Annotated in this window: 53 protein-coding genes, 1 tRNA gene and 1 pseudogene (1 of these 55 running past the window's edge); 24 read left to right on the plus strand and 31 right to left on the minus strand. The window is 64.0% G+C overall.

What is annotated here, in order from left to right; translation table 11 throughout:
* Nucleotides 1-368: 368 nt before the first annotated feature.
* The 14 genes from GWC77_RS14530 to GWC77_RS14595 form a co-directional block, all read right to left on the minus strand.
* The gene (locus GWC77_RS14530) at nt 369-2873 is read right to left on the minus strand and encodes a type VI secretion system Vgr family protein (RefSeq protein WP_173257898.1); all 2505 of its coding nucleotides are present in this window, start codon (nt 2871-2873) and stop codon (nt 369-371) included.
* A gap of 30 nt (nt 2874-2903) precedes the next feature.
* Nucleotides 2904-4760 carry a type VI secretion system baseplate subunit TssF gene (tssF, locus tag GWC77_RS14535; RefSeq protein ID WP_173257900.1) on the minus strand — a complete coding sequence of 619 codons (1857 nt, stop codon included), beginning with the start codon at nt 4758-4760 and terminating at the stop codon, nt 2904-2906.
* An 11-nt stretch (nt 4761-4771) separates the two neighbouring features.
* Nucleotides 4772-5248, minus strand: coding sequence for a type VI secretion system baseplate subunit TssE (tssE, locus tag GWC77_RS14540; RefSeq protein ID WP_173257902.1), 477 nt, complete (start codon nt 5246-5248; stop codon nt 4772-4774).
* Between the two features lie 310 nt (nt 5249-5558).
* Nucleotides 5559-6383, minus strand: coding sequence for an orotidine-5'-phosphate decarboxylase (gene pyrF / locus GWC77_RS14545; RefSeq protein WP_173257904.1), 825 nt, complete (start codon nt 6381-6383; stop codon nt 5559-5561).
* A 115-nt stretch (nt 6384-6498) separates the two neighbouring features.
* Entirely contained in the window at nt 6499-7533 is a 1035-nt protein-coding gene (locus tag GWC77_RS14550; RefSeq protein ID WP_173257906.1) for an aldose 1-epimerase, read from the minus strand.
* Between the two features lie 120 nt (nt 7534-7653).
* Nucleotides 7654-8574: an SMP-30/gluconolactonase/LRE family protein gene (locus GWC77_RS14555; protein WP_173257908.1), complete on the minus strand. Its 921-nt coding sequence runs from the start codon at nt 8572-8574 to the stop codon at nt 7654-7656.
* Nucleotides 8571-9359, minus strand: a complete 789-nt coding sequence (locus GWC77_RS14560) for an SDR family NAD(P)-dependent oxidoreductase (RefSeq protein WP_173257910.1) — start codon at nt 9357-9359, stop codon at nt 8571-8573. The genes GWC77_RS14555 and GWC77_RS14560 overlap by 4 nt, the downstream gene beginning before the upstream one ends.
* Nucleotides 9360-9395: 36 nt before the next feature.
* Nucleotides 9396-10412: an L-arabinose ABC transporter permease AraH gene (araH, locus tag GWC77_RS14565; protein ID WP_173257912.1), complete on the minus strand. Its 1017-nt coding sequence runs from the start codon at nt 10410-10412 to the stop codon at nt 9396-9398.
* 136 nt (nt 10413-10548) lie between these two features.
* A complete protein-coding gene (gene araG / locus GWC77_RS14570; protein WP_173257914.1) occupies nt 10549-12081 on the minus strand; it encodes an L-arabinose ABC transporter ATP-binding protein AraG in 1533 nt (510 codons plus the stop codon).
* Nucleotides 12082-12163: 82 nt separating this feature from the next.
* A complete protein-coding gene (locus tag GWC77_RS14575) occupies nt 12164-13165 on the minus strand; it encodes an arabinose ABC transporter substrate-binding protein (RefSeq protein ID WP_173257916.1) in 1002 nt (333 codons plus the stop codon).
* Between the two features lie 181 nt (nt 13166-13346).
* Entirely contained in the window at nt 13347-14126 is a 780-nt protein-coding gene (locus tag GWC77_RS14580) for an SDR family oxidoreductase (RefSeq protein WP_173257918.1), read from the minus strand.
* The gene (locus tag GWC77_RS14585) at nt 14123-14821 is read right to left on the minus strand and encodes a 2-dehydro-3-deoxy-6-phosphogalactonate aldolase (protein WP_173257919.1); all 699 of its coding nucleotides are present in this window, start codon (nt 14819-14821) and stop codon (nt 14123-14125) included. The genes GWC77_RS14580 and GWC77_RS14585 overlap by 4 nt, the downstream gene beginning before the upstream one ends.
* 31 nt (nt 14822-14852) lie before the next feature.
* Nucleotides 14853-15878, minus strand: coding sequence for a 2-dehydro-3-deoxygalactonokinase (locus GWC77_RS14590; RefSeq protein ID WP_173257921.1), 1026 nt, complete (start codon nt 15876-15878; stop codon nt 14853-14855).
* Nucleotides 15875-16819 (minus strand): IclR family transcriptional regulator, encoded by a 945-nt coding sequence (locus GWC77_RS14595; protein ID WP_254366969.1) that lies wholly within the window; start codon nt 16817-16819, stop codon nt 15875-15877. The genes GWC77_RS14590 and GWC77_RS14595 overlap by 4 nt, the downstream gene beginning before the upstream one ends.
* A 224-nt stretch (nt 16820-17043) precedes the next feature.
* On the opposite strand from GWC77_RS14595, the gene GWC77_RS14600 reads away from it, so the two are divergent.
* Complete coding sequence (locus tag GWC77_RS14600; RefSeq protein WP_173257923.1) at nt 17044-17562, plus strand: cupin domain-containing protein; 519 nt, start codon at nt 17044-17046, stop codon at nt 17560-17562.
* Between the two features lie 37 nt (nt 17563-17599).
* Here the strand turns inward: GWC77_RS14600 and mtgA are convergent, their stop codons facing one another.
* The 5 genes from mtgA to mpl all read right to left on the minus strand — a co-directional run bounded on the left by mtgA (nt 17600) and on the right by mpl (nt 23578).
* Nucleotides 17600-18316 (minus strand): monofunctional biosynthetic peptidoglycan transglycosylase, encoded by a 717-nt coding sequence (gene mtgA / locus GWC77_RS14605; protein WP_173257925.1) that lies wholly within the window; start codon nt 18314-18316, stop codon nt 17600-17602.
* Nucleotides 18313-19200: a shikimate dehydrogenase gene (aroE, locus tag GWC77_RS14610; RefSeq protein WP_173257927.1), complete on the minus strand. Its 888-nt coding sequence runs from the start codon at nt 19198-19200 to the stop codon at nt 18313-18315. Before aroE ends, mtgA begins: the two co-directional genes overlap by 4 nt.
* Before the next feature lie 5 nt (nt 19201-19205).
* A complete protein-coding gene (locus tag GWC77_RS14615; RefSeq protein ID WP_173257928.1) occupies nt 19206-21392 on the minus strand; it encodes an RNB domain-containing ribonuclease in 2187 nt (728 codons plus the stop codon).
* Nucleotides 21393-21593: 201 nt separating this feature from the next.
* Entirely contained in the window at nt 21594-22172 is a 579-nt protein-coding gene (locus GWC77_RS14620; RefSeq protein ID WP_173257930.1) for a YqiA/YcfP family alpha/beta fold hydrolase, read from the minus strand.
* Nucleotides 22169-23578: a UDP-N-acetylmuramate:L-alanyl-gamma-D-glutamyl-meso-diaminopimelate ligase gene (gene mpl, locus GWC77_RS14625; RefSeq protein ID WP_173257932.1), complete on the minus strand. Its 1410-nt coding sequence runs from the start codon at nt 23576-23578 to the stop codon at nt 22169-22171. Before mpl ends, GWC77_RS14620 begins: the two co-directional genes overlap by 4 nt.
* A gap of 194 nt (nt 23579-23772) precedes the next feature.
* On the opposite strand from mpl, the gene GWC77_RS14630 reads away from it, so the two are divergent.
* The 10 genes from GWC77_RS14630 to GWC77_RS14675 all read left to right on the plus strand — a co-directional run bounded on the left by GWC77_RS14630 (nt 23773) and on the right by GWC77_RS14675 (nt 32105).
* Entirely contained in the window at nt 23773-24435 is a 663-nt protein-coding gene (locus GWC77_RS14630; RefSeq protein ID WP_173257933.1) for a UDP-N-acetylmuramate--alanine ligase, read from the plus strand.
* 21 nt (nt 24436-24456) lie between these two features.
* Complete coding sequence (locus GWC77_RS14635; protein WP_173257935.1) at nt 24457-25038, plus strand: TlpA disulfide reductase family protein; 582 nt, start codon at nt 24457-24459, stop codon at nt 25036-25038.
* Between the two features lie 195 nt (nt 25039-25233).
* Nucleotides 25234-25686 carry a type II 3-dehydroquinate dehydratase gene (gene aroQ / locus GWC77_RS14640; RefSeq protein ID WP_173257937.1) on the plus strand — a complete coding sequence of 151 codons (453 nt, stop codon included), beginning with the start codon at nt 25234-25236 and terminating at the stop codon, nt 25684-25686.
* A 68-nt stretch (nt 25687-25754) separates the two neighbouring features.
* Complete coding sequence (gene accB, locus GWC77_RS14645; protein ID WP_173257939.1) at nt 25755-26216, plus strand: acetyl-CoA carboxylase biotin carboxyl carrier protein; 462 nt, start codon at nt 25755-25757, stop codon at nt 26214-26216.
* Nucleotides 26217-26339: 123 nt separating this feature from the next.
* Nucleotides 26340-27707: an acetyl-CoA carboxylase biotin carboxylase subunit gene (gene accC / locus GWC77_RS14650; protein ID WP_173257941.1), complete on the plus strand. Its 1368-nt coding sequence runs from the start codon at nt 26340-26342 to the stop codon at nt 27705-27707.
* Between the two features lie 32 nt (nt 27708-27739).
* On the plus strand, nt 27740-28660 hold the full coding sequence (prmA, locus tag GWC77_RS14655) for a 50S ribosomal protein L11 methyltransferase (protein ID WP_173257943.1): 921 nt from the start codon (nt 27740-27742) through the stop codon (nt 28658-28660).
* 50 nt (nt 28661-28710) lie between these two features.
* Nucleotides 28711-29973 (plus strand): DUF3426 domain-containing protein, encoded by a 1263-nt coding sequence (locus GWC77_RS14660; protein ID WP_173257945.1) that lies wholly within the window; start codon nt 28711-28713, stop codon nt 29971-29973.
* An 87-nt stretch (nt 29974-30060) separates the two neighbouring features.
* Nucleotides 30061-30561, plus strand: a complete 501-nt coding sequence (gene tpx / locus GWC77_RS14665) for a thiol peroxidase (RefSeq protein WP_173257947.1) — start codon at nt 30061-30063, stop codon at nt 30559-30561.
* A 107-nt stretch (nt 30562-30668) separates the two neighbouring features.
* Nucleotides 30669-31607: a carbohydrate kinase family protein gene (locus GWC77_RS14670; protein ID WP_173257949.1), complete on the plus strand. Its 939-nt coding sequence runs from the start codon at nt 30669-30671 to the stop codon at nt 31605-31607.
* Nucleotides 31608-31628: 21 nt separating this feature from the next.
* Nucleotides 31629-32105 (plus strand): glycine zipper 2TM domain-containing protein, encoded by a 477-nt coding sequence (locus tag GWC77_RS14675; RefSeq protein ID WP_173257951.1) that lies wholly within the window; start codon nt 31629-31631, stop codon nt 32103-32105.
* Nucleotides 32106-32267: 162 nt separating this feature from the next.
* On the opposite strand, the gene GWC77_RS14680 is transcribed toward GWC77_RS14675, so the two are convergent.
* From GWC77_RS14680 to ccsA, 7 genes are all read right to left on the minus strand, one after another.
* A complete protein-coding gene (locus GWC77_RS14680; RefSeq protein ID WP_173257953.1) occupies nt 32268-32858 on the minus strand; it encodes a histone H1-like DNA-binding protein in 591 nt (196 codons plus the stop codon).
* A gap of 45 nt (nt 32859-32903) precedes the next feature.
* On the minus strand, nt 32904-33212 hold the full coding sequence (locus tag GWC77_RS29610; protein WP_254366970.1) for a hypothetical protein: 309 nt from the start codon (nt 33210-33212) through the stop codon (nt 32904-32906).
* A gap of 80 nt (nt 33213-33292) precedes the next feature.
* Complete coding sequence (locus GWC77_RS14685; RefSeq protein WP_173257955.1) at nt 33293-34519, minus strand: ribonucleotide-diphosphate reductase subunit beta; 1227 nt, start codon at nt 34517-34519, stop codon at nt 33293-33295.
* A gap of 277 nt (nt 34520-34796) precedes the next feature.
* Entirely contained in the window at nt 34797-37787 is a 2991-nt protein-coding gene (locus tag GWC77_RS14690) for a ribonucleoside-diphosphate reductase subunit alpha (protein WP_173257957.1), read from the minus strand.
* A 480-nt stretch (nt 37788-38267) separates the two neighbouring features.
* Nucleotides 38268-38855 carry a 1,6-anhydro-N-acetylmuramyl-L-alanine amidase AmpD gene (gene ampD, locus GWC77_RS14695; protein ID WP_173257959.1) on the minus strand — a complete coding sequence of 196 codons (588 nt, stop codon included), beginning with the start codon at nt 38853-38855 and terminating at the stop codon, nt 38268-38270.
* Nucleotides 38856-38861: 6 nt separating this feature from the next.
* Nucleotides 38862-39155, minus strand: a complete 294-nt coding sequence (locus tag GWC77_RS14700; protein WP_173257961.1) for a PP0621 family protein — start codon at nt 39153-39155, stop codon at nt 38862-38864.
* A 3-nt stretch (nt 39156-39158) separates the two neighbouring features.
* Entirely contained in the window at nt 39159-40082 is a 924-nt protein-coding gene (gene ccsA / locus GWC77_RS14705) for an inner membrane protein YpjD (protein ID WP_173257963.1), read from the minus strand.
* Nucleotides 40083-40156: 74 nt separating this feature from the next.
* On the opposite strand from ccsA, the gene ffh reads away from it, so the two are divergent.
* Complete coding sequence (gene ffh / locus GWC77_RS14710; RefSeq protein WP_173257965.1) at nt 40157-41524, plus strand: signal recognition particle protein; 1368 nt, start codon at nt 40157-40159, stop codon at nt 41522-41524.
* Between the two features lie 84 nt (nt 41525-41608).
* On the plus strand, nt 41609-42160 hold the full coding sequence (locus GWC77_RS14715; RefSeq protein ID WP_173257967.1) for a hypoxanthine-guanine phosphoribosyltransferase: 552 nt from the start codon (nt 41609-41611) through the stop codon (nt 42158-42160).
* A gap of 56 nt (nt 42161-42216) precedes the next feature.
* On the opposite strand, the gene GWC77_RS14720 is transcribed toward GWC77_RS14715, so the two are convergent.
* Nucleotides 42217-43956 (minus strand): proline--tRNA ligase, encoded by a 1740-nt coding sequence (locus GWC77_RS14720; protein WP_173257969.1) that lies wholly within the window; start codon nt 43954-43956, stop codon nt 42217-42219.
* A gap of 255 nt (nt 43957-44211) precedes the next feature.
* On the opposite strand from GWC77_RS14720, the pseudogene GWC77_RS14725 reads away from it, so the two are divergent.
* Together GWC77_RS14725 and GWC77_RS14730 are read left to right on the plus strand one after the other, a co-directional pair.
* A pseudogene (locus GWC77_RS14725) lies at nt 44212-44712 on the plus strand (RNA pyrophosphohydrolase); the annotation flags it as partial.
* A 257-nt stretch (nt 44713-44969) separates the two neighbouring features.
* A complete protein-coding gene (locus GWC77_RS14730) occupies nt 44970-45539 on the plus strand; it encodes a CNP1-like family protein (protein ID WP_173257971.1) in 570 nt (189 codons plus the stop codon).
* Between the two features lie 52 nt (nt 45540-45591).
* On the opposite strand, the gene proB is transcribed toward GWC77_RS14730, so the two are convergent.
* The 4 genes from proB to rplU all read right to left on the minus strand — a co-directional run bounded on the left by proB (nt 45592) and on the right by rplU (nt 48730).
* A complete protein-coding gene (gene proB, locus GWC77_RS14735) occupies nt 45592-46710 on the minus strand; it encodes a glutamate 5-kinase (protein WP_173257973.1) in 1119 nt (372 codons plus the stop codon).
* Nucleotides 46711-46812: 102 nt separating this feature from the next.
* A complete protein-coding gene (gene cgtA / locus GWC77_RS14740; RefSeq protein WP_173257975.1) occupies nt 46813-47925 on the minus strand; it encodes an Obg family GTPase CgtA in 1113 nt (370 codons plus the stop codon).
* 205 nt (nt 47926-48130) lie between these two features.
* Nucleotides 48131-48394 (minus strand): 50S ribosomal protein L27, encoded by a 264-nt coding sequence (rpmA, locus tag GWC77_RS14745; RefSeq protein WP_173257976.1) that lies wholly within the window; start codon nt 48392-48394, stop codon nt 48131-48133.
* Between the two features lie 24 nt (nt 48395-48418).
* On the minus strand, nt 48419-48730 hold the full coding sequence (rplU, locus tag GWC77_RS14750) for a 50S ribosomal protein L21 (protein ID WP_173257978.1): 312 nt from the start codon (nt 48728-48730) through the stop codon (nt 48419-48421).
* 345 nt (nt 48731-49075) lie between these two features.
* Between rplU and GWC77_RS14755 the strand changes: the two genes are divergently transcribed.
* The 9 genes from GWC77_RS14755 to GWC77_RS14795 form a co-directional block, all read left to right on the plus strand.
* The gene (locus GWC77_RS14755; protein WP_173257980.1) at nt 49076-50068 is read left to right on the plus strand and encodes a polyprenyl synthetase family protein; all 993 of its coding nucleotides are present in this window, start codon (nt 49076-49078) and stop codon (nt 50066-50068) included.
* A 30-nt stretch (nt 50069-50098) separates the two neighbouring features.
* A tRNA-Pro gene (locus tag GWC77_RS14760) sits at nt 50099-50175 on the plus strand.
* A 188-nt stretch (nt 50176-50363) separates the two neighbouring features.
* The gene (locus GWC77_RS14765) at nt 50364-51659 is read left to right on the plus strand and encodes an HlyC/CorC family transporter (protein ID WP_173257982.1); all 1296 of its coding nucleotides are present in this window, start codon (nt 50364-50366) and stop codon (nt 51657-51659) included.
* 122 nt (nt 51660-51781) lie between these two features.
* Nucleotides 51782-53008, plus strand: coding sequence for a GspE/PulE family protein (locus GWC77_RS14770; protein ID WP_173257983.1), 1227 nt, complete (start codon nt 51782-51784; stop codon nt 53006-53008).
* Entirely contained in the window at nt 53005-54246 is a 1242-nt protein-coding gene (locus tag GWC77_RS14775) for a type II secretion system F family protein (protein ID WP_173257985.1), read from the plus strand. The genes GWC77_RS14770 and GWC77_RS14775 overlap by 4 nt, the downstream gene beginning before the upstream one ends.
* 83 nt (nt 54247-54329) lie before the next feature.
* On the plus strand, nt 54330-55205 hold the full coding sequence (locus tag GWC77_RS14780) for an A24 family peptidase (protein WP_173258041.1): 876 nt from the start codon (nt 54330-54332) through the stop codon (nt 55203-55205).
* A 3-nt stretch (nt 55206-55208) separates the two neighbouring features.
* Complete coding sequence (coaE, locus tag GWC77_RS14785) at nt 55209-55826, plus strand: dephospho-CoA kinase (protein ID WP_173257986.1); 618 nt, start codon at nt 55209-55211, stop codon at nt 55824-55826.
* Between the two features lie 169 nt (nt 55827-55995).
* Nucleotides 55996-56751: a cell division protein ZapD gene (gene zapD / locus GWC77_RS14790; RefSeq protein ID WP_173257988.1), complete on the plus strand. Its 756-nt coding sequence runs from the start codon at nt 55996-55998 to the stop codon at nt 56749-56751.
* A 58-nt stretch (nt 56752-56809) separates the two neighbouring features.
* Nucleotides 56810-56927 carry the 5' portion of a DNA gyrase inhibitor YacG gene (locus GWC77_RS14795; protein ID WP_173257990.1) on the plus strand. The gene runs 77 nt beyond the window's last position, so only the first 118 of its 195 coding nucleotides appear in the window; the start codon lies at nt 56810-56812; the stop codon falls past the right edge of the window.

Genomic DNA, 56927 nt, shown 5'->3' on the forward strand with positions numbered 1-56927 from the left:
TGCAACATGCGCCGCGCGTCAATCAACAAACGCTTGTCAGCGTCAATCAACATCGGCATCATCAACCTCGCCGCGACATTCTCATCTTGTTTGTCGCGCGTCTCTCATCCAGATTGTCGCGCCACAATCGCCCGCACGGGGGACGGCTGACCGCCGTCGGTCGGCGCTATGAGATGCGAGCCACCATGCCAGCCCAGGTTGAAACTGATCGGGTAGGCTCCATTCCCTGGCGCGCACTCGAGCATGTTCGTCGTGCACACATCGCCATCAGGTACAGCCGCGTTGGCTGTCGCGATCGCATCGTTCTGTTGTCGACGTGCCGCTGAGAGAAAAGGTGGGCTGATAATCACGAAACGCTCGCGGTCCGATCAGAGTGAATGGGAATAATCGTCAGTGGGCGTGCCGGATGGGAACGGCGCGAAACTTTGCACTTGGGCATCGGCTCCCTGTTTACTCCACCGCGGCGTTTTCTCGACAATGGGCCCCGACGACCCATTGACGATCCCGTTCGCGCTGATCTGGATATAGGACCCACCTGCCCCGATCCACACCTCCTTCGCCGCATTGAGGACGATCTTCCCGTCCGAGCTGGTGATCGTTAGGTCTTTGAACGATGCCAGCGCCATCTGATCGCCTTGCGCCTGGATTGCGACTGGCCCTTGCGCGGCAAACAGCTTGATTCCGGCCTTCTGCGCAAACAGGCTGATCTTCTCGGCGACGCTCGCAATCAGCGACTTCCCGGCCGCAAGATGCGTGCTCTGCCCGCTTACGAGATTCACCTGCTGACCGGCCTGAACATGGGCATTGTGCTGGCTCGACACGCCAATGTCCGCGGGACTCCCAAACACGAGAACCGGGGCCTTGAACGCATTGGCAGTGCCCAGTCCGCCGCCCGCCGTCACACCGCCTTTGGCTTCTCCCTTCACACTGTGATCGGTCGCATCGACCAACTGTCTAAGCGCATCGCGGCCGGCCGCCAACGTTTCAGCGTTATGTTTCGCACTGGCGTCGGACAGCGATTGCACGAGATCTCCGGCATCGTTCAGCTGCGCACGCGTTTGCCGAGCGTCCATCGGCGGACTATTCGCCGACGTCGGATACGTCGTCACATATAAGCCGCGATTCGCACGCACCGCACCGTGCCCATCGGTTTTCAAATCGAAACCACTGCCCAGGTAGGAGCCTCGTACATTGCCGCTGTGGTGAATCAGGTAGCCCAAATGCAGCATGCTGTTGGCGCTGCTGCTCATGAGTTGAGCGCGCGTCTGACCCGTCGAGTCATCCAGGACCAGTTGGTTATAACCGCTGCCCGAATACTCCTTCGACCGAAAGCCCGAGAGAATGCCGCTCGTGTGCCAGGCCGGCTGCACGGCTCCGTTGTACGCTCGTCCGATGACGATGGGTCGGTCGCAGTCTCCCCCATCCCAATCGACATACACCTCTTCGCCGACACGCGGCACGTGCGCGCCGCCGTATCCTCTTCCCGTGTCGGACTGCATCACCCGTATCCAGCATGACGACGTCTCGTCGCCGCTAGCATGCCGGTCCCAACGGAACTTCACCTTGATGCGATTGAGCGCGTCGGTATAGACCTCTTCACCGGGCGGCCCGACGACCGTCGCCGACTGCATGCGCATCTGCGGCTTGCGGTGCTCGCACGGGCTGCGAAACGGTATCGCCCGACGTTGCGCTTCAATCCGCGTCAGAAAGAACCCCTCGCTGCCGGCCGCCGCCGCTGTCGGCTCGCCATGATGGGTGGCTCGAGCGTGTTCGAGCTCCGCTTCCAAACTGCCCGGGAACCGGCGCGTATTACCCAGCGGCAGATTGTTCTCGATGAACCAGCGCGTCTCGATGATCAGGAAGCTGCGATCCTGCTGCTTGTCTTTCTGATGATCCGGGTGATCCGCGAGTTCGAACCAGCGGCCCGCGTCCACGCGACGCACACCGCCGCTCCCGAAAAACCGCTTCGCGCGCGATTCCCACTCCTCGAGCCGTATTCGATTCAAATGGTCGCCCCGATCGAAATCGAGGTGGCTGTAGGGGCCCGTATATTCGTAGACCTCCAGTTGCTCGGGCAGGCTTCCCTGGTTGGGCATCGTCTCACCGTAAGTAATCCGGTGATCCGCTGGAGACTTGTAGTCGCCCGTGACCGGCGTGTATTTCACGCTCTGCAAGGTCCGGGTACCGGCCCATTGCGTGAGCGCATCGATCTCGGCGCCCACCTCCGATCGCGAGAAGGCAATCGTCGATGGCTCGAGCGGCTCGCAGAAATGCGTCAGGTCAGTGATGACCAGCGTGTGGGACTGGCCATCCGGCGCCTGCTCGAAGTAACTCCATAGCCCCTCGGATTCCATGAGCCGGTGCACGAAATTCCAATCGTCCTCGTACTGCATGCAAAACGAGCGATCGGGCAGCATGTTATACAACGCAAAGCGATATCGGCCCCGCGCCTGCGGGTGCGCCTCGAATACATCGCAAAGAACGTCTTCGACCGTCTTGTCTTGCCAGATTCGCGCGTCCTTGCGGAACTTGAGAAAGTACAGCCAGGACGAGAATTCGAGCTGCGTGTACACCGCACTTCCATCCGCGCCCAATCTGCTCGCCGTATGCACATAGCCATGGTGCGCCAGGTAAGACCGATCGGCCTGCCGCATCCAGAGCGTGACAGGCTGCGCAATCAGTTGCTTCAGTTCGATCGGACTCGCCAGCGAGACGGTATCCACCCTGAAGCTGAAATTGCGGCCGATGCGTGAATGCCCCGCCACGCGCAGCGGCAGCAATACGTCCTTGCCCAGCGGGGTATCCAGTTTCAGTAGGCGCTCTTTCTGCGCCACGCCCAGGCTGACACCTTGGATCAAGTCGTAGAGGTTCATGCAGGTAATCCTGTCGCGGTCCGCACGCGATTAGACGAGAATCGATTCGCCACTGCGAGCCTTGCAGCGAATGATTTCCCGCCCCGTCTTCGCAGACACCACTGTCAGTTGCGTGAAATTATTGATGTGGACGTACAAGCCAAAGAACCGGTCCAGAACACTGATGAAGGTGGCGAGACTCGCCCCGACGAAATGTTCTTCATCCAGCTCGAGACGGATGCCGATACCTGGCACATAGATCGGAAACGGGTAGTTGCCTGTCTCCGGCGTCGGCGCCATCCGCTCGAGGGCCGAAGCTGTTTCGAGCGAGACGATACCGTCGATATGCAGGGCGGACACGGATGTGCGGCGCTGATCGTAGAGCCGCAGCATTTCCTTGAGCGTCTTCTCGCCGTTCCTTGCGAGCGAAAGATGGTTCAACGACAGGTGCGAGACGATCTGCCAATGAGCAGCGTTTCGCCGGTCGAAGCGCGCGGTCTGCGTCGGCCGCATCAGCAGCGCGACCCGCTGCCCGAGCGGCGCGCCGCCGATGAATAGATCGCCGCTCGGCTGGCCGATCGAAAGACGCTCCGGCAGATCCCGGTTCGTGGCGGTGATCTCGAGGCTGAGCGTGTCGATCCGCACCTCGGCCGGGTTGAAGTCCAGATCGACAATCGATAGCTCGGTTTCATAGCCGGGGCTGTGCTGCGCCACCCAGTCGCTGCGGCGCGCATACCAGTACAGCCCGGCCTGCGATGCCTCGCCATGACGCAGAGAAAAGAAAGGCCGGAGTTCGGCGATCTCTTCACCGCGGTCTTCCTTCTTGCGCACAAGGCGAACGGAATCGATCGAGTACACCTCATACGCAAAGGCTTTATGACTGTCACCCACGACCGGATAAGCCGCGGCCTGTTGGGTCAGCAGCACGGGCGTTGCGGGTTTTCTGAACAGGTTGATGACCGGCGTACAGAAAAGCCGCAGGTGATGCGCTGAGAGGGAGCCCAGTAATCCCGCAGCGTGCGAATCGCCCGTTTCCCTGACGGCGAGATGCAACGTGATGCGCTCGCATGGACCGGCTGCTCTCGCCATAGCCGCGAGGTCGAAGTCGATGAAGTTGAATTTGTCGGGAAAAGCGAAATACTCGGTCAGCAAGCGATAGGCCGGATGTGCATGACCCGGGAAGTCGATCAGCGCATCGGCCTCATCGAAGCCGACTTCGGCAATCGGAACGCTCGATAGACGTGTCCAACGCCCACCGGCCCCCTGTTCTACGTAGGCTTCCACAGTGCGGAGAAACAGCGCGTCGTTCAGCGATGCGACGAGCGGTTGATCGCCCGACAGATACACGCGCACCCGGTCAAGCTGCAGGCCGCCGAGGTCGAACTGAGGCGCGCTCGATTCGAACGCGATTGAAATCACGCCCGCCGTACTGGACGGCACGGCAGCCACGCTCGGACCGGGGCCGCCCGGCACATAGCGGGCGTCGAGCAAGCGAATCGGAGCAAGGGCTACATCGTAGGCCGTCCGGAACGTGCATCGAACGCCGCGCACGGGGTGGGACTTCGCCTCTGTACCTCGCGCAACGATGCGAGGCTTCGTGAGCTGGTCGATTTCGTCCCCACCGCTGAACTGTGCGATGGAACAGGCCGGAAACGGTCGCAGATAATGGGGATACTGGACCTCGAGCAGAGCGTCCGTCAATTCCGGGTAATCGTCTTCGATCTTCTTGCTGATCCGTGCATTCAGAAACGCCACCGACTCGATCAGACGTTCGACGTGAGGATCTTCGGCAAGCTCGCCGCGTATGCCCAGGCGGCCGGCAGTTTTTGGGTAGCGCTCGGCAAATTCCCGCGAGTACCTTCGCAGATACGCCAATTCCCGCTCATAGTAGGGCAGCAAATCGTCCATCCCGAATCCCCTTAAGCCTTGCGTCTCGTGCGGGTCACAGAGTACCGGTGTGTCGACGGTTGCAACTGCGCATCGAAATTAACCAGCTCTTGTGCCGGATGTAGAACCAGCAACGCTCTGATCGTGAAGTTCAGCGCGCTGACCGATCGCTCATGCAGCGCAAGCATCACCTCGACGTCTTTCAGTCGCGGCTCGTGACGCGCGATCGCGCACTGGATGGACTCGCAGATGAATTCGCGATCGTCGGAGCTTGCAAGACTGCAGGCCGAAAAATCGTTCAACCCGTAGGTCAGCATCGAACGGCCGCATTCCGGAAACGGCTCCATCTGCGCTTCAGAAAACGTCATGCGCGTGTTCAGCAGCGATTCCAGATCGCCAGCCATCGAATGCTTGAGTTCATCGAGCGACAAAGTGCGTACGGTCGCCGCACTCCCCTGCGGCGAATGGCACTCGAACAGCTTGTCGAATAAGCTCGGTCCAAAACGCATTTGAGATACATGCCATTTGAATATTTCGATACGGAGCAAGCCGATCGCTCCAGCCGAGCGCCGGAGAATACTACGGAGGGGAATGAGAAAATTAGAGTGTTATTTTGAATAGGACTTTCGGTCGATTAGCCGATCTATTCGAATTGGGTGAATTCCCCGATCTTTTAATGGCTGAAAATGATTTCAACCGCTTCAAGAATCTGCGCCGGCGCGCGCGCCTGTCAGGCCAGACGAAGTAGCCCGCCTTGCGGGCTCGACATGAAGTGCTCGACGGGCACGGCGGTCAGTCACGCGCCGCGCCCGTTGCCTGCTATCGGTAACGGTTGATCGTATCCCGCGTCTCGCGTGCCGCCGTCGCGGCTGCCTGCGCAAAATCGTCGCCCTTGCCCGCATAGAGGATCGCGCGCGAGGAATTGATCATCATCCCCGTGCCCGCCTGCGTGCGCCCGGCGCGCACGGTCGCTTCGACATCGCCACCTTGCGCCCCGATGCCCGGAATCAGCAGCGGCATATCGCCCACGATTGCGCGCACCGTTTCGATTTCCTTCGGGAACGTCGCACCGACGACGAGTGCAAGCTCGCCGCTCGCATTCCACTTCTGCGCGGCAAGCGTCGCTACCGTCTGATAGAGCGGTCGGCCACCGCAATCGAGGAACTGAAGATCCGAGCCGCCCGCGTTCGAGGTTCGGCAAAGCACGATGACCCCCTTGCCCGGGTGCGCGAGATAAGGCTCGATCGAATCGAAACCCATGTACGGGTTCACTGTCACCGCATCCGCGCGATACCGCTCGAATGCCTCCCGCGCATACTGCTCGGCCGTGCTGCCGATATCCCCTCGCTTTGCATCCAGAATGACCGGCAGGCCCGGGTGCGCCTCATGGATATGGGCGATCAGTGCCTCGAGCTGATCCTCGGCGCGATGCGCCGCGAAGTAGGCGATCTGCGGCTTGAAGGCGCTTGCAAACGGCGCCGTCGCGTCAACGATCGCGCGGCAGAAGTCGAAGATGGCATCGCCGCGGTTCGCCAGCGCGCCGGGAAAACGCGACGGTTCGGGGTCGAGCCCGACGCAAAGCAGGGAATCGGTGCGTTGCCACGCGTGGTCGAGTGTGCGGACGAAAGACGGGCTGGAAGACATGGATCGAGCGCCCGCGAGGGCCGGTTATCGAATGTGAGGTGCGTATTCTAACCGCCGTCATGCACAAGCCGGACCCGCGCGTGACCAGCATCGCGGGGCGGCACGGCTCGCGGCGTTATCTGCCGACGCGCTCGACCGTGAACCGGAACTCGCGCGAGAGCTTCTCTCCGGGCGCAAGCACGGTCATGCCGTTCGAATCGGGGCCGCCGGGCAGGTTGACCGCGTTGATCGGATGATCGACGGGCTCGAAGCAAAAGAACGCTTCACCCGGCGGCGTGTAAAGCACGTAGTAGTCGGCGTCCGCCGCGATCGTCAACGACAGGCGCTTTTCCGGCCAGACCACCGTGGCGTGTCCGCTCCAGCCTGTGAACGAGTGGTTCACGAGCGCGCCGGGCAGCGGATAGGCGACACCGAATTGCCAGGCCGGCGGCACCGGCACATGCCGCACGGGAAGCCAATCGTCGCCGGCCAACCACAGGCCGCTCGCCGCCGCGGCGAGATGCGTCTCGCCATTGCGCGGCAAAAACGGATGCAGACCGAGCCCGAACGGCAACGGCTCGCGCCCGGCATTTTCGACGGCGAGCGAGACGACAAGGCTGGCGCCGTCGAGCGCATAGGTCAGCGCCGCACGGTAGCCGTACGGCTTGCCGCGGCTGCGATCGAGCGCGAGCGTCGCACTCGTGGCGTCGTGCGCGACGAGTTCCCAGGCCTGCAGCCAGCCATCGCCATGGATGGGCAGCGGCTCGGCCGGACGGTTGCGCGGCACGTCGACCTGGCGCCCCGCGAACCTGAACGAGGCCCCCGCAATGCGATTCGAATACGGCACGAGCGGATAGCAGGCCAGCGCGTTGGGGTCTGCGCCCGCTGCGACGGACGGCGTGCGGCGAAATACCGGGACCGTTCCGTTGCCGCTGCCGCGCCAGTCGAAACGCGTAATCGCGCCGCCGAGCGCCGGCGCCACGTCGAGGCGCAATTGCGACGTCGAGAGCGTCACCGTGGCGCTTTCGCCGCCCGTGCCGAGCCCGCGCGCGAGCACCGCGGTGCTCGGCCCAGGCCGCACCGGCTGGCTCACCGCCGCGAGCTTGGCACGGCGCGCCGCGGACGGTGGCTCGCCCCGCGCGAGTCGGGCATCGGAATTCGCTGCGGTCATAGTCTGCTCCTCGAGAGGCGAGATGCGGTCCGGATCGGACGGGTCTTACTCGAAAGGCGGCGATACCTGCCGCCTTTGTCTCTTTATTTATCGTTCGGTTCCTGGCTGTTGGCCAGAACGTCAGGCGGGCAAACCCGCGAACACCGCCTCGGGCAGCCCGCGGCGCGCAACCGTCGCCGCGAACACGCCGCCCGTGTCGGGCTCGGCGGCAAGCCGGTCGGCATCGAGCCCGACTCGCGCCGTCGTGACGTAGAGCGTGCCCAGGTCGGCTCCACCCAATGCAACGCAGCTCGGCTGTCGCGCCGGAACCACCACGCGCTCGGTTTCGTGGCCGGCGGCGTCGTAGCGCACGACCCGCCCGGCGCCCCAATGCGCATTCCATAAGCCGCCCTCGGCGTCGACGGTCGATCCGTCCGGGTCGCCGTCGGGATCGGTGACGGCCGCGAACCGATGCGACGGTCCGACGCTGCCATCGGCGCCGTAGGCGCAGGCACGGATCTCGCGCGTCAACGAATCGCAAAAGTACATCGTCGCACCGTCGGGGCTGAATGCGATGCTATTCGCGATGGCCGGCGCAGGTAGGGGCAGCCTTTCAATGGACAGGTCCAGATTCAGACGATAAAAACCGCCGACAGGCTGCTGCTTGTCCGCTTCGTGCATGGTGCCGAAGACAAAGCGCCCCTGACGATCGCACTTGCCGTCGTTCAGACGCGTCCTCATGCCCGGCTCGACCTCGACGATGCGTGTGAATTCGTTCGTCGCGAGATCGAAAAACGCCAGATGCGAGGCCAGGCCAACCAGCAGCACGTGCGTGCGCGCGGTGAACGCGAACGTGGCCAGCCGTTCCGGCATGCGCCAGTCGGCGCGCTCGCCGGTGCCGGGGTTGTAACGAAAGAGCCGCTGGCCTTCGATGTCGGTCCAATACAGTTGCCCCGTGCGGGCGCACCAAAGCACACCTTCACCGAGCGTACATTTCGTATCGACGACAAGCGCTGCGCGATAGCTGCGCGGCGTATCGCCGTTCGTGTCGTGCCCCGTCATGCCCAACCTCCGTCAACGATGAACTCCTGCGCCGTGATCATCCGGCTGTCGTCCGCGGCGAGAAAAAGGGCCATGCGCGCGAGATCCTCGGGCAGCAATTCGCCATCGAGGCATTGGCCGGCCTTCAGCGCGCGCAAGCCGGCCTCGTCGAGCCACAGGCGCCGCTGCTTGTCGGTCATGACCCAGCCAGGCACGAGCGTATTGACGCGAATCCCGAACGGACCGAGATCGCGAGCCAGCGCATGCGTGAGCCCCGTGATCGCCGCCTTCGACGTCAGATAGACCGGCATGCCGCCCTGCTTCAGCATCCAGCTGATCGAGCCGAGATTGACGATCGAGCCGCCGCCGGATGCTTTCATATCGTCGGCGACGGCCTGTGCCGCAAAAAACTGGTGCCGCAGATTGACCGCGATGCCCGCGTCGAACGATTCGGGCGTGACTTCGGCGATCGTGTGACGCTTGTCGTTCGCCGCATTGTTGATCAGCGCCGCAATCGGTCCGAATGCGCCGCGCGCATCGGCAAGAGCGCCGCGCAGCGCCTCGATGTCGGTGATATCGCAAGCAAGAAACAACGGCTTCGTCCGCGAATCGCCCAGTGCGTCGGCCAAGGCCTCGCCCGCGCTCGCGTCGATATCGCAAAAGGCCACGCGAGCGCCCTGTGCCGCGAAATGCGCGACGAACGAGGCGCCGATGCCGGTTGCGCCGCCGGTGATGAAAACGGTGCGATCGACGAGGCTGGGATACCGCGCGTAGGGACCGGGTTGCGGATGATCGGGTAACGCCATCGTGGGGAATCTCCGTCGATTACATCGGCCGGCGCATCAATCGCGCGAGCCGCGGTTCTTCAGTTGGTCGAGCAGCACGGCGGCGAGCAGAATCGCGCCGCGCACGAGGTATTGGTAGAACGCGTCGATATTGAGCAGGTTCATGACGTTCTCGACCGTGCCCATGATGAGCACGCCGATCACGACGCCCGAGATCGTCGCGCGGCCGCCAAGCAGCGAGACGCCGCCGAGCACGCAAGCCGAGATCACGTTGAGTTCGAAGCCCTGTGCCGCATTCGGCTGACCCGATGTGATCCGCGAGGCAAGGATCACGCCCGCCAACGCCGTCACCGCGCCCTGGACGAGGAAAATGACGACGCGCGTGCGCTCGACGTTGATACCGGCCAGACGCGACGCTTCCGGATTGCCGCCGATGGCGAGCGTATTGCGGCCGTAGATCGTATGGTTGAGCATCACGCCGAAGACGATGAAGCAGATCAGCGTCACCCAGATCGGCAGCGAGACGCCACCCAACGTCATGCCGCCCAGCGCGATGAAGGTGTCGGACGACACGCCCACTGCTTGTCCGTGCGACACGATGAAACCGAGGCCCCGCACGATTTCCATCGTCGCGAGCGTCGTGATCAGTGCGTTGATGCGCAGGTAAGCAATGACGGCACCGTTCACGAAGCCGATGACGGCACCGGCCGCGACGGCCGCGACGATCGCAACGAACGTGTTGTCGGTCGCGTTGAGCACCATCGCGCACAACACGCCCGCGAATGCGACCGTCGAACCGACCGAGAGGTCGAAGTCACGCGAGGCAAGACAAAACATCATCGTGCAGGCGACCATGCCGATCTGCGAAATCGACAGCGCGAGACCCAGCATGTTGTCGATCGAGAAAAAGTGATCGACCGTCAGCGACGTCGTGATGAACATCACGGCGAAGATCAGGATGAGGCTGTATTCGGTGACCTGCTGCCACCATTTCTGCCGATCGTTCGTCTTCGGAATCAGCGCCTCGGCGGCCTGCTTGGCCGCCGAAGTCGCGAGGTTTTCTCTAGCTTGCATTTCGTCGCTCCTTCACCCGTTTCTTCGCCCGCTTCCCGGTCCGTTTGTTCGTCCGTCGTCCGCGGGCTACCGTGTTGTCCTGTCAAAACATGCCGCTTCGGGGGTCCATGCGCCTCCCGCGCGTGACTCGGATCGGCTACGCGGCCTCTTGCGCCGGGCCGGCTGCCTGCGACTCGCCGCTTTGCGGCAACGCGAGGCTCAAGAGGGCCGACTCGTTGGCCTGGCCGCGCTCGAGCGTGCCCGAGATGCGCCCCTCGCGCATGACCACGATGCGATCCGATACGCCAAGCACCTCGGGTAGCTCGGACGACACCATCACGACCGCGCAACCGCGCTCGGCCAGCTCGTAGATCACGTTGTAGATTTCATGCTTAGCGCCGACGTCGATGCCGCGCGTCGGCTCGTCGAGAATCACGACCTTCAGCCCGGGCTCGGCGAGCCAGCGCGAAAGAATCGCCTTTTGCTGATTGCCGCCCGAAAGCAACCGGATCCGCTGCCGGCGGTGCGGCGTCTTGATCTTGAGCAGCTTGATGAAACGCTCGGCCGTTTCCGCCTCTTTCGCGTGATTGAGAAAGAGGCCCGCGCGTAGACCATGTCGGCGGCAACTGATGTTGATGTTTTCGGCCACGGACGCGATGGCAAGAATGCCCTCTTCCTTGCGATCCTCGGGACACAGCACGATGCCGTGGCGAATCGCCTGTCCCGGGCTCCTGATGTCGATCTCGGCACCGTCGAGGGCAATGCGCCCGCCGCGTTTTTTCTCGGCACCGTAGACGAGCCGCATCAGTTCGCTGCGCCCGGCGCCCACGAGCCCGAAAAATCCGAGGATTTCTCCCGCGCGAATCTCGAAGCTCGCCGGTGCGGCGAGCCCGTGCCCCTCGATGCCATCGACGGCAAGGCGCACGTCCTTGAGTTCACGCGGCCGGTAATCGTAGATGTCCGTGATCTCCCGCCCGACCATTTCGGCGACGAGCGTCTCGCGCTTGACTTCGTGGAGATCGCGATGCGAACCCACCTTGCGGCCATCGCGGAAAATAGTGCAGGCATCGCAAAGCGAATAGATTTCGTCCATGCGATGCGAGATATAGATGAGCGCACGGCCATCGGCCTTCAGATCGCGCACGAGCTTGAACAGCACTTCGGTCTCGCGGTGCGAGAGCGAGCTCGTCGGCTCGTCGAGCGCGATGACGCGCGCATTGCGCATGAGCGCCTTGCAGATTTCGGCCATCTGGCGTTGCGCGATCGACAGTCGTCCGAGCTTCGCGTTCGGATCGAGATCGACGCCCATCGCGGCAAGCCGCTCGCGCACGAAGCGCTGCGCGCCGCGTTTGTCGACGAACCCGAGCGCATTCGGCAGCCGGCCCAGCAGCAGGTTTTCCGTGACCGTCAGATCGGGCACGTACTGGAGCTCCTGATGGATGATGGCGATGCCGGCGGCGATGGACGCGGCCGCGCTCGAGAAGTGCACCTCCTGCCCGTCGATCATGATGCGGCCCGAGTCCGGCTGGTACTCGCCGCCGAGCACTTTCAGCAGTGTCGACTTGCCCGCGCCGTTTTCGCCCATCAGGCCATGCACTTGCCCGGCCTCGACCTCGAACGAGACGCCATCGAGCGCGCGCACACCCGGAAAGACCTTGCCGATGTTGTCAAAACGCAGCGTTGCTGCCATGTCGCTTCACCTCGTACTGATTGAAGATCCCCGCCGACATGGGGCTTGGCCGCCCCATGCCTGCAGAGACTGCCGCCGAAGGTTACTTCGAGGCCAGGCCCATCTTCTCGCGCACCTGCGCGACGTTATCGCGCGTCGCGAGCATGCCCGTCGTCAGGGTGAGCTTGGGCGGCTCCTTGCCCGTCGTGATCCACGAGTACATCAGATCGGATGTTTCTTCGCCATGACGCTTCGGGCTGATGATGACCGTGCCGAAGAAGCCCGTCGGGTTCGGCTTCTTGAATTCATTCAAGGCCGAGTCGGAACCGCCGATGCCGACGCCGATCATGTTGTCGGCCTTGAAGCCGCGTCCTTCGGCTGCGCGCACGGCGCCGAGCACGGCTTCGTCGTTCAGGCCGTAGGCGACCCAGTGCTTGAACTGGGGATTCTTCGTGAGCGCGATGTTCGCGGCGTTGAAGGCGTTTTCCGTGTCCGTCTTCGCTTGCGGCGCGGCGATCACGTTGGCTTTCGGAAAGCCCGCGGCAACGAGCGCGTCGGTCGCGCCCGTCGTGCGATCGTGAGCCGTCGGCAGTTGCTCGTAGGTCACGTCGATGGCGCCGACGTCCTTCATGTCCCAGCCGCGCTTCTTGATTTCGGCCGCGATGCCGTCACCCACTTGCTTGCCGATGTTGTAGGCCGAGATGCCCATGTGCGGCACGGCTTCGATCGGCTTGCCGCTGCCATCGACGAGACGGTCGTCCACCGTCATCATCTTCAGGTTGTGCGCCTTCGCCTTCGCGACGATACCAGGTCCGAGCTTGACGTCCGGCGTGCAGATGATGAAGCCCTGCGCCTTTTGCGCCGCCAGGTTGTCGATCGCGCTCATGACCTTTTCACCGGAAGGCGCGCCGATCTTCACGAGCGTGAAGCCCTTTTCCTTCGCGGCGGTCTCGGCGAATTTCCATTCGTCCTGGAACCACGGCTCTTCGGGCTGCTTGACGAGAAAGCCGATTTTCACCGGGTCGGCCGCCTGGGCAGCCGGCGCCGCCGCGAACATCGCGCCTGCCGCTACCGCTGCGAGCGAAAGGAATATTCTGCGCTTCATGTGCGTGTCTCCTGTCTATTGAAGGTGTGGGCCGCGTTGTCTTGGTCGGATAACTCACGCGGCCGGTGCGTCATCCGATGTCGATGATTTGTTGTCGTGCTGCCTTCTTGCTGCCGTCTTGCTGCTTTCTTTGCTGCCGGATACCGTGTGCGAGTTGCATCGGAACCGCCGGCCCCGTCGCTCAATCGTGATAGAGCGCCGAGCGTCCCCCGTCCACCGTAATGCAGCTCGCATTGATGAAAGGCGCCTCGTCCGATGCGAGAAACACCGCCGTCATCGCCACCTCCTCCGGCTGGCCGATTCGCTTCATCGGCTGCAACGCGAGCGTCGCGCGACGCGCGGCCTCGGCGTCGGGCTGCGCGTTCCACCACTCGTGCGTCAACTGCGTCTCGATGTAGCCCGGCGCGATCGCATTCACCCGCACCTGTCTCGCCGCGTATTCGATACCGAGCGCACGTGTGAGCCCGATCACGCCGTGCTTGGCGACCGGGTACGGGAAACAACCGGGAATGATCTTGAACGCATGCGTCGAAGCGATATTGACGATGCTGCCGCGTCCGCGTTCGACCATGCCCGGCAACACCGCCCGGCAACCGTTCCAGACTCCGTCTAGATCGACCGCGAAGCACCGGCGCCAATCGTCGTCGGTCATCGTCAGCGGATCGCAGAACACATTGATGCCGGCGTTATTGACGAGCACGTCGATGGGGCCGAACGCGTCTTCTGCCGCCGCGACCGCGTCGCGCACGGAGGCCGCGTCGGTCACATCGGTTCGATGCGCCATGACGCGCGCCCCGGCGTGCTCGCGCTGGATCGCGTCGCGGCTCGCTTCACCGGCATCGGTATCGAGTTCGGCCAGCAGCACCGCCGCGCCTTCAGCCGCGAATGCCCGTGCAATGGCCGCGCCGATGCCCCGGCCGGCGCCGGTCACGAGCGCGACTTTGCCGGCCAGCCGGTTCATCGCGCGCCTCCCTCGCGGGCCGCGCGCAGTCCGTCGGCGAATGCGCGCGCGCGCAGGGCCGTTTCGTCAGGACCCTGACCCGGGCGATAAAGCGCCGAGCCAAGCCCGAATCCGTCCGCACCCGCCGCGAGGAACGGCTGCATGTTCTCGGGCGAGACGCCCCCCACCGGCACGATCGGTACGCGCTTGGGCACGACCGCCCGCCATGCTTTGACCACGTGCGCGCCGAGTTGCTCGGCGGGGAACATCTTCAACGCATCGGCACCGGCCGCGAGCGCCGCAAATGCCTCGGTCGGCGTGGCAACGCCGGGCGTGCATGCCAGTCCCGCGGCCTTCGCCGCGCGAATGACCGCCGCATCCGCATGCGGCATGACGACGAGCTCACCGCCCGCACCGGCCAGCGTGTCGACGAGTTCGGGCCGCAATACGGTCCCGGCCCCGACGATCGCATCGTGCGGCAGCGCCGCGCGTATGGCCGCGATGCTCTCGAATGGCGCAGGCGAATTCAGCGGTACTTCGATGACCCGAAACCCCGCGCGATAGAGCGCAAGGCCGTGCTCGCCCGCTTCGGCGGGTTCGATGCCGCGCAAGATCGCGATCAGCGGGCATGCGGCGAACGCAGCGGCAAAGCGTGGGTGCGGCCGGTACGGTGCGGGCAGGTCGAGATCGGTGGTGTGAGGGTCGGTCGTAACCATGTCGTGTTCCGTCGATGTCGTGATGCGCCGCTCAGCGGCTCAGGTCCGTGGTGCCGACCGCGTTCGCGGCCGGGGCTGCCGCGCCGCCGACGAGCCCGGCTTGCACGGCGATGCGCCACAATCCGCGCTCGGCCGCGTGCTCGACGATCGCGGCATTCGCGCAGCCGAATTCCGCCAGCGCGAGCCGGTACCGCTCGCACAGTGCCGGCTCCCCGATCAGCCGCAGGGCCTCGTTCTCGAGCCCCTCGCCTCGCGAGGCCAGCACCGCCCGAAGGCCGGCCAGTTCGTGCCCGATCAGGAGCCCGGATAGATAGTCGGGCTGCTGGTCCGCTTGCAACTGCGCGGTGAGGCCCAGCGTTCGCGTGCTGAAAATCGTCGCCAGCAGCCCCGCATGATCGGCGTTCTTCGCCACCGTGACGCCGCGCAGGAATGCTTCCGTGTCGGGCTTGGCCGGCTGCGTCATCGTGCGGCCGAGAATCGTGTGATCGCGCAACGCGGCAAAGAGCTCGCCCGTCATGAAGGTGTGAAAGCCTTCGATGCGCTCGCCGCGCACTACGGCCCACTTCGCGTGCGTGCCCGGCAATCCGACGAGCGCCGCCGCGCCGTTTGCACCGAGCGCGGCATCGCTTGCCAGCGCACCGACGATCTGCGTCTCCTCTCCGCGCATGACGTTCGGCAGCTCGCCGCGCTCGATCACGCCCGGCACGATGTGAAGCATGACTCCGCGCGCCGTCGCGACGTCGACGATGCCCGCAACGAGTTCCCGCGCCGTGGCAGGCGTATCGACATACGGCGCCTCGCGCCAACCTTGAGCGCTGCCGACCATGCCCGCGGCGATTGCCGGCAGATCGGGGAACGCCTCGAACCACTCTGCTGCGACGGCTTCGAATGCGACGTCGAAGCCGCCGGGCCGCGGCAAGTTCATGATTCCGGCAGTCGATGCGCGCGTGGCCAGTACGTTGCCTTGCGCATCGAAAAGATAGGCGCGCAGCGACGTCGTGCCCCAATCGAGCCCGATCAGTGCCGGCCCGGCAAATGTCGAATGCGAGCCGGTCATCGTTTGATCCGCCGTGTTCCCTGTGGCGCGCGCCACCCGAGTTCCTCGGAGATTCCGCGTGCCTCGCGATGCACGAGCGGCACGAGCTCGTCCATGCGTTCGAGCGACATGTACGGAACCGTGCTGGCCACCGAGACCGCCGCGACGATCGCACCCGACGCATCGCGCACCGGTCCCGCCACGCAGCGGATCGACGTCTCGTTTTCTTCGAGATCGAATGTGAATCCGCCCGCTGCGTAGCGCACCATGCGGTGCAGGAAGAGCGGCTTGTCGGGCCGATTCTCGGGTTTGAACGTCACGCCCGCGAGCGCCCGGCGCGAGACGTCGAATAGCCGCTCCCACTCGTCCGGCTTCAAATCGAGCATCAGTGCCTTGCCGATCCCTGTCGACGCCAGCGGCATCCGGTGTCCGACGCGCGAACGCATTTCGAGTCCGCGTTGGCCGGAAATCTTGTCGATATAGAGAACGTCGTCGCCATCGCGGACACCGAGATGGATCGTATCGAGCGTGGCTTGCGCGAGCCGCTCGAGGTGCGGGCGCGCCACCGCGGTCAGCGGCATTTGCTCGAGCGCGATGGTGCCGAGCTCGATCAGCTTCGGTCCCAACAAATAGCCGGCGGGCGTCTGACGCAGATACCGCGCCTGCACGAGGCTGTTCAACAGACGATGCGTTGTACTGCGCGAGGTGCCGAGCACCGCGGCGAATGCACGCATGTCGTGCGCGCCCGCGGCTGCGGCTTCGAGAATCGCCAGACCGCGCAGCAGTGTCTGCGTGCCGGCCTGCTGGCTCGCGATGTCGAGCGGGGTACCCGAAAGGCTGATTTCGTCCGCACCCGCGCGCGCGGAAAGCGCGGCGGCCAAGGCTGCGTCGTCCGGCGCTTCCGGTATATCCGACGTATCCGGCCCGTCGGGCGTATGCGCCGCTTGTTCGGGGGGGTTCATCGCTGTCTCCCATGTCATTTCGTCGAGATTGTAGGCGGCTGCCTTCGACTGTTCAACATATGAGTTCAACGTCCATATATTGGGATTTCTAGCGCATCGCGTCATGCCGGCGATCGCGCACCCTGAACGCACGACAGGAGTAGATGAGCGCCGGCCGCCCGTACGGTGTTCTATATTGAGCAGCTTCTCTCTTCCCCTGGCCTGCCCCTATCGAGGACCATGAAATGAAACCGATCATCAATCTTGCCGACGTCGAACTCTCACCGCGGCCCGCCGCCTTCGCACCGCCAGAGTCGATGAACGACCGTTACGGCGAGGTACGGATCGGCCAGATCGGGCGCGCGATCGGTGCGCGCAAGCTGGGCTACAACCTGACGGCTGTGCCGCCCGGCAAGCGGGCGTTTCCGTGTCACAGCCATTCGGTCAACGAGGAAATGTTTTTCGTGCTGGAAGGTACGGGAGAAATACGGATCGGCGAGGCGCGCTATCCGATCCGCGCCGGCGATGTCATCGCGTGCCCGCCCGGCGGCGAAGATGCTGCCCATCAGATCGTGAACACCGGCGAGTCGGAATTGCGGTATCTGGCGGTGAGCACGATGAGTCTGCCCGAAGTGGTGGAGTATCCCGACTCGGGCAAATTCGGCCTGCTCGCCGAACTACCCGGCCGCGCTGGCGAGCCCTCCACCGTGTTCCGTTTCGTCTCGCGCAAGGAAGCCGGCGTCGGCTACTGGGAAGGCAATTGAGTAGCGGAGCAGCGAAGCCGCGAAGCCGCGCAACTCCTCAGCGCGGCACTTCAGCGGCCCCCATGCGCCGAGCGATGACCGCGGCCCGCTGCGCCAGATAGCCCGACGACCGATGTTCGTCGAAATACTTCGGCCGCGGGAGCATGACGGCGAGCCGCGCCGCCTGCCAGGCGGTCAGCCGATCCGCGGAAACGCGGTAGTAGTAGCGTGCGGCTGCCTGCGCGCCGTAGACGCCATTGCCCCATTCCACCGAGTTCAGATAGATCTCGAAGATGCGCTGCTTGTCCATCAGCGTTTCGAGCATCCAGGTAATGATGAATTCCTGCGCTTTACGCACGTAGCTCTTCTCGCGCGAGAGAAAGAGGTTGCGCGCGAGCTGCTGGGTGATCGTCGAACCGCCCGCGACGATCTTGCCGCGCGACTTGTTGCGCTCCCAAGCCTGCAGGATCGCATCCGTCTCGTAGCCGCTGTTATTGACGAAGTTGGCGTCTTCGGACGCAATGATGGCTCGCTTCAGATTGCGCGAAACCTTGTCGTAGGGAACCCATTCATGCGCAATCGACAAGTCGGGGCGGTCTGCGGCAAGACGCCACGCATCGGCGCGCATGAACGCGGTCGATCGCGGATTGACGAACGTCCACACGGCAATCTGCGCGAAGTAATAGGCCTGCGTCCCAAGCCACGCGGCAACGGCAACCGAAACCGCATAGACGGCCCAGCGGGCCGGGCCCGGCGAGCCGCCCCCGCGCTTCATGCGCGCGCGGCGGCGAGCGTTGCGCGCAACTCGGCCAGCACGGGTGCGCTCGCCGGCCGCACCGCGCGCCAGACGAAGAAGGACTCGGCCGCCTGCTCGACCAGCATGCCGAGACCGTCCGCCGCGCGCGCGCCGAGCGATTCGGCATGGCGCATGAAGACAGTCGGTTGCGTGCCGTACATCATGTCGTAGGCGAGTGTGCCGGCGCCGAAAACGCGCGCATCGCATTCGGGCAGCGCCGCGTCGAGGCTGCCCGCCGTAGCATTGACGACGATATCATACGCGCGCGGGGCAGCCGCCTGCGGGCCGCCGCCGCCGAGCGCGCAACCCGCATCGTTCGCGGCAGTACGGAATCGGTCGACGAGCGCATCGGCCTTCGCGGCCGTGCGATTGACGATCGTCAATTCAGCCGGCGAGCGCGCCAGTATCGGCAGAATGACGCCGCGCGCCGCGCCGCCCGCGCCGAGCAGCAGAATGCGCGCACCCGCAAGACGGACTCCAAGGTTCGACTCGATATCGCGCACGAGGCCCACGCCGTCGGTGTTGTCCCCGTACAGGCCGTCGCTGTCGACCCGCAGCGTATTGACCGCGCCAGCCGCCTGCGCACGCGCGGACAGCCGGTCGGCCAGCCCATGCGCTTCGAGCTTGAACGGCACCGTCACATTGAGGCCACGTCCCCCAGCGGCGATGAATGCACGTACCGTGTCGGCAAATCCCCCGATCGGCGCAAGCAGATGGCGATATTCGACGGGCTCTCCCGTCTGCCCGGCAAAACGCGCGTGAATGAACGGCGACTTGCTGTGCGCAACAGGATTGCCCACGACGGCGTAGAGTTCGCGCCCCTCCGTAGCCGGAGCGATCGCTGGGAGTTCGATCGGTTCCATCGTGCTCACTCGGTCAGGTGGCTCGTTCGGCTCGACGGGCCCATCGACTGCCCCGCGCCCGAAACACGCGCGCCATCCGCGGCGGAGTCACCGTCGCCGTCACCGCCAGCGTCCGGCTCGCCTCGCTGCTCGCTCTGTACGCCCGCATCGCCCGCGTCACCCTCATCGCCTTCGGCTCGCGCCTCTTCTTCGCTCACGGCCGAAGCGTCCGATGCATCCGCCGGATCGACGACCTCGTCGAGCTGCTCGTCCTCGCCCGCGTCGAGCTCATCGCCTGCGCCCGCCGCCAATCCAGGCGCGTCGAGCACACGAATCGGGCGCACCGATGCTTCGACCGTCAACTCGTCGACCGACATCACTTCGAGCACCACCCGCGTACCGCGCGCATGTACACCGAGACCGGGTACGTGTAACAGCAGCGGCACTTCCTCCAGACGCACCAGGTCCCCCTTCACGACCACGGCGACGACTTCACGCTTGCCCTCCTGCGTGATCCAGCGCAGACACCAGAAGTACTCCATGCGCCGCTGGTGGTCGGCATAGGCGGAATACGTATCGTCGAAGCCCTGCACGATTGCAAAAAGATCGGCGTCCTTCGGCTTGAACGGCGCGACGAGCTTGGCCGTCACGCCGTGCTGCACGCAGGCCAGCAATTGCCATTGGTTGACGAGATCCACATACCGGCGCAGCGGCGACGTGCTCCATGCGTATTGCGCGACGCCGAGCCCCTCGTGCGGCGCGGCGCTCGTCTGCATACGCGTGCGTTTCGGCCCCGCGGCGGCGAACGTGCGCTGCGTGCGATAGATGCCGGGCACGCCGTGATCGTGCAAGAACGCGCCCCAGGTCGAGTTCGCGAGGATCGCCAGCTCGGCGACGATGAGATCGAGCGGCGAGCCGCGCCGGCGGGGCGTAATCGTCACATGTTCGCCGTCGACATAGAAGTTGTAGTCGGTGTTGCCGGGCACTTCGCGTCGGAGCCCGTAGCTCGCGCGCGCAGCCTGACGTTTTTCGAAGAGCGCCTGCGCGAGCGGCCAGAGAATCGCGATGTCCTCTTTGTGCACATAGTCGCCTTCGCCTTGAGCAAGCGTCTCTTCCGTCACCTGTGCATCGAGCGTGTTGTGCCGCAGATTGCTTTTGACGAACACGCGTTCGGCGCGCGTCTCCGTCGCGACGATATCCTGCGTCGCGCGATCGACGATGACGTAAAGGGACAAGGCCGGGCGCAGCCCGCCCTCCTTGAGCGTAAAAACGTCGACGACCTCGTCGGGCAGCATCGTGATCTTGTCGCCCGGCATGTAGACCGTAGACAGGCGCGCGCGCGCGATGGCGTCCACCGCGTCGCCGCGTGTGATGCCAAGCGCGGGCGCCGCGATATGGATGCCCACGCGCACGCGCGCATCGGCGAGAATCTCGACGGAAAACGCGTCGTCGATTTCCGTCGTCGTAATGTCGTCGATAGAGAACGCCTCGACCTGAGCCGTCGGCAAGTCGTCGGGCACCGACCCGGGCACGACGCTCGGGAAGCCCGTTCCGTGCGGAAAATATTCGGACAGAAATCGCGCTTCGTGCAGCGCCCGCGCCGATGCGACGCCGCCGCACTCGAGCATGAGCCGCGCCTGGGACACTCCGCGTGCCGCGGCGGCCGCTTCGAGCGCCTTGTATTCGATCGAATTCTTGTCGGGTTTCGTCAGCAGCGCGAGCGCCTTGCCATTGAATGCCGCGGGCAGGCGCCCCGCCTTGAGCTCCTCCTCGTAGCCGGCTTGGACGAGTGCCTGCTGACGTTTGCGCTCGAGCGCGGCGAGCGCCATCTTCAGCTGCTCCTCGGGCGCGCGCTGATAGAGTCCGCGCCCCTTGCGGCGGAAATATACCGGCGCGCCCTGAAGGCGCAAAACGAGCGCAGCGCGCTCGACAGGTCCAGCCGACGCGCCGAAATATTCGTCGGCGAGCGCCGCGAAAGGAAATTCATCAGGCGGAGCGCATTCCCACAGGAAATCGAGATCGATCTGCTGGGCCGCTGTGTCCGCCTTCTGCAACAACTCGCCGGCCGCGGGCTCGCCGAACTCGATCAGCACATCCTTGGCGCGCACTTTCGTGCGCCGGCCGCCCGGCAGTTCGACTTGCAGCGCATCGCCTTGCCGCGACAGCACGCTGCCCGCCTTCAATCCGCCCGATTCCTCAAAAAAAACGTTCACTCGATATTCTCGCTGGAGACTTGTTTTCGGCAGCGAGCAGGCGTTACGCAAATCGCGCGCCCGCTGCGGTGTCAATTCATCGGATAGCGCCGGGTACAGGCGCTTGGGCCCCGTTTAGCCGATCGGCCCTGCGCCCGCGCCTCGCGGCCGCGCGCCCGGAGTTCTTCTCGAACTCGGCTTCGAGCTCGCCTCGAGCGCAGCTCAATCGTTGCGAGCCGGCGCGCCCCCGCACAAGGCAAGCACGTCGTCCGCATGATCCGCAAAATCGCTGATCGCATGGTCGCCGCCTTCGATCAGCTTCGTTCGGACGTCCGGATAGTGCGCAAGCATGTCTCGATAGTCGAGCACCTCGTCGCCCGTGGCGGCGATCAGATAATAGCGTTCCGGCCGCGTCACGGACGCCACCCCGATCATTCCGAGCTCCTCGAGATGGCGCGGCGTGACGACGATACTGCCGCCGCCATGCCAAAGCGGCTGCTCGCCGAGGTAAGACGAGAGATCGCGCTGCGGCAACACGGCCGGGTTCAGCAATACCGCGCGCCAGCCGTGCTTTTCGGCGAGGTACGTCGCATAGTAGCCGCCCAGCGAGCTGCCGATCAGCGTGACGTCCTGGGCGCCCGCGAGCGTCTTTTCGACGAGCGCGATCGCGTCCAGCGGCGATACGGGCAACATCGGACAGCGCCACTCGTCGGCACGGCCCAGCTCCGCCAGGCGGGCCGCCAAAAGACGCGCCTTGAACGAATTCGGCGAAGAACGAAAGCCGTGCAGATAAAGAATCACGTGGCGCTCCGCTCGCGCCCATTCGCGCGACGCCCGAGCGCGTCGAGCAGCTTTTGGTGCACGCCGCCGAATCCGCCGTTGCTCATGACGAGGATATGATCGCCCGGCCGCGCCGCTGCCGTGACCGCGGCGACGAGCGCATCGAGATCGTCGAAGGCCTGGGCCTTGGCGCCGAGCGGCGCGAGCGCGGCGGCGAGATCCCAGCCCAACGCATCGCGCCCGGTTGGCGCGCCGTAGCCGAACACCTGATCCGCATCGGCGAGACTGATCGGCAATTGCGCCTTCATGACGCCGAGCTTCATCGTGTTCGAGCGCGGCTCGAGCACCGCCAGGATGCGCGCATGCTGCTCGCCGATGCGGGTGCGCAAGCCCGCGATCGTCGTCTCGATCGCGGTGGGGTGATGCGCAAAGTCGTCGTAGACCGTCACGCCATCGACGCTGCCGCGCACCTCCATCCGCCTTTTGACGTTGCGAAACGCCGAAAGCGAGCGCGCAGCCTGAGCGGCCGGCACGCCCACGTGGCGCGCCGCCGCGATGGCCGCCAGCGCGTTCAGGCGATTATGTTCGCCTTGCACCTGCCATTGCACGACGCCTTCGCGCTCGCCCTGCCGGTAGACGGCGAAACACTCGTCGACCTCGACGCCTTCGGCCGCCGGCCGCGCAAGCCATCCGCCGTCGACACCGAAGCGCTCGACCTCGCTCCATACGCCGCGGGCCAGTACGCGCTCGAGTGCGGCGTCCCGGCCATTGACGATGAGACGTCCGACGCCCGGCACCGTGCGCACCAGATGGTGGAATTGCGTCTCGATAGCGGCGAGATCGGGAAAGATATCGGCGTGATCGTATTCGAGATTGTTGAGCACGGCCGTGCGCGGACGATAGTGGACGAACTTCGAGCGCTTGTCGAAGAAAGCCGTGTCGTACTCGTCGGCCTCGATCACAAAGAAGCTCGAATCGGTCAGTCGCGCGGAGACGCCGAAATTGAGCGGCACGCCGCCGATGAGAAAGCCCGGATTCAGTCCGGCATCCTCGAGCAGCCAGGCGAGCATCGAGCTCGTCGTGGTCTTGCCGTGCGTGCCGGCCACGGCCAACACCCACTTGCCGGCCAATACGTGCTCGCCGAGCCACTGCGGCCCCGACACATAGGGCAAGCCGCGATCGAGAATCGCTTCCATGAGCGGGTTGCCGCGCGTCACGACGTTGCCGATGACGAAAAGATCGGGGGCGAGATCGATCTGCTCGGCGCCATACCCTTCGACGAGCTCGATGCCCTGCGCCTGGAGCTGGGTGCTCATCGGCGGATAGACGCCGGCGTCGCATCCCGTGACCGTATGGCCCGCGGCGCGCGCCAGTACCGCGAGACCGCCCATGAACGTGCCGCAGATGCCGAGAATATGGATGTGCATAACGATAAGGTGCCGCCGAGCGCGGATATGTCGCAAAAAAAGGAGGAGCGGCCGCCGGGCATCGACGCGGCGACCCTGCTCGGGCGCCGCGGCTCGCTCGAGCGCATCTCGGAAAAGGCGGTTATTGTACCCGACGCCTCTCGTGCGGCGGCGCGCCGGACGGCCCTCGCGCGCCGATCGGGTATGATTGCCTGATGGTTCGCCGATTTCATGCAGACCCGCAGCGGGTGCGGGAAGAAATCGCGATCGCCGCGGCGCGGCTGATCGCGGAGGAAGGGCTCGACTACGCGAGCGCGAAGCGCAAAGCGGCGCGGCAGGTGCTCGGGCAAACGCGCGTGGCGGGCGAATGGTTGCCCGACAACGATCAGATCGAAGAGGAAATCCGCGAGTATCAGTCGATCTTCCAGTCCGAGAGTCAGCCGGCCGTGCTGCGCCATCTGCGCGAAGTCGCACTCGATTGGATGGAGCGGCTCGCGGCATTCAACCCTTACCTGACGGGCGCGGTGTTGAACGGCACGGCGGGCGAACACTCCGATATCCATTTGCAGGTGTTTTGCGACAATCCGAAGGAAGTCGCGATTCACCTGCTCAATGCGAACGTCCAGTATGACGTTTCGGAGACGCGCCATTTCGGCGGTCGCGGCAGCGTGGAGACGCTGAGTTTTCTCGCACGCGCTACGGCCCACGAGCCGCCGGTCGGGATGCACATCGCGCTTTACGACACCGACGACCTGCGCGGCGCCGTCCGTGCCGACGCGCGCGGGCGGGCGCCGCGCGCCAACGCGGAGGCCGTCCGGGCCCTGCTCGATGACGCAGACCGGGACCGGGACGCACCGCTGGGGCGCTCCGGCGATTGACCGAATTTGAGATCGAAGACGATGAAGAATCGACTTGCCGGCGCGGCGCTCGCACTGATCGCGCTCGCCGCCATCGGCCTCATGGCATCCCACGCATTACGCGGCGGTACTCCCAGGCCTGACGCATCGGCGCCTCAAGCGCTTGCCGCACAAGCCCGGACCGAGCCGGGGGAGGCGCAACCCGATGCCGTATCGCAACTCTTTGCCAGCGCGCTCACCGCACCCGACGGCACTCCAGGGAACCTGGCGCCGTTCAAGGGGAAGGTGCTCGTGGTTAATTTCTGGGCGTCCTGGTGCGCCCCTTGCGTCCGAGAGATGCCGGCGCTGTCAGGCCTCGCGCGCCAGTACGCTGGCAAGGGCGTGAAGTTCGTCGGCATCGGCGTGGATTCGCAGAAGAACATCCAGAGCTTCTTGCAGAAAGTCCCAGTGGACTACCCGGTCTTCGTCAGTGGATTCGGCGGCGCCGACATCGCGCGCCGCTTCGGCAACACAGCCGGCGGGCTTCCCTTTACGGTCGTAATTGATGCGAACGGCGCCGTACGTTCGACAAAACTAGGGGAAGTCACACCCACCGAGCTGCGCCGCGCGCTCGATGCAATATAATGCGACACCGCGCTTTCCGCGCAATTTGCGGGAAGTTCGGCGCATCGGCGCGCGCGTTGCCGGAATTTAGCGAAAACCGGCAACGCCTGGCCTGCCCGGCACCCCGGGCTTTTCCGCCGCCAAAACCGTTGTTGCTGGACAAGTTTCGCTAAACAGCGCTAAAGTTCGCGCAATTCCGCGGAAAGACAAGCGACCATGACACGACTGCTGGTACTGCACGGCCCCAATTTGAACCTGCTCGGCACGCGAGAGCCGGGCGTATACGGCAATGTGACGTTGCAGCAGATCGATGATGCGCTCGTCGAGCGGGCCAAGCTTGCCGGGGTCGAGCTCGCCACCTTCCAGAGCAATCACGAAGGACAGATCGTCGATCGCATTCATGCGGCGCGCGCGGAGGGCGTCGAATTCGTGCTCATCAACCCGGCCGCCTACACCCATACGAGCGTCGCGATCCGCGATGCGCTCAAGGGCGTCGATATTCCATTCGTCGAGATTCACCTCTCGAACGTACACCGGCGCGAGCCGTTCAGACATCACTCCTATTTTTCGGATGTGGCCGAAGGCGTCGTCTGCGGCTTCGGGTGGAAGGGATATCTGTACGCGCTCGAGTTCGCGCTCGACCGGCTCGCCGGCGGCCAGCGCAGCTGACTCTCAACAACACCAATTCGGCGCTGGCTGCGGGCCGGCGCCTCATGCAACAAACAAGGGGATTCCCTATGGATCTACGTAAGCTGAAAACTTTGATCGACCTCGTCTCCGAATCGGGCATCTCCGAGCTCGAAGTGACCGAAGGCGAGGGCAAAGTCCGCATCGTCAAGAATGCGCCGCCGGTTTACGTTCAGCCTTCCACCTCCTACAGCCCGCAAATGGCCGCGGCGCCGGCAGCCAGCGCCGCCGCCATCGAAGCCGCCGCCGCTCCCGCGCCGGTCGCCGCCCAACCGCAAGGCCACGTCGTCACGTCGCCGATGGTGGGCACGTTTTACCGGGCGCCTTCGCCGGGCGCTGCCGAGTTCGTCAAGATCGGCGATACCGTCAAAGAAGGCCAGACCCTTTGCATCATCGAAGCGATGAAGCTCATGAACGAGATCGAAAGCGACAAGGACGGCATCGTCAAGGAAGTCCTCGTCGAAAACGGGCAGGCCGTCGAATACGGCCAACCGCTCTTCGTGATCGGCTGAAACCGGCAAGCCACGCGCGAGCCCACGCCCCGCCGGCTGACGTCGTGCGCCACGCTCGCCCCTGCGGCCGCCGCATTCCCCATGAGGCGCGCACGGCGCCCATTGAAGAGTCCAACCATCGCCATGTTTGAAAAAATTCTCATTGCCAATCGCGGCGAAATCGCTCTGCGCATCCAGCGCGCGTGCCGCGAACTGGGCATCAAGACGGTTGTCGCCTACTCCGAGGCGGACAGGGAAGCGAAGTACGTGAAGCTCGCCGACGAGGCCGTCTGCATCGGCCCCGCACCGTCGCCGCAGAGCTATCTGAATATGCCGGCACTCATCAGCGCGGCCGAGGTGACCGACGCAGAAGCCATCCACCCGGGGTACGGATTCCTGTCGGAGAACGCGGATTTCGCCGAGCGCGTCGAGCAATCGGGCTTCACTTTCATCGGCCCGCGCCCCGAAACGATCCGCATGATGGGCGACAAGGTCACCGCCAAACAAACGATGATCAAAACGGGGGTGCCCTGCGTGCCGGGATCGGAAGGCGCGCTGCCTGACGACCCGAAAGAGATCGTCAAGATCGCGCGCGCGGTCGGCTATCCCGTCATCATCAAGGCCGCGGGCGGCGGCGGCGGGCGCGGCATGCGCGTCGTGCACACCGAAGCCGCGCTGGTGAACGCAGTGAACACGACCCGCGAGGAAGCCGGCCGCGCGTTCGGCAACCCGCAGGTCTACATGGAGAAGTTTCTCGAGAATCCGCGTCACGTCGAAATCCAGGTGCTCGCCGATTCGTTCAGGAACGCCGTCTGGCTCGGCGAGCGCGACTGCTCCATGCAGCGCCGCCATCAAAAAGTGATCGAGGAAGCGCCGGCGCCGAACATCGCGCGCCGTCTCATCGATCGGATCGGCGATCGCTGCGCCGACGCCTGCAAAAAGATGGGCTATCTGGGCGCCGGTACGTTCGAGTTCCTTTATGAGAACGGCGAGTTTTACTTCATTGAAATGAATACGCGCGTTCAGGTCGAGCATCCGGTGACGGAACTGATCACCGGGATCGATATCGTTCAGGAACAGATTCGCGTCGCCGCGGGCGAGAAGCTCGCGTTCCGCCAGCGCGACATCGTGTTTCGCGGCCATGCGATCGAATGCCGGATCAATGCGGAAGACCCCTTCAAGTTCACGCCGTCGCCGGGCCGCATCACCTCGTGGCACGTGCCCGGCGGGCCGGGCATTCGCGTCGATTCGCATGCCTACAATGGCTATTTCGTTCCACCGAACTATGATTCGATGATCGGCAAGCTGATCGCCTATGGCGCAACCCGCGAGCAGGCCATTCGCCGCATGCGCATCGCGCTGTCGGAGATGGTCGTCGAGGGCATTCAGACGAATATTCCGCTGCATCGCGAACTGATGTTCGACCGCGGCTTCGTCGAAGGCGGCACGAGCATCCATTATCTCGAACACCGCCTCGCGGAAAAGCAGCAGGCTGCGCCGGAAGAAGCGTGAGAGGCGACGCCCTCATCGGGAATGATACTGAGATGAGCTACCGGGAACTGATCGTCGAGCTCGATCGCGCGCAAGCGGAGGCATACTCCGATGCGCTGATCGATTTCGGCGCGCTGTCGGTGTCGGTCGAAGACGCCCATGCCGATACGCCCGACGAGCAGCCGCTTTTCGGCGAACCGGGTCTCACCCCGCAGCGAACAGCGTGGCAGCGCTCACGCGTGATCGCGTTGCTTGCACCTGAACACGATCCAGCCGTGCTGGCTGCAGCCGCGGCGAATGCGCTCGCGCTGGCTACCGTGCCGCATTTCGATGTCCGTGAAGTCGAGGACCAGGATTGGGTACGGCTCACACAGTCGCAATTCGAACCGATCGCCATCGGCAAGCGCATCTGGGTCGTGCCGTCTTGGCACGCGGCGCCCGATCCGAACGCGCTGATACTCGAACTCGATCCCGGCCTTGCATTCGGCACGGGCAGCCACCCCACGACACGGCTTTGCATGGAATGGATCGAGCAATCGGTGACGCTCGGCCAGTCCTTGCTCGACTACGGTTGCGGCTCGGGTATTCTCGCGATCCTCGCCAAAAAATGCGGCGCGGATCCTGTCTTCGGCATCGATATCGATCCGCAAGCCGTCGAATCGGCGCGGGACAACAGCGCGCGCAATCGGGCCGATGTCACGTTCGCGTTGCCCGATGCCTGCCCCGCCCAAGCATTCGATATCGTCGTCGCGAATATTCTCTCCAACCCGCTCAAGCTGATGGCATCCATGCTTGCGTCGAAAGTCAAACCCGGTGGCCGGCTCGCGCTTTCGGGCGTGCTGGCGCGACAAGCCGATGAAGTCGCCGCCGCGTATGCGCCGTGGCTCGAACTCGGCGTCTGGCGCGAACTCGATGGCTGGGTTTGTCTGACGGGAACCCGCGACGTATCGGGGGTACGCCGGGAAAGTCTTTAGAATAGCGTATCGATCCACGCACCGGTCCTTGCGGCCGGCCACGATCCATTATGGTTCTTGCCACTCGCTGTCCCCACTGCGAAACGGTCTTCCGCGTACAGGACGCACAGCTCGCCCGCTCCCACGGACGCGTGCGTTGCGGGCATTGCCAGGAAGTATTCGACGCATCGCAGAACCTGCTCGGCCCCGCGGCCGGCTCAGAAACCACCGAGCACGCGCCCGCTGAGGCCATGCCCGAACGGCAATCGCAGGAGCCGCCGGCTGAGACGCCGGCTGCCGCCCAAGCAGCGCCCGCGCACGCCGCCGAACCCGAGGCCGGTTTCGAAGCGGCTGCCGTGGCACCCGAGATTCCATCGGCCGAGCCGCCGGCCGAAACGACGATCGAAGTCCCCACCGCACCGCACGCAGCTCACGAAACCCACGAAACGCCGGACCGTGGCCATCGAGTGAATTCCGTGCCACATGAGCTGCCGTTGGGCGAGCATCGTGAACCGACGCTCTCGCCTCTGTCCGAATCCTTTGCCGAGCCGCTGCATGAACCGCTGCCGGACGAAGCCGCGCCCGACGAGCCCCATCGGGAACCGCCGCATCGCGCCGGGACCGCATCGCCCAAGCCCCTGCCCGATGACGAGCCGCAATTCGCACCCCACGAGCCGGCCGTCCCGCGATGGGAGGCCGACCCGGAACCGCGCTTTCGCATCCCGCCGCATGCCGAGCCCGGGCCGCCGCACACCGCGTCCGCTGCCGAGGGCCTCGGGATACCGCCCGCGACGCCAGCCGGTGGAGGCCCGCATTTCCCCGTGACGCGGGAAAGGCGCGCGAATGCGCCGCGGCACTTGCTGCGCGGCGTCCTCGGTACGTTGCTCTCTCTCGCACTCGCGGTGCTGCTCGTCGCGCAACTTGCCTGGTGGCAACGCGAAACCGTGATGGTCTATTGGCCCGGATCGCAGCCGCTGTTCGTCCGCGTATGCGCGCAGTTCGGCTGCCTGATTTCGCCGCCGCGCGACATCGATGGCCTGCAAGTCGAGGCCTCCGACCTGCGTCAGATCGATGGCCCGCACAAACTCGAGTTGCGCGTGCCTTTGCGCAACCGTTACAGCGTCGCGCTAGCGTATCCGGCCATCGAGCTGACGCTCTTCGACGCGAAGAACGAGGTCGCGATTCGGCGCGTATTGTGGCCGCAAGACTATCTGCCGCCCGGCACGACGCTCGCGAACGGCTTGCCGCCGCGCACCTCGCAAACGATGATCGTGCGGCTCGATAGCGGCAACGCCGTCGCCACGAACTTCCGCGTGCAGATTTTCTACCCGTAGTGGGACAACCGCGGGCCAGCCGGCGCGAGGCCGGTCGGCCCTTTAGTCGCAATCGCGATAACCCGAGTCGAATTTCCGGAGCACAACATGAGTCAAGTTACGCTGGGCGGCAACGCCATCGAAGTCGGCGGCACGTTTCCGTCGGTGGGCCAAAAGGCGCCCGAATTCTCGCTGGTCGGCAAGGACCTGAAGCCGGTCACGCTGGGCGATTTCGCCGGCAAGCGCAAAGTGCTGAACATCGTCCCGAGCCTCGACACGCCCACCTGCGCGACCTCCACCCGCAAGTTCAACGAAGCCGCGGCGAAGCTCGCCAATACTGCGGTGATCGTCGTGTCGGGCGATCTGCCATTCGCAGCAACGCGCTTTTGCACGACCGAAGGCATCGAGAATGTCGTCACCGCATCGACGTTCCGCTCGCCGGCGTTCGCACAGGCGTACGGGGTCGATATCAAGAGCGGACCGCTTGCCGGATTGACGGCGCGCGCGGTCGTCGTCATCGACGAGAACGACAAGGTCGTGCACGCGCAGCTGGTCGAGGAAATCAAGAACGAGCCGAACTACGACGCGGCCCTCGGTGCTTTGAAGTAACAGGCCCGTGCATTGATCGACGCAGCGCCGCGCAATAAAAGCGCGGCGCTTTGTCATGGTGCACTGCCGACAGACCCATCTTTTTGACCCGACGAGGAACTTCTGCCTTGGCTACGCTGATCTGCGGCTCGCTCGCCTACGACAACATCATGACTTTCCAGGGGCGATTTCGCGAGCACATCCTCCCCGAGCAGGTCCATATTCTAAACGTCAGCTTTCTCGTGCCCACGATGCGCCGGGAATTCGGCGGCTGCGCCGGCAATATCGCCTATGCGCTCAATCTCCTGGGCGGTGACGCCCGCATCATGGCGACGCTCGGCGCAATGGATGCGCAACCGTATCTCGATCGCTTCGCGAGCCTCGGCCTTGCAACGGATCATGTCCGTATCGTGCCGGACGCCTACTGCGCGCAGGCGATGATTACGACGGACCTGGACAACAACCAGATCACCGCGTTTCATCCGGGCGCGATGATGCAATCGCACCTGAATCGCGCCGACGAAGCGCCCGGCGTCCGCCTTGCGATCGTCGCACCGGACGGCTTCGAGGGGATGGTCCAGCACACGGAGAAACTGGCGGCCGCCGGCATCCCGTTCATCTTCGACCCAGGTCAGGGGCTGCCGCTCTTCACGGGCGACGCACTGCGGCGCGCCATTGAACTCGCGACATACGTCGCAGTCAATGACTACGAAGCCAAACTCGTCTGCAACAAGACGGGCTGGACGCTCGACGACATTGCCAGCCGCGTTGATGCGCTCATCGTGACCTACGGTGAAAACGGCGCGCACATCCATCATTCCGGAACCTGTGAAACCATTCCGGTCGTCGCGGCGGCACGCGTCGTCGATCCGACCGGCTGCGGGGATGCGTTTCGCGGCGGCTTGCTATACGGCATCGAACGTGGCTTCGATTGGGCCACGACGGGCCGCTTGGCAAGTCTCATGGGCTCGCTCAAAATTGAACATTCGGGCCCGCAAACCTACGCGCCATCGCGCGATGAGATCGGTGAGCGGTTCGAGCAGGCGTTCGGTTACCGCCTGCCGTAATACTTCGAGGAGCAGCACAAAATGAAAACATCGGCTCGTGTGACATTCGCCACAGTGCTCGCCAGCGCGCTGGCGATGACGGGGTGTGCCTATAACAGCAGCTCGGCGGACGTCTATAGCGCCGGCCAGGCACAGCGTGAGCAAACGGTGCGCATGGGGACCGTCGAAAGCGTGAGAGGCGTGACGATCAGCTCGAACAACGGTCAGCCGAGCGGAATCGGCGCGCTCGGCGGCGGCGCTGCCGGCGCGGTCGCCGGCAGCACGATCGGCGGCGGAAAAGGCTCGATTCTCACCGCCATCGCCGGCGGCCTCATCGGTGCAGTCGCGGGCAACGCAGTCGAGAACGGCGTTGCCAAGCGCTCTGGCGTAGAGATCACCGTTCGGCTCGACAACGGCGACTTGCGCGCCATCACGCAAAGCGCGACCGGCGAAATCTTCCAAGCGGGAGATCGCGTGCGGCTGCTTTCGAGCGGCGGCGTAACGCGCGTCACGCATTGAGCCGCGCGCGGCGGCGGCGCAGCTGAGCTGTCGCGGAGGGCGACGGGCGGACGCGATGCTCAGGCGCTCCATAAAAAAACCCGTCACCGGTACGCTGGTGACGGGTTTTTAACTGCATGGCCGCGACAACCATACCGCGGCCGAGCTTTCCTGCGACGACGCTTACGGACGCGAACCCGTCGGGAACGGCCAAGCCGCAGCCGGGTTCAGTGCCGTCTTGACGCTGGGCGCAGCCGGCGAGGCAGCGGGCGCCGCAGGGGCAGCAGGCGTGGCAGGCGCAGCCTTCTTCGCGGCCGCCTTCTTCGCAGGGGCAGCCTTCTTCGCAGCGGCCTTCTTCGCAGGGGCAGCCTTCTTGGCGGCGGTCTTTTTCGCAGCGGCCTTCTTCGCAGGCGCGGCCTTCTTCGCAGCGGTTTTCTTGGCGGCAGCCTTCTTCGCAGGCGCAGCCTTCTTCGCCGCGGTCTTCTTTGCTGCGGCCTTCTTCGCCGGAGCTGCCTTCTTCGCAGCGGCCTTCTTCGCCGGAGCTGCCTTCTTCGCTACCGTCTTCTTCGCCGCGACTTTCTTCGCTGCAGCCTTCTTGGCCGGAGCCGCCCTCTTCGCAGCGGCCTTCTTCGCCGGAGCAGCCTTCTTCGCTACGGTCTTCTTCGCCGCGACCTTCTTCACTGCAACCTTCTTGGCCGGAGCCGCCTTCTTCGCAGCGGCCTTCTTCGCCGGAGCAGCTTTCTTTGCAGCGGGTTTCTTCTTGGCAGTTGCCATTGTTTTCTCCTTCAGGTTTCGAGAGTCAATTTGAACTACACCTCATCAAAACCCGCTTCCCGCTGCGCGCCGGTCAGGGCGCGCGCTGCGAAGCGGGCTATTCATCGGCGTACGCGAATGCAGCGCGCTTACGCTAATGAATACGGCAAGGCGTGCCGTGCCCGACGGCACAGCACGCCCAATCAAGTCGGCAACGCGGCGCATTGCGCTCGCGCCTGCCGGCAATCGCTTGAGTCGAGCTGGCGGCCGCGCGGCCGCCAGCTTTTTCGAGGGGTAGTTCGCCCGTCCCACTGAAGGGTTCGCAAAGTGCCTATCATGTTTGTGGGCGGACCTGCCGCCGGGCACGCTCTGCATCAGGCGTTCTTGCTCCTAACCATATCCGCCGCGGTTCGCGCCGCGGCCACCCCAGCCAATCGTTTCGCGAGCGTTTCCTGTCATTCCCAGGAAAGCGCTCCGCCAGTTTGATATTCGATGACACGCGTCTCGAAGAAGTTGCGCTCCTTCTTCAAGTCGATCATCTCGCTCATCCACGGGAACGGGTTCTCCTCATTCGGGAACAGCGGATCGAGGCCGATCTGCTGGCACCGCCGATTGCAGATGAAGCGCAAGTAACTCTTGAACATCGAGGCGTTCAGTCCCAGCACGCCGCGCGGCATCGTGTCTTCCGCGTAGCGATACTCGAGATCGACCGCATGCCGGAACACCGCGCGGATCTCCTCGCGGAATGCCGGAGTCCACAAGTGCGGGTTCTCGAGCTTGATCTGGTTGATGAGGTCGATACCGAAGTTGCAGTGCATCGACTCGTCACGCAGGATGTACTGGTATTGCTCCGCAGCACCCGTCATCTTGTTCTGCCGGCCGAGCGCAAGAATTTGCGTAAACCCGACGTAGAAGAAGAGCCCTTCCATCACACAGGCAAAGACGATCAGCGACTTGAGCAGTTGCTGATCCGCTTCGAGGGTGCCCGTCTTGAAGGCCGGATCGGTCAGCGTATGGATGAACGGGATCAGGAATTCGTCCTTGTCCCGGATCGACTGAACCTCGTGGTAGGCATTGAAGATTTCGCCTTCATCGAGACCCAGCGATTCGACGATGTACTGGTACGCGTGGGTGTGGATCGCTTCTTCGAACGCCTGGCGCAGCAGGAACTGCCGGCACTCCGGTGCCGTGATGTGCCGGTAGGTGCCGAGCACGATGTTGTTCGCTGCAAGCGAGTCCGCCGTCACGAAGAAGCCGAGATTGCGCTTGACGATGCGGCGCTCGTCCTCGGTCAACCCGTTTGGATCCTTCCACAGGGCGATGTCGCGGGACATGTTGATTTCCTGCGGCATCCAATGATTCGCGCAGCCGGCCAGGTACTTCTCCCAAGCCCACTTGTACTTGAACGGCACGAGCTGATTGACGTCTGTCTTGCCGTTGATGATGCGCTTGTCGGCCACGTTCACCCGCGCTTCGGGCTGAGGAGCCGGCGCGGCTTCGGCCGTCGCATAGGGGGCGACCGCGATGTCGCCCGCGAAGATGTCTTGCGCCAACGGAGCCTGCGTCGCGCGATGCGACGCCGCTTGCGTTCCGACAACCGGCCCTGCGGGGTTGCGCAACGCATTCGCTTGCGAACCGCTCGAGGGAGTTACGGCAGTCGTCTCGTCATCCCAGTTGAGCATAAATTCTCACCATCAATTTAGAACGGTTTGTACCATCTTTTCACGAGCGATAAAAGGGTTCGCTCACGAAAATTCCTGTTTTCGATTCACGCTGCGACCTGCATACAACACTTTGATCGATGCATCGGACAGTCGAGCACTTCTTGATGACTCGACGATGCATGCGCTCGGTTCGATTTCTTCTCTTTCAGATGTGCAGCATCGTCGATGCCCGCTCTCGATTCGCGCCGCTCGCCAAGCCGAGCGAGCAGCGCGTCGATGCCGGTCGTTATCCTTGCTACTGGCAAGCCTCGCACTCATCGAAGCCCGGGTCGCCCGGACGCATCATGCATACGGGACCATCGGCTTGAGGCTCTACCGCCACTGCCGCCGCATCGAGACCGCCCGAGGTCGAACCCGTCGCGCCGCCCATGGCACCGCCGCTCGCACCGAAGCCGCCCGCCGCGCCACCGCCGCCGAGGCCACCGTCGTTCGACGGCACCGCGTTGAGCGCGCCATGCGCGACCGTCGACTTCTCGACGTGCGTTGCTGCCATCGTTCGCAGGTAATAAGTCGTCTTGAGACCCCTCAACCACGCCAGCTTGTAGACCTCGTCGAGTTTCTTGCCCGACGCGCCGGCCATGTAAATGTTGAGCGACTGCGCCTGGTCGATCCACTTCTGCCGGCGCGCCGCCGCCTCGACGAGCCACTTCGGATCGACCTCGAACGCCGTCGCATAGATGGCGCGCAGATCGGCCGGGACGCGATCGATGCGTGACAGCGTGCCGTCGAAGTACTTCAGATCGGCGACCATGACCTCGTCCCAGAGGTTGCGCGCCTTCAGATCGCGCACGAGATAGTCGTTCACGACCGTGAATTCGCCCGACAGATTCGACTTCACGTAAAGATTCTGGAAAGTCGGCTCGATACAGGCCGACACGCCGATGATGTTGGAGATCGTCGCCGTCGGCGCGATCGCCACGCAGTTCGAGTTGCGCATGCCATGGGTAGCGATGCGCGAGCGCAGCGTCGCCCAATCCATCGATTCGCTCGAATCGATCTCGACATAGCCGCCGCGCGCCTCGGCCAGCAGCTTCAACGTATCCTGCGGAAGAATGCCGCGGTCCCAGAGCGAGCCGCGGTAGCTCGAGTAGCGGCCGCGCTCCTCGGCGAGCTCCGTCGACGCGTAGTAGGCGTAGTAACAGACGGCTTCCATCGAGCGGTCGGCAAACTCGACCGCGGCGTCGGACGCGTACGGCGTACGCAGCAGGTGCAGGCAGTCCTGGAAACCCATGATGCCGAGACCGACCGGCCGGTGCTTGAGGTTCGAATTGCGCGCCTTCGGCACCGCGTAATAATTGATGTCGATGACGTTGTCGAGCATGCGCATCGCCACACTCACCGTCCGCTTGAGCTTGTCATGGTCGAGCAGATAGCTGCCGTCAGGCTGCCGGGTCATGTGCGCGACGAGGTTCACCGAGCCGAGGTTGCACACGGCGATCTCGGTGTCGCTCGTGTTCAACGTGATCTCGGTGCACAGGTTCGACGAATGGACGACACCGACGTGCTGCTGCGGCGAGCGCAGATTGCAAGGGTCCTTGAACGTAATCCAGGGATGCCCGGTCTCGAACAGCATGCCGAGCATCTTGCGCCAGAGTTGCGCCGCCGGGATCCGCTTGAAGAGCTTGATCTCGCCGCGCGCGACCTTGTCTTCGTAAGCCGTATAAGCCGCCTCGAAGTCGGTGCCGAATTTGTCGTGCAGATCGGGGCAGGTGGACGGCGAAAAGAGCGTCCAGTCGCCGCCTTCCATGACCCGCTTCATGAACAGGTCGGGAATCCAGTTCGCCGTGTTCATATCATGCGTGCGGCGGCGGTCGTCGCCGGTGTTCTTGCGCAGCTCCAGGAATTCTTCGATGTCGAGGTGCCACGACTCCAGATAGGCGCACACCGCACCCTTGCGCTTGCCACCCTGGTTGACCGCCACTGCCGTATCGTTGACGACCTTCAGGAACGGCACGACGCCCTGCGACTTGCCGTTGGTACCCTTGATATGCGAGCCGAGCGCGCGCACGCGCGTCCAGTCATTGCCGAGGCCGCCGGCGAACTTCGAGAGCAGCGCGTTTTCCTTGAGCGCCTCATAGATGCCGTCGAGGTCGTCCGCAACCGTCGTCAGATAGCACGACGAAAGCTGCGAGCGGCGCGTGCCCGAGTTGAAGAGCGTCGGCGTCGAGCTCATGAAGTCGAACGTCGAGAGTACGTCGTAGAACTCGATGGCGCGCGCTTCGCGATCGATCTCGTTCAGGGCCAGGCCCATCGCCACGCGCATAAAGAATGCCTGCGGCATTTCGATTCGCGTGCCATCGACGTGCAGGAAGTAGCGGTCGTACAGCGTTTGCAAGCCCAGGTAGCCGAACTGCAGGTCGCGGTTCGCGTCGAGCGCCGCGCCGAGGCGCTTCAGATCGAACTGCTGCAGCTTTTCGTCGAGCAGTTCGGCCTCTATGCCGCGCTTGATGAACTGCGGGAAATATTCGGCGTAGCGCTCGCTCATTTCGCGCTGCGTCACTTCCTCGCTGAGAATTTCGCGGCGGATCGTGTGCAGCAGGATGCGTGCCGTGACTTGGCTGTAGGCCGGGTCCTTTTCGATCATCGTGCGCGCCGCGAGAATCGCCGAGTCGTAGACTTGGCTCATCGGCACGCCGTCATAGAGGTTCTTGACCGTCTCGGCCACGATCGGCTCGGCGCTCACCGCATCGCCGAGATGCTCGCAGGCCGACTCGATGAGGCCCGTCAGCGCCTTCATGTCGAGCGGGCGGCTGATGCCGTTGTCGACGACGTTGAGCCCCGACGATTGGACGGCCTCTTCGTGCTCTTGCGCGCGTTCCTGAGTCCGCTTTTCGCGATAAAGGACGTAGGCTCGGGCGACGTTGTGCTCGCCGCCGCGCATGAGGGCCAGTTCGACCTGGTCCTGGATGTCCTCGATATGGAACGTGCCGCCGTTCGGACGGCTGCGCAGCAACGCGCGCACCACGCTCTGCGTGAGCTGCTCGACGAGTTCGCGCACGCGCGCCGATGCGGCGCCCTGCCCACCGTTGACGGCGAGGAAGGCTTTCGTCACGGCGATCGCGATTTTGGACGGCTCGAACGACACGACGCTGCCATTGCGGCGGATCACCTTGTAATCGGCGAACGTCGCCTGAGGCGCAAGCGGCTGCGGATGGCCTGCCTGTCCACCGACGGGGCGGCCCGTTGCCGCGCCCTGCTGGCTCGTCATGTTGTCGGTCGTTTGCATGTGCAAAGCTCCTGATCTTCGATGTGCGGACATGCCGCGGATTGGAACAACCGCCGCGCTACCCCGAGCGCGAACGATGAGGTGCGGGAATGGAAGAGACGCAATTCGGCTGCCGAGAGCCGATACGACGTGCAATGGACGATGGCCTTCTTCATTGTTCTAGCCATGTAACGCCTCTATCCCCGAAAGGGTGGCGGGCCTCGAACCGATGTCCGGCACCCACCGCCCGCGTCTTTTGCAACGCTTCGAGCGCTGCGGCGCTTTACCCCGATCAAAAGCACCGCCAGCGCGCCGACACAACATATTGTGAATTTCAGCGTCGGCCACACCAAGTATAGTAGACCGATGGGCCAACTCAAAAAGGTTTATTTGGCGCCCGATACTTGACTTTTGATTATTCGAGACAGGGCAAGGACTTGGGCAAAACGCAAGAGGGGCGCGGGTTTCGACACTATCGGAAGACGCTTTGTCCGCCCACGCTCAGCGATGCCGGTAGGGGAAATACCGATCGGCGAGACCCGTCTCGCGAGCCAGTCGGTCCCAATCGAAATACGGTCCCGGGTCCGTCTTTCGGCCTGGCGCGATGTCGGCATGACCGGCCAGCGCATCGATGGGATAGCGCGCCACGAGCGCCCTCACCAGTTCGGCGAGCGTCTCGTACTGCGGCGGCTCGAAGCAGAGATCGTCCGTGCCTTCCAGCTCGATGCCGATGGAAAAATCGTTGCAGCGCGGTCGCCCGAAAAATTCGGACGCCCCCGCATGCCATGCGCGCGCCTCGCAGGATACGAACTGCTCGAGCGCGCCATTGCGCGCGATCAGGAAATGGGAGGACACGCGCAACCCGCGCAGATGTTCGTCGAAATACGGGTGCGCAGAGCATTCGAGCCGGTTCTGAAACAGCTCGGTTATGGCGCTGCCGCCGAACTCGCCGGGCGGCAGACTGATGTTATGGATGACGATCAGCGAAGGTGCGACGCCATCGGGCCGCACCTCGCAATTAGGCGACGGCGATATATGCGCCGTGCTGACCCAACCGTCCGTGTCGACGGCGAGACGCTCACCGCGCATCGGCGTTCACCGTGTCCCCGCCGCGCGCGCAGTGTAGGGACGCGCATGTTCCGCACAGCAAAAGTACTGCTGGCCGACGAGGACCGACTCGCTCCTCGGCGCATGGACGCCGCAGGCCGCGCACCGCTCCACGGGCTCGGCGAGGGACGGTGTGTTCCGAGGCCGCGCGCGGCGAGCCGAGGACGACGCGCCGCGCCCCGCATCGGCGCGCGCATTGCCGCGCGCCTGCCCCGCCCGCTGCAGTTTGACGAGCCAGCGAGCCGCCAGCACGAAGACAATGAGAAGTAGAAGTTGTCGCATCGGTCAGACCACCGGGCGATGCAAAAGCACCTCGAAAACGAAACGGCTGCCGACATAGGCGAGCAGCAAAGCCGCGAACGACGCCAGCACCCACCGCAGCGCAGCACGTCCGCGCCACCCCGAGACACGCCGCGCCGTCAACAGCGCACCGAACATCACCCACGAGAGCAACGCGAAGACGGTCTTGTGGTCGAGCGTGAGCGCGCGGTCGACGAGCTGCTCGCTGAACAGAATGCCCGACAGCAGCGTCAGCGTGAGCAGCACGAACCCCGCTGCGATCAGCCTGAACAGCAGCTTTTCGAGTGTCAGCAGCGCAGGCAAGGTGTCGAGCCAGCTCGCAAGCCAGCCACCGGCCGCATGCCGTTCGATGGAGCCGCGCAAGGCGTGCAGCCGCCGTTCGGCAAACAGCATCAGGACCGCGTGCAGCGCGGCGATTGCGAACAGGCCATAGGCAACGTTCGCGATGATGAAATGTAATTTGAACAGCGGCGCCGCAGCATACGGAAGCACGCGCACGCCGCCGAAAAAGAGCGGCAGCAAGGACGCACCGGCGGCCAGCGGCAGCACCAGCAGGCGCAATCCGTCGAGCGGAAAGAAAAAGCTTTCGATCCAGTAAATGCCGGCGCCGAGCCAGAACATCGCCGACAGCGCGAATGCGAAGCCGAACACCATCGCGTCGCGCGGGAAAATCGTCGTATGCAGCAGCACCCCGTGCACCACGAGCGCCACGCAAAGCAGGCCCCGTTCCGTCGGCGTCATACCGGATGCCGCGGCGCGCAGCGAGCGGGCCTCCACGTGCGCGACGTTCGGGAACATCGCGGGAGCGCCGCCACGCCCGCCTGCCGCAACGGTGCGGTAAGCGCGCCAACCCGTTACGGCGAGGCCGCCGTACAAGAGTGCGGTGAGGGCATACAGTACAATGTCCATGTTCCGCAGTTTACACTAGCGGCCGCACCGGCTCGACCGGCCCGCACCGTTCACGTTCCGTTTTCCCGCCTCCCATGCTCGACACTCTCACTCAACGGATGGCGCGCGTCGTCAAGACGCTGCGCGGAGAAGCCCGCCTCACCGAAGCCAATACGCAGGACATGCTGCGCGAGGTGCGCCTGGCGCTGCTCGAAGCCGACGTCGCACTGCCTGTCGTGCGCGATTTCGTCGCCAAGGTGAAAGAAAAGGCGCTCGGCGAAGAAGTGGTCGGCAGTCTGTCGCCGGGCCAGGCGCTCGTCGGTGTCGTGCAGCGCGAGCTGACCGCCGTCATCGGCGGCGATTACGCGGGGCAGGCCGCCGAGCTCGACCTCGCCGTCACGCCGCCCGCCGTCATTCTGATGGCCGGCCTGCAAGGCGCCGGCAAGACCACGACCGTCGGCAAGCTCGCCAAGCTGCTGCGCGAGCAGTACAAGAAGAAAGTGCTGACCGTCTCCTGCGACGTCTATCGGCCGGCCGCTATCGCTCAGTTGAAAACGGTCACCGAGCAAGTCGGCGCCGAATTCTTTCCCTCGCAACCGGACCAAAAACCCGTCGACATCGCCGTTGCCGCGGTCGATTGGGCCAAGCGCCACTATCACGACGTCCTGATCGTCGACACAGCGGGCCGTCTCGGCATCGACGAAGCGATGATGCAGGAAATCTCCGCGCTGCACGCCGCGCTCAAGCCGGCAGAAACGCTTTTCGTCGTCGATGCGATGCTGGGCCAGGACGCCGTCAACACGGCGAAGGCGTTCAACGACGCGCTGCCGCTGACTGGTGTCGTCCTCACGAAGCTGGACGGCGACTCACGCGGCGGCGCCGCGCTTTCGGTGCGCCACATCACCGGCAAGCCGATCAAGTTCGTCGGCGTAGCCGAGAAGCTGGACGGGCTCGAGATTTTCTACCCGGAGCGGATGGCGAACCGGATCCTCGGCATGGGCGACATTCTTGCGCTCGTGGAAGAGGCGCAGCGCAACGTCGACGTAAAAGCCGCCCAGAAGTTGGCGGACAAGGTCAAAAAAGGCGGTGACTTCGACCTCAACGATTTTCGCGCCCAGCTCTCGCAGATGAAGAACATGGGCGGGCTTTCCACGCTGATGGACAAGCTGCCGGCCCAGTTCCAGCAGGCGGCTGCCGGCGCCGACATGAGCCAGGCCGAAAAACAGATGCGCCGGATGGAAGGCATCATCAACTCGATGACCCCGCGCGAGCGCGCCAAGCCCGAGCTCATCAAGGCTACGCGCAAACGCCGCATCGCCGCGGGCGCGGGCGTCCAGGTGCAGGAGGTCAACCGCATGCTGAATCAATACGAGCAGATGCGCACGATGATGAAAAAGCTCAAAGGCGGCAACCTGCAGAAGATGATGCGCGGCATGAAGGGTATGCTGCCGGGTATGCGCTGAAGCTAGCGCTATGGGCAAACAGGTGGCATAGGCCGCCATGCCGCACTATATATAGACGATAGACACCGCTCGTTCGACGCCACCATGAATCGCGAAGAAGCTTTCCATATCTTCAGCCACTCCGAAGAAATCGTCCCGGCCGACGAAGTGAGCGCCTCGATTGCGCGCATGGCCGAGGAGATGCGGGCCCAGATGAGCGACGATTTCCCGCTCGTGCTGTCGGTGATGGGCGGTGCAGCCGTCTTTACCGGCATGCTGCTGCCCCATCTCGACTTTCCCCTCGAGTTCGATTACATCCATCTCACGCGCTACCGCAACACCACGAAGGGCAGTGCCGAGATGCAATGGCGCGTCGCGCCGGCCGAATCGGTCAAAGACCGCGTCGTGCTCGTGCTCGACGACATCCTCGACGAAGGCGAAACGATGGCCGCGATCCGCGACCGCATCCTCGCGATGGGCGCGAAGCGGTTCCTGAGCGCGGTGCTCTGCGAGAAGACCCTGCAAAAGAGCAAGCCGCTCTACCCTGACTTCTGTGGATTCAAAGTGCCCGATCGGTATGTGTTCGGCTGCGGCATGGATGCGCGCGGCTACTGGCGCAATCTGCCGGCCATTCGGGCGCTGACGGAAGGCGCCTGACACGCTCGGCGCTCCTCGCCAGCACGCACGGGCCCGAGAGCGGGCCCGTGCTTTTTTCAGCGAACCGCCATTGCCGAGCGCACTCGCGCGGTGGCGAAGGCCGCCGCTTCATCGGCAGGCACGAGCGTCGGCTCGGTGTCGCGCCGACCCTGATATTCGATCTTCCCGTCTTTCAAGCCACGCTCGCCGATGACGAGCCGATGCGGCACGCCGATCAATTCCCAATCGGCAAACATGACACCGGGCCGCTCGCCGCGATCGTCGAGAATCACGTCGACACCGGCTTCGGTCAGCTGTGCGTAGAGCTTGTCCGCCGCCTCGCGCACGACCTCGCTGCGCTCATAGCCCATCGGGCACAGCACGATTTCGAACGGCGCGATCGCCTCGGGCCAGATGATGCCGCGCTCGTCGTTGTTCTGTTCGATGGCGGCGCCGAGGATCCGCGTGATACCGATGCCGTAGCAACCCATCACCATGGATTGCGGCTTGCCGGTCTCGTCGAGAAAGCTCGCGCCCATCGCGTCGGAGTACTTCGTGCCAAGCTGGAAGACGTGACCGACCTCGATCCCGCGGCAAATCTCGAGCGTGCCTTGGCCGTCGGGCGACGGATCGCCCGGTTTGACGTTGCGGATATCGGCCACCTCGGGTTCGGGCAGATCGCGGCCCCAGTTGACGCCCGTCGTGTGGTAGTCGATCTCGTTTGAGCCGACGACGAAATCGCTCATCCGCGCAACCGTCCGGTCCGCAATGACTTTCACAGGCTTTTTCGTGCCGATCGGGCCGAGATAGCCGGGCGGCGTACCGAACCACTGAACGATCTCCTCTTCGGTCGCGAAACGAAAATCCTTGAGCCCGGGCAGCTTGGCGGTCTTGATTTCGTTGAGATCGTGATCGCCGCGCAACATCAGCAGCCAGATCGTGGGTTCGGCGCCTTCGTTGTCCGTCGCAAGCACGATCGACTTGATCGTCCGCTCGAGCGGAATGCCAAGGAACTCCGCCACCGCCTCGCATTTCGCCTTGCCCGGCGTAGCGGTCTTCGTCATCGCCTCGCGCGGCGCGGCGCGCTCCGCGATGAGCGGCAGGGCCTCGGCGGCCTCGACATTCGCTGCGAAATCGGAATTCGGACAGTAGGCGATATCATCTTCGCCCGTCGAAGCGATCACGTGGAACTCCTGCGACTTGTTGCCGCCGATCGCCCCGCTATCGGCCGCGACCGCGCGAAACTCGAGGCCGATGCGCGTGAAGATGCGCACATAGGCCTCGTACATCTTGCGATACGACTCGTCGAGCCCGGCTTGATCCTTGTCGAACGAATACGCGTCCTTCATCGTGAATTCGCGCCCGCGCATCACTCCAAAGCGAGGACGGATCTCATCGCGGAATTTCGTCTGGACCTGATAGAAGTTCACCGGCAATTGCCGATAGCTCTTGATCTGATTACGCGCGATATCGGTGACGACTTCCTCGTGCGTCGGCCCCATCACGAAATCCCCGTCCTTGCGGTCCTTGAAGCGAAGCAATTCCGGTCCGTATTGCTTCCATCGCCCCGACTCCTGCCAAAGCTCGGCGGGTTGGACAGCGGGCATCAGCAGCTCGAGCGCCCCTGCGCGGTTCATCTCCTCGCGCACGATCGCTTCCACCTTGCGGATCGAGCGCAGCCCGATCGGCAGATAGCTGTAAATGCCGCCGGCAACTCGGCGGATCATGCCCGCGCGGACCATCAATTTATGGCTGACGACTTCCGCGTCGGCCGGAGCTTCCTTCAGGGTGCCGATAAAAAAACGGGACGCTTTCATTCAGTTTTCCAAAAGCGGCGGCCCAAGGCGGGCTGCCAAAAGAAGGGAACGAGCGGATTCGGGGCCGTGCAGGCCCGTCGCGCCGCACGCGAGCCACCTGCCCATACCCCAGATGACGATTCGTCCGGCACGCGGCCGGAACGGGCGGGGCGGTAAGCCTAGCCAAACGTCCGGCCCGTGCTGGTACTTGCCGATGCGGAACACTCGTTATCTGTTTATAATCAAAGCAATTTTAAAGGATTCGAAGGTGGTTGTATGCTGGATCGCGAAGGCTTTCGCCCGAACGTCGGCATCATCCTCTTGAACGCGCACAACGAGGTGTTTTGGGGCAAGCGGCTGCGTGAACATTCCTGGCAGTTTCCGCAAGGCGGCATCAAATATGGTGAGACGCCCTTGCAAGCGATGTATCGGGAGTTACACGAAGAAACCGGCCTGCGTCCGGAACACGTCAAAATCATCGGTCGCACGCGCGACTGGCTGCGTTACGAGGTGCCGGACAAGTTCATCAAGCGCGAAGTACGCGGGCACTATCGCGGCCAGAAGCAGATCTGGTTCTTGCTCCGCATGGTCGGCCGCGATTGCGACATCTGCCTGCGCGCCACCGACCATCCGGAATTCGATGCTTGGCGTTGGAACGAATACTGGGTGCCGCTCGATGCCGTCATCGAGTTCAAGCGGGATGTTTATCATTTGGCGTTGACCGAGCTGTCGCGGTTTTTGCGTCGCCCGGCGCCAAGGCATGACAAGCCGCGCGGCAAGAATGGACACTCGAAGCAGCCGCGTGCCTGCTCCGAATCCGAGCCGGCCCTCGCCGCAGTGCTCTCGGCGGGCGCGGGTGTCGTCATGATCGAAGCGACAGTCGACGCGTCGGCCGACCTGCCCTGTCCATCGAGCCCGTCCGCCGTCACTACCCCCGAGTAGCGCGCGGCGGTAGTGGAATAGCCGGAAAGTCGCGAACGGGCGCTATCATTCGGTTCTCCGAATCATCGTGCCCGTTTTTCGAGGAACCCATATTGAAAGCGACGACTCTCGCCATGGCCGCGCTGGCGGCCTGCGCCGTACTGGCCGGCTGCTCGCACACTCCCAAGTCCCAAACCGAAGCTTCGGACAAGGACGAGAGCACATTCACCTACCTGCTCGAACGCCAGTCGAAATGGACTGAGAACAAGCTCGACGCCCTGCCGCCGTTGCCGCAATCGGCCAATTTGTTGCCTTTCGAGGTTTCGCAAAATACGCCGCTGCACTTCGCGGTCGACGCTAAATCGATCGATGTCGGCTCGGACGGCGTCGTGCGCTACACAATCGTAGTCACGAGCCCCTCTGGCGCGCAGAATATCAACTACGAGGGCATTCGCTGTGACAACTACGAGTGGCGACAATACGCGGGGCTGAACGCAGAGCACAACGGTTGGGACAGCAGCGTTGCCACGCGCTGGCGCCGTATCGAAAACGGCGATCTCAACGCCTATCAGGCCGCGCTCTACAAGGATTATTTCTGCGCGAACAAGTTGCCGGCGGCCTCGGCGAAAACCATCGTCAACAATATCCGCTATGGGCGTACGGCAGCGTCGCTGATTCATTGACGCAAGACACCTGCGGCGCACGCAAACCACGATTGCGCGGCCATCAGTCTCTCTAGACCAGCACCAAATTGTCGCGGTGAATCAGCTCGGGCTCGAGCATGTAGCCGAGGATCGACTCGATTTCGGCACTGGGCTTGCGATGGATCAGCTTCGCTTCCGCGCTGCTGTAGTTGGTGATGCCGCGCGCGATTTCGCGTCCAGCCGTGTTGAGACACGCGATGACTTCGCCACGCGCGAACGCGCCATGCACATCGACGATACCGATCGGCAAAAGACTCTTGCCGCCGGCGGTTAGTTTTTCGACCGCGCCGTCGTCGATGACGACATGCCCACGCACTTGCAGATGATCGGCCATCCACTGCTTGCGTGCGGCGAGCCGGGCCGTGCGCGCGACGAGTTGCGTGCCGATGGCCTCGCCGGCTGCCAGCCGCACGAGAACATCGGTCTCCCGCCCGCTTGCAATCACGGTATTGGCGCCGCTGCCTGCCGCCCGTTTCGCCGCGAGAATCTTGGTGAGCATGCCGCCCCGACCGATACTGGAGCCGGCGCCGCCCGCCATTGCCTCCAACTCCGGCGCTCCGGCATCGGCCTCGCGCACTAGTTCGGCGGCGGGGTCCTTGCGTGGGTCCGCGGTGAAAAGCCCGAGTTGATCGGTGAGAATGATCAGCGCATCGCCCTCGATCAGGTTGGCGACGAGCGCGCCGAGCGTGTCGTTGTCGCCAAACTTGATCTCGTCGGTGACGACGGTGTCGTTCTCATTGATGATCGGCACGACCCCGAGTGCAAGGAGCGTCAACAGCGTCGAGCGCGCATTCAGATATCGCTCGCGGTCGGCGAGGTCGGCGTGCGTGAGCAGTATCTGCGCGGTCCGGATGCCGTGTTCGGCAAACCGGCTTTCGTAGACCTGAGCGAGGCCCATCTGGCCCACCGCGGCAGCGGCCTGGAGCTCGTCGATTTCCCTGGGACGTTTCGCCCAGCCCAGTCGCTGCATGCCCTCGGCAATAGCACCGGAGCTCACGAGGACCACCTCTTTGCCAAGCCCGCGCAATTGCGCGATCTGTGCGGCCCAGCGTCCGATGGCGGCTTGGTCGAGTCCCCGCCCGTCATTCGTGACGAGGCTCGAGCCCACTTTGACTACCAGGCGTTTCGAATCGGCGATGACAGAGCGCATCGTGCGAAAGTCTCCAATTGAATAGCGCGGGTAAAGCGGCCCGCGCAACGCTGCAGCGCGCGATCCCCGCCACGCCGCCGGCCGCCGATCGTGAGGCGACCGCTATGCGCTTGGCGCGCCGCCCTCCGGTTCAGTCGACGAAGGTCCGTCGCGAAATCGTACGTCGGCCGCGAGATCTTCGGCTTGCTCCGCGCGATGCGCGTCTGAGTGGGCGGCAAGGTAATCGTAGATGGCGTAGCAAAGGTTTTCGCAACCGAAACCGGTGAGCGCCGAAATCTCGAAAACGGGGCCGGTCCATTCGAAGCGCGCGAGAAAATCCGCGACGCGCGCCTGCCGCTCGTCCTCCGGCACCATATCGAGCTTGTTGAGCACGAGCCAGCGCGGTTTTTGAAAGAGCGCTTCGTCGTACTTGCGCAGCTCGCCCACGATGGCACGCGCGTCCACCACGGGATCGACGCTTTCATCGAAGGGCGCGAGATCGACGAGATGCAGCAGCAAGCCGGTGCGCTGCAAGTGACGCAAAAACTGGTGACCGAGGCCCGCACCTTCGGCCGCGCCCTCGATCAAGCCGGGAATGTCGGCAATCACGAAGCTCTTGCTGGGACCCACCCGCACCACGCCGAGATTCGGCGCGAGCGTCGTGAACGGATAATCCGCGATCTTCGGCCTGGCGTTCGATACGGAAGAAATGAATGTCGACTTGCCGGCGTTCGGCATGCCGAGCAGACCCACGTCGGCCAGCACTTTGAGTTCGAGCCGCAACATACGCCGGTCGCCGGGCTTGCCCTCGGTTTTTTGCCGCGGCGCGCGATTGGTACTCGATTTGAAGTGGAGATTGCCGAGGCCGCCGGCGCCGCCCTTGGCGACGAGGACCGTCTGCTCGTGTTCGGTGAGATCCGCGATGAGTTCGCCGGTGTCCTGATCGGTGATGACCGTCCCCACCGGCATACGCAGGACGATATCGTCGCCGCCCTTGCCGTAGCAGTCCGAGCCGCGCCCGTTCTCGCCGTTGCGCGCCTGATGCTTCTTCGCGTAGCGGTAGTCGATCAGCGTGTTGATATTGCGATCCGCGACGGCATAGACGCTGCCGCCTCGGCCACCGTCGCCACCGTCGGGTCCGCCGAATGGAACGAACTTCTCACGGCGCATCGACGCGCTGCCGTCGCCGCCGTCGCCGGCGATCACCTCGATCCGCGCTTCGTCAATGAACTTCATCTATTGCTCCGTCCCGTGTTTTCGATATTGTGCCGCGCCGGCCGACGATGACCAAGCCGGCCAACGCCATGCCAGCGGGACAGGGACGCCACTTCGCGTGGGCTTGCAGCCCTGCCTGAGCCCAAGCGCAAACTGCGCTTGCAACAAAAAAGCCCCGCCATTTCGCGGGGCCTTCTCGGTTTGTCGCACCCGTGTCCGGTCGAACTCAGACCGCAGCCGGGATGACGTTGACCATGTGCTTCTTGGCTGCGCCTTTCGTCGTGAACTTGACGTGGCCGTCGACCAGCGCGAACAGCGTATGGTCCTTGCCGAGACCGACGTTGTCGCCCGGGTGCATACGCGTGCCGCGTTGGCGAACGATGATGCCGCCTGCGTTGATCGCCTGGCCGCCGTACACCTTCACACCGAGGCGTTTCGACTCGGAGTCGCGGCCGTTGCGGGAAGACCCGCCTGCTTTCTTGTGTGCCATCTGATTGCTCCTTGACCGGTGCGCTTACGCGTTGATCGCGTCAATGCGCAGTTCGGTGTAATTCTGGCGGTGACCAGCGTGCTTCTGGTAGTGCTTCCGGCGACGCATCTTGAAGATGGTCACTTTCGGATGCCGACCGTGCGATACGACGGTAGCCTTGACGGAAGCCCCACTGACCAGCGGCGAACCGAATTGAATCGATTCACCTTCGCCCACTGCGAGCACCTGGTCCAGCGTGATTTCAGCGTCAATGTCTGCCGGTATCTGTTCTACTTTCAATTTTTCGCCGACGGCAACTTTGTACTGCTTGCCACCGGTTTTTATGACCGCGTACATTGATAACCTCACTCTGTATTCCGCCGTCGCACCGATTCCGCCCGTCGTTCCGCCGCCTGAACATCCAGGACGCGTGCCGGGGACGTCGCCCGCACAACAGCATTCCTCTTTCACGCACCGCGCGTGAAAACGCGTGATTATACATGGGGTTAGCGGCGAGGTCAAAACTTCCGGCGTACCCCTCCTTTCAGCGGTCCCGATCCTCTTTCCGTCCCGCCGTGCTTTCGATGTGGCCCCAATGATGCCGGCGCGGCGGCTCGATTCGCCGGCGGGCGAGCACATCGCATGCGCTTCGGAAGCGTTGATAACCCTTTATAATCCGCGGCACTACCCATTTTTCTCATCATGTCGTCGACCGCCACCTCCACTCCCAGCGCAGCCAACCTGCTTGCCCGTATCACCGAAGATATGGAGCAGGTCAATCGCGTCATCAGGCAACGTTTGGCCTCCGAGGTGTTCCTGATCAACCAGATCTCGGAATACATCATCGGCGCGGGCGGCAAAAGACTGCGTCCAGCGCTGCTGTTGCTCGTCGCGCGCGCGCTCGGCGATACCACCGGTCACCGGCACGAACTCGCGGCCGTCGTCGAATTCATTCATACGGCCACCCTGCTGCACGACGATGTCGTCGACGAATCGGACCTGCGCCGCGGCCGCAAGACGGCCAATGCGCTGTTCGGCAACGCGGCCAGTGTGCTCGTCGGCGACTTTCTCTACTCCCGATCGTTCCAGATGATGGTCGGCGTCGGCAAGATGCGCGTCATGGAAATCCTCTCGGAAGCGACGAACATCATTTCCGAGGGCGAAGTCCTGCAGTTGCTCAATATGCATGACGCCGATGTCGACGAGACCCGCTATATGCAGGTCATTCGATACAAGACGGCCAAGCTGTTCGAGGCCGCTGCCCAACTCGGCGCGGTGCTCGCGGGAGTGGACGCCACCACGGAAGCGGCCGCCGCTGAGTTTGGCCGCCGCATCGGCACGGCCTTCCAGATCATGGACGATTGGCTCGATTACACCGGCACGGCCGAATCGATGGGCAAGAATGCCGGCGACGATTTGCGCGAAGGCAAACCGACGCTGCCGCTCATCTATCTGATCGAGCGCGGCACGCCCGAGCAATCGGCGCTTGCCCGTCAAGCGATCGAACACGGCGGCACCGATCGCTTCGAAACGATCTTCGATGCCATTACCCGCTCGGGTGCGCTCGACCATACGCTCGAGTGCGCGAAGCGCGAGGCGCAAGCAGCGGCCGCGGCGATTTCGTCGTTCCCGGATTCCCATTACAAGGAAAGCCTGATAGAATTATGTTCTTACTCGACGGCGAGGCAGTCCTGAAAGCGACTGATCTGCTTGAGTAGTCAAATTCGGGGTGTAGCTTAGCCTGGTAGAGCGCTACGTTCGGGACGTAGAGGCCGGAGGTTCGAATCCTCTCACCCCGACCAGGTTTCTATAAAACAGCGGGTGCATACCCGCTGTTTTATTTTGTACTCCTGTACACGCCACCTCGGCATTCTCGCGGCAAATCGTCTTGCGACCTGGCGCCGTTCGAGGCAGTGGCCTGCGGCCCGCCTAGGCACGAACAACGCTCTGCTATATTGTCGCCATCCCCTTTTCGGCCTGTTCGCTACGCGTGGAACACCTTCCCTTATGGGCGCAAGTCGGCGCCGTCTTCGTACTCCTCTTCGTTTCGGGCTTCTTCTCGATCTCGGAAACCGCGATGATGGCGCTCAATCGCCATCGTCTCAAACATCTGGTCACCAAGGGCGCGTTCGGCGCCAAGACAACGCAGGGCCTGCTCGCGCGCACCGATGAACTGCTCGGCGTCATCCTGATCGGCAACAATCTGCTCAACACGGTCATCCCGGTGCTGACCACCTCGATCGCGCTGCGCACGTTCGGCAGCAACAACCTCGTGCTGTCCGTCGCGACCGGCATCGTCGCGTTCCTCATCATCGTATTCGCCGAAATCACGCCGAAGATCGTCGGCGCGACCTACCCCGAGAAGATCGCGCTGCCTGCCGGCTTCATCATCGCGCCGCTGATGCGCGCGCTGAAACCGGTCATCTGGTTCGTCAATCTTTTTTCGAACGCGATTCTGGCGCTCTTGCACATCAACACCAAGGGCGGACGCGATCAGCGCCTCTCGACCGAAGAGCTGCGCACCATCGTACTGGAATCGGGCAGTTTCATGCCGACCAAGCACCGCAGCATTCTGCTGAACCTGTTCGATCTCGAAAACATCTCCGTCGACGACGTGATGATTCCGCGTCGTCGCATTGAATCGCTCGATTTCGACGCCCCGTTCGAAGACATCATGCGGCAACTCGAAACCTGCTATCACAACAAGCTGATCGTCTATCAGGGCGATATCGATCGTGTACTCGGCGTATTGCACGTCCGCAAGACGCTCGCCGCGCTGCATAAGCAGGAACTCGAACGCGAAACGCTGCGCGAGCTGCTCACCGAGCCGTACTTCGTTCCATCGGGCACCCCCGTATTCCAGCAACTCCAGTACTTTCAGGAAACGCGGCAACGTACGGCGCTCGTCGTCGACGAGTACGGCGAGTTGCAAGGGATGGTCACGCCGGAGGACATCCTGGAGGAGCTCATCGGCGAATTCACGACATCCATTCCACGCAGCGCCGGCTCGCGGCGAGGCTGGAACGAGCAAGGCGAATGCATCGTCGCGGGCAGCATGCCGCTGCGCGAACTCAACCGCTGGCTGCAGCTGAACCTGCCGACAGACGGGCCGAAGACGCTCAACGGTCTCATTCTGGAAACGCTCGAGGAAATTCCCGAAGGCGACGTCTGCGTGCGCATCGGCGACATTCCGCTGGAAGTGATGCAAAGCGACGACCAAGCCATCCGCACGGTGAAGGTCTTCAAACCGAGAGCACTTGCGGCGGCGAAACCGGCACGCGATTGACGCACTGCGCTCCGATGACGGACAGCCCCTGACCGATCGGCCGAATGTCGGCGGCGAGCCGTTCACGCGATGATGACTTCATCGCTTTCGAACGACTGCATCCCGCACTGATCCGACATTCGATGTCTTCCCAGCTTCCCTTCCCTCTTCCCGCTGCCGCGCCGCTTCCGCCCGACGGGGACGACGCGCCGGCTGTCCGTCTTCTGGCCGACACGCTGGCGCGCGCCTCGCAACTCGGTGCATCCGATATCCACGTGGAACCGGGCGATGGCACCTGGCGCATTCGCTTGCGCATCGACGGCGTGCTGCACGAGGCATCGGCACCGCCCCCGCATCTGCGCGACGCGTTCGTGACACGCGTGAAGGTGCTCGCGAAGCTCGATATCGCCGAACGCCGCCTGCCACAGGACGGGCGGCTGCGGCTCGCATTCGCCGCCAATGCGGCGCAAGACTATCGCGTCAGTTCGCTGCCGACGATATTCGGCGAAAAACTCGTGCTCCGCCGCATGCAAGCTCTGCCTGCGGATCTATCGCTCGCGGCACTCGGCTTCGACGCGCGGCAAAGACCGGCCGTCGAAGCGGCCATCCGCGCGCCGCATGGGCTGATCCTCGTGACGGGCCCGACAGGCAGCGGAAAGACGCTGTCGCTCTACTGCTTCTTGCAGATGCTCAACACCGCGTCGCGCAACATCTGTACCGTGGAGGACCCAGTCGAAATCGAACTCGCCGGCATCAATCAGCTCAACGTGCGCGACAAGACCGGTTTGACGTTCGCTACCGCGCTGCGCGCATTGCTGCGCCAAGACCCCGATGTAATCATGATCGGTGAAATCCGCGATGGCGAAACGGCCGATGTCGCGGTGAAAGCGGCTCAAACAGGCCATCTGGTGCTGTCGACCCTGCATACGAACGATGCACCGAGCGCCATCGCGCGCCTCGTCGATATCGGCGTCGCGCCGCTGAACGTCGCCACCGCGTTGCGGCTCGTCACGGCGCAGCGGCTCGTCCGCCGCCTATGCCCCATTTGCGCCACGCCCACGATCGCGTCACCCGACGAGCTGCGCGCGGCCGGCTTCGACGAGGCCGAAACAGGCGCCTGGGCTCCGACGTCCGCGTCCGGTTGCGATGCCTGTCATGGCATCGGTTATCGCGGGCGCGTCGGCGTGCATCAGATCATGCCGATATCCGCAGCGATGCGCGAGTCGATCGTCTCGCGCACGAGCCACGACACGCTCGCGCGGCAAGCACGCTCCGAAGGCATCGCGTCACTGCGCCGCGCCGCGCTCGACCGTGTACGGGAGGGCGTCACCTCGCTCGCCGAAGCTGTCGCATCGACGGAGGCGCAATGAAGCAGGCGCACAGCGACAGCGGCGAAGGGCAAGCCGCGCCCGCATTCGCGGAGCGGCGCTTCGCCTGGCGTGGCATGAAACTCGACGGCACGCAGTGCCGCGGCAAGATCGTTGCGCCGCATTTGGCTGCGGCTCGCGCCGCACTCAGGGAACGCGGCATCCTGGCCGGTTCGCTCGAGGTGCGCGGACCTGCGGCGCCGCCGCGGGCCACCGCGCGCGAGATCACGGCATTCACACGCCATCTGGCCGGTCTCCTCGGCGCGGGCGTGCCGCTCGCGCAGGCGCTCCAGTTGATCGCGCACACCCCGACGCGCGGCGGCGTGGCGCGCATTGCCGCCACCCTCGCGCATCAGCTTGCCAACGGTCACGGTTTTGCTGCCGGCCTCGGCGCGTTTGCCCAACACTTCGATCCGTTTTATCGGCAGCTCGCCGCCGTCGGCGAAGCCTCAGGCACGCTGGCCCATGTTCTTGCCCGGCTTGCGCAAGAGCGCGAACGCATGGCGGCACAACGTGCCAGGATGCGCGCGGCGCTCGTGTACCCCGCCGCCGTGCTGTTGCTCGCCGTAGCGATTGCCGCGGCGCTCCTGGTGTGGGTCGTCCCGGCGTTTCAGCTCGCCTTCGAAAGCTTCGGTGCGCCATTGCCTCCGCTCACCCGCGCCGTCGTCGCGCTGTCCGACGCCATGGTGCATCGAGGCCCGGCATGTCTCGCAGTCACCGGCGCACTGCATCTCATGGCAACACGCGTGCTTCGCCGTTCGTCGGCCGCCCGCCTCACCCTCGGGCGGTTCGCGCTTGCCGTTCCGTTCGTCGGGCGGATCTCTCGCTTGGTGGCAGCGGCGCGCTGGTGCCGGGCGCTCGGCACGCTACTGGGGGCAGGCACGCCGCTCGCCGACGCGCTGGCGTCGTTGGCGCATGCGACGGGCCATGTGATATTCGACGCCGCCAGCGCCGATATCGCCGCGCGGCTCGATCGGGGAGAACGGCTCGCGGCGGCGATGCGGGCCGCCGCGTGTTTTCCACCCGCGCTCATACAGCCGGTGGCGATCGCGGAAGAATCAGGCTCGCTCGATACGATGCTGCTCGACGTCGCGGCGTTGGCCGAACGCGAGGTCGAGGAGGCCGCCGGCCTAATGGCGAGCCTTGCGGAGCCGGCGGTCGTCATCGTATTGGGGTTGCTCGTCGGGGTGCTCGTCGTCGCGCTCTACCTTCCCGTGATCGAGCTTGGCAACGTGGTGTAGCATCCAGCCCAACCGGACTTGTCAACGGAGCGACTTCACCCGTGTACGCCCACCCCCTGGTCGGACCGTTTTCGCAAGCTTCGATGCACTTCGGCGCGGCATTCGGCGCACTACCGGCCGCGTGGCAACTCGCGTTCGCGGCAGCGTTCGGACTGGCGATCGGCAGCTTTCTCAATGTCGTCATCCATCGATTGCCCATCATGCTCGAACGCGCGTGGCGCGCGGAAGTGAACGAGGCAAGCGAGAACGGCGATCGAGCGGCCGTCGACGATGGAATGCCCGAGCGCTATAACTTATGGTTCCCACACAGCGGCTGCCCACAATGCGGCCACGTGCTGCGCGCCTGGGAAAACATTCCGGTGCTGAGCTACCTGCTGCTGCGCGGGCGCTGCTCGGCCTGCCGGGCGCCGATCGGTCTTCGCTATCCGCTCGTCGAGCTCGCGAGCGCCGCGCTCGCCTCGCTATCGCTCGTCACGTTCGGCCCCACCGGCACAGCGCTCGCGGCATTCGTTCTCTGCGCAACGCTGCTCGCGACAAGCGCAATCGATATCGATACACGGCTGCTTCCCGATTCGCTCACGCAGCCGCTGTTGTGGGCGGGACTGATCGTCAATTTCGGCGATACGTTCGCGAGCCTGCGGACCGCCGTCGCGGGCGCGATCGCCGGCTATGTGTTCCTCTGGTGCATTTACTGGTTGTTCCGACTCGTGCGCGGCATCGAAGGCATGGGTTACGGCGACTTCAAACTGCTGGCCGCGCTCGGTGCGTGGCTCGGTTGGACGGCCCTGCCGCAGATCGTTTTGATCTCGGCGGTGACCGGAGCCATCGTCGGGCTCGTCGCCACCGGGTTCGGACGCATGCGCTTCGAAGAACCGCTGCCGTTCGGACCGTTCCTGGCCGCGGGCGGCGTGGTGACGCTCTTTCTCGGTACGCCGCTTTTTCATGTCTTCGGAGGTTGAATCATGTACCTCGTCGGAATGACCGGCGGCATCGGCAGCGGCAAGACGTTCGTCGCCGATCTCTTCGAGGCGCGGGGGGTGGCCATCGTCGATACGGACCGCATCGCGCATCGCATCACGGCACCGCACGGCGCCGCCATGCCGCTCATCGCGCGCGAGTTTGGCGAAGCGTTCGTTGCCGCCGACGGCTCACTCGATCGCGCTCGCATGCGTGCGCTCGTCTTCGCCGACGATACGGCGCGCGCTCGCCTCGAAGCTCTCACGCATCCCTTGATCCGGGCCGAAACCGAACGGGAAATAAAGGCGGCGCGCGCAGCCTATGTGATCGTGGTAGTGCCGCTTCTCGTCGAATCCGGGGTGTGGCGCTCCCGCGTCGACCGCGTGCTCGTCGTCGACTGCAGCGTCGAAACGCAAGTTGCCCGGGTGATGCGGCGTAGCGGATTCTCGCGCGAGCAGGTCCTTGCGATCGTGCAACGTCAGGCCCCGCGCGAGGCGCGGCTCGCTGCCGCCGACGATGTCCTGGTCAACGAAAACATCGGCGTTGAGCGCCTGAATGAGGAAATCGGCCATCTCCACACCCGCTATCTGTCGCTCGCGGCGGGCGCCGGGTCCTCGGATTGAGCGGAGCAAACGGCATGTCCGTTGACACCACGCCGAGACGCACGTGTCGAACAATCCGCGGACGCGGCGAAAAAGCTGCGCGTCGTATCCCATTGAGCGATTGCGGGGGGGCATTTGCAGCATTAGAATGTCCTGCAATCCCTATTCTTGACGCCTGAGGCGAGCGCGCTTGATTCTTTACGAGTATCCGTTCAACGAGCGAATTCGCACGCTGCTGCGTCTCGAAGACCTATTCGAGCGCTTCACGTTTTTTCTCAATCAAGACGACGCGAGAGAACATCACGTCGCATTGACCACACTGTTCGAAATTGCCGAAGTCACCGGCCGGGCAGATCTGAAGTCCGATCTGATGAAGGAACTCGAGCGCCAGCGTCAGACCCTGGCCCCGTTCCGGGGTAACCCTGGTATCGAACAGAACGCGCTCGAAGTCGTGCTGGGCGAAATCGAGCAAACGCTCAACGGGCTCGCACAGATGCAGGGTAAGACCGGCCAACACCTCACGGACAACGAGTGGTTAGCCAGCATTCGCAGCCGGGCGATCATTCCCGGCGGAACTTGCAAGTTCGATCTGCCGTCGTATTTCGCATGGCAACAGACACATCCTGACCAGCGCCGTCAGGACATCGCCAAATGGATCATGCCGTTATTGCCGCTGCGCGACGCGGCCGCAATCGTATTGCGACTCGCCCGCGAATCGGGGCAGGCTTCGAAGGTCATGGCGATGCAAGGCAGCTATCAGCAGATGCTGTCGGGCCGCACTTATCAATTGATGCAGGTGCGCGTTGCGCCGGATTTGCGCGTCATCCCGGAAGCAAGCGCCAACAAGTACATGCTGTGGGTGCGTTTCACGGTACAGGATGGCGATATGCGGCCCCGCGCTGTCGATGTCGACGTGCCGTTCCAACTGACGCTCTGCAGCTTGTAGCCCCCGCGCGCGCCGCGCCGCAAGGGCCGCCGCGCATCATGACCATTGCTCCGAACGTATGATCGCTGTCGTCAAATGTCCGACCTGTGGCAAGGCTGTCCGCTGGGTCCCCGAAAACCGCTTCCGCCCCTTCTGCTCCGAGCGCTGCAAGCAGATTGACCTTGGCGCCTGGGCGA

Origin of the sequence: Paraburkholderia sp. NMBU_R16 (assembly GCF_013282575.1) — a bacterium.
In the GTDB taxonomy this organism is placed as follows: domain Bacteria; phylum Pseudomonadota; class Gammaproteobacteria; order Burkholderiales; family Burkholderiaceae; genus Trinickia.

Bases quoted from the DNA above. Each gene is read 5' to 3' on its own strand.
- GWC77_RS14580 (WP_173257918.1), bottom strand. From the start codon at position 14,126: ATGAACCGGCTGGCCGGCAAAGTCGCGCTCGTGACCGGCGCCGGCCGG.
- tssE (WP_173257902.1), bottom strand. From the start codon at position 5,248: ATGCGTTTTGGACCGAGCTTATTCGACAAGCTGTTCGAGTGCCATTCG.
- GWC77_RS14560 (WP_173257910.1), bottom strand. From the start codon at position 9,359: ATGGCGTTACCCGATCATCCGCAACCCGGTCCCTACGCGCGGTATCCC.
- rplU (WP_173257978.1), bottom strand. From the start codon at position 48,730: ATGTACGCGGTCATAAAAACCGGTGGCAAGCAGTACAAAGTTGCCGTC.
- GWC77_RS14720 (WP_173257969.1), bottom strand. From the start codon at position 43,956: ATGAAAGCGTCCCGTTTTTTTATCGGCACCCTGAAGGAAGCTCCGGCC.
- ccsA (WP_173257963.1), bottom strand. From the start codon at position 40,082: ATGGACATTGTACTGTATGCCCTCACCGCACTCTTGTACGGCGGCCTC.
- araH (WP_173257912.1), bottom strand. From the start codon at position 10,412: ATGCAAGCTAGAGAAAACCTCGCGACTTCGGCGGCCAAGCAGGCCGCC.
- mpl (WP_173257932.1), bottom strand. From the start codon at position 23,578: ATGCACATCCATATTCTCGGCATCTGCGGCACGTTCATGGGCGGTCTC.
- GWC77_RS14775 (WP_173257985.1), top strand. From the start codon at position 53,005: ATGAAGCAGGCGCACAGCGACAGCGGCGAAGGGCAAGCCGCGCCCGCA.
- accC (WP_173257941.1), top strand. From the start codon at position 26,340: ATGTTTGAAAAAATTCTCATTGCCAATCGCGGCGAAATCGCTCTGCGC.
- pyrF (WP_173257904.1), bottom strand. From the start codon at position 6,383: ATGTCTTCCAGCCCGTCTTTCGTCCGCACACTCGACCACGCGTGGCAA.
- araG (WP_173257914.1), bottom strand. From the start codon at position 12,081: ATGGCAGCAACGCTGCGTTTTGACAACATCGGCAAGGTCTTTCCGGGT.
- accB (WP_173257939.1), top strand. From the start codon at position 25,755: ATGGATCTACGTAAGCTGAAAACTTTGATCGACCTCGTCTCCGAATCG.
- GWC77_RS14530 (WP_173257898.1), bottom strand. From the start codon at position 2,873: ATGAACCTCTACGACTTGATCCAAGGTGTCAGCCTGGGCGTGGCGCAG.
- GWC77_RS14770 (WP_173257983.1), top strand. From the start codon at position 51,782: ATGTCTTCCCAGCTTCCCTTCCCTCTTCCCGCTGCCGCGCCGCTTCCG.
- mtgA (WP_173257925.1), bottom strand. From the start codon at position 18,316: ATGAAGCGCGGGGGCGGCTCGCCGGGCCCGGCCCGCTGGGCCGTCTAT.
- rpmA (WP_173257976.1), bottom strand. From the start codon at position 48,394: ATGGCACACAAGAAAGCAGGCGGGTCTTCCCGCAACGGCCGCGACTCC.
- GWC77_RS14585 (WP_173257919.1), bottom strand. From the start codon at position 14,821: ATGGTTACGACCGACCCTCACACCACCGATCTCGACCTGCCCGCACCG.
- GWC77_RS14715 (WP_173257967.1), top strand. From the start codon at position 41,609: ATGAATCGCGAAGAAGCTTTCCATATCTTCAGCCACTCCGAAGAAATC.
- ampD (WP_173257959.1), bottom strand. From the start codon at position 38,855: ATGCGCGGTGAGCGTCTCGCCGTCGACACGGACGGTTGGGTCAGCACG.
- proB (WP_173257973.1), bottom strand. From the start codon at position 46,710: ATGCGCTCTGTCATCGCCGATTCGAAACGCCTGGTAGTCAAAGTGGGC.
- GWC77_RS14755 (WP_173257980.1), top strand. From the start codon at position 49,076: ATGTCGTCGACCGCCACCTCCACTCCCAGCGCAGCCAACCTGCTTGCC.
- GWC77_RS14600 (WP_173257923.1), top strand. From the start codon at position 17,044: ATGAAACCGATCATCAATCTTGCCGACGTCGAACTCTCACCGCGGCCC.
- tssF (WP_173257900.1), bottom strand. From the start codon at position 4,760: ATGGACGATTTGCTGCCCTACTATGAGCGGGAATTGGCGTATCTGCGA.
- aroE (WP_173257927.1), bottom strand. From the start codon at position 19,200: ATGGAACCGATCGAACTCCCAGCGATCGCTCCGGCTACGGAGGGGCGC.
- GWC77_RS14630 (WP_173257933.1), top strand. From the start codon at position 23,773: ATGGTTCGCCGATTTCATGCAGACCCGCAGCGGGTGCGGGAAGAAATC.
- GWC77_RS14660 (WP_173257945.1), top strand. From the start codon at position 28,711: ATGGTTCTTGCCACTCGCTGTCCCCACTGCGAAACGGTCTTCCGCGTA.
- aroQ (WP_173257937.1), top strand. From the start codon at position 25,234: ATGACACGACTGCTGGTACTGCACGGCCCCAATTTGAACCTGCTCGGC.
- GWC77_RS29610 (WP_254366970.1), bottom strand. From the start codon at position 33,212: ATGCAGAGCGTGCCCGGCGGCAGGTCCGCCCACAAACATGATAGGCAC.
- GWC77_RS14780 (WP_173258041.1), top strand. From the start codon at position 54,330: ATGCACTTCGGCGCGGCATTCGGCGCACTACCGGCCGCGTGGCAACTC.
- cgtA (WP_173257975.1), bottom strand. From the start codon at position 47,925: ATGAAGTTCATTGACGAAGCGCGGATCGAGGTGATCGCCGGCGACGGC.
- GWC77_RS14700 (WP_173257961.1), bottom strand. From the start codon at position 39,155: ATGCGACAACTTCTACTTCTCATTGTCTTCGTGCTGGCGGCTCGCTGG.
- GWC77_RS14575 (WP_173257916.1), bottom strand. From the start codon at position 13,165: ATGAAGCGCAGAATATTCCTTTCGCTCGCAGCGGTAGCGGCAGGCGCG.
- GWC77_RS14550 (WP_173257906.1), bottom strand. From the start codon at position 7,533: ATGACCGCAGCGAATTCCGATGCCCGACTCGCGCGGGGCGAGCCACCG.
- GWC77_RS14595 (WP_254366969.1), bottom strand. From the start codon at position 16,819: ATGAACCCCCCCGAACAAGCGGCGCATACGCCCGACGGGCCGGATACG.
- GWC77_RS14675 (WP_173257951.1), top strand. From the start codon at position 31,629: ATGAAAACATCGGCTCGTGTGACATTCGCCACAGTGCTCGCCAGCGCG.
- tpx (WP_173257947.1), top strand. From the start codon at position 30,061: ATGAGTCAAGTTACGCTGGGCGGCAACGCCATCGAAGTCGGCGGCACG.
- GWC77_RS14690 (WP_173257957.1), bottom strand. From the start codon at position 37,787: ATGCAAACGACCGACAACATGACGAGCCAGCAGGGCGCGGCAACGGGC.
- ffh (WP_173257965.1), top strand. From the start codon at position 40,157: ATGCTCGACACTCTCACTCAACGGATGGCGCGCGTCGTCAAGACGCTG.
- GWC77_RS14635 (WP_173257935.1), top strand. From the start codon at position 24,457: ATGAAGAATCGACTTGCCGGCGCGGCGCTCGCACTGATCGCGCTCGCC.
- coaE (WP_173257986.1), top strand. From the start codon at position 55,209: ATGTACCTCGTCGGAATGACCGGCGGCATCGGCAGCGGCAAGACGTTC.
- GWC77_RS14680 (WP_173257953.1), bottom strand. From the start codon at position 32,858: ATGGCAACTGCCAAGAAGAAACCCGCTGCAAAGAAAGCTGCTCCGGCG.
- GWC77_RS14590 (WP_173257921.1), bottom strand. From the start codon at position 15,878: ATGACCGGCTCGCATTCGACATTTGCCGGGCCGGCACTGATCGGGCTC.
- prmA (WP_173257943.1), top strand. From the start codon at position 27,740: ATGAGCTACCGGGAACTGATCGTCGAGCTCGATCGCGCGCAAGCGGAG.
- GWC77_RS14555 (WP_173257908.1), bottom strand. From the start codon at position 8,574: ATGACGGGGCACGACACGAACGGCGATACGCCGCGCAGCTATCGCGCA.
- GWC77_RS14685 (WP_173257955.1), bottom strand. From the start codon at position 34,519: ATGCTCAACTGGGATGACGAGACGACTGCCGTAACTCCCTCGAGCGGT.